Origin of the sequence: Fibrobacter sp. UWB1 (assembly GCF_002210325.1) — a bacterium.
GTDB lineage: Bacteria > Fibrobacterota > Fibrobacteria > Fibrobacterales > Fibrobacteraceae > Fibrobacter.
This window is the reverse complement of the sequence record NZ_MWQL01000002.1, coordinates 288,356-344,172: the sequence shown is the minus strand read 5'-3', so window position 1 is coordinate 344,172 and position 55,817 is coordinate 288,356. Positions and strand designations below refer to the sequence as shown.

The 55,817-nt window shown below is 48.8% G+C and carries 64 protein-coding genes, 2 tRNA genes and 1 pseudogene (2 of these 67 running past the window's edge); 36 read left to right on the top strand and 31 right to left on the bottom strand.

Annotated elements, in window-relative coordinates:
- The 5 genes in view from B7988_RS03045 to B7988_RS03025 are tightly spaced (each overlapping or abutting the next) and all read left to right on the top strand, a layout consistent with a single transcriptional unit that may run on beyond the window.
- Positions 1–518, top strand: the final stretch of a protein-coding gene (locus B7988_RS03045) for a hypothetical protein (protein ID WP_088656764.1). Its footprint begins 1,405 nt before the window's first position; the window shows 518 of its 1,923 coding nt (coding positions 1,406–1,923); its start codon lies beyond the left edge, outside the window; its stop codon occupies positions 516–518.
- A complete protein-coding gene (locus B7988_RS03040; protein ID WP_088656763.1) occupies positions 515–1,270 on the top strand; it encodes a phage baseplate protein in 756 nt (251 codons plus the stop codon). Before B7988_RS03045 ends, B7988_RS03040 begins: the two co-directional genes overlap by 4 nt.
- Positions 1,267–1,611 (top strand): hypothetical protein, encoded by a 345-nt coding sequence (locus tag B7988_RS03035; protein ID WP_088656762.1) that lies wholly within the window; start codon positions 1,267–1,269, stop codon positions 1,609–1,611. The genes B7988_RS03040 and B7988_RS03035 overlap by 4 nt, the downstream gene beginning before the upstream one ends.
- Positions 1,611–2,609 (top strand): hypothetical protein, encoded by a 999-nt coding sequence (locus B7988_RS03030; protein WP_088656761.1) that lies wholly within the window; start codon positions 1,611–1,613, stop codon positions 2,607–2,609. The genes B7988_RS03035 and B7988_RS03030 overlap by 1 nt, the downstream gene beginning before the upstream one ends.
- Complete coding sequence (locus B7988_RS03025; RefSeq protein WP_088656760.1) at positions 2,609–3,286, top strand: Gp138 family membrane-puncturing spike protein; 678 nt, start codon at positions 2,609–2,611, stop codon at positions 3,284–3,286. Before B7988_RS03030 ends, B7988_RS03025 begins: the two co-directional genes overlap by 1 nt.
- 24 nt (positions 3,287–3,310) lie before the next feature.
- Here the strand turns inward: B7988_RS03025 and B7988_RS03020 are convergent, their stop codons facing one another.
- Entirely contained in the window at positions 3,311–3,700 is a 390-nt protein-coding gene (locus B7988_RS03020) for a hypothetical protein (protein ID WP_088656759.1), read from the bottom strand.
- A gap of 45 nt (positions 3,701–3,745) precedes the next feature.
- Between B7988_RS03020 and B7988_RS03015 the strand changes: the two genes are divergently transcribed.
- On the top strand, positions 3,746–4,807 hold the full coding sequence (locus tag B7988_RS03015) for an IS1595 family transposase (protein ID WP_088656758.1): 1,062 nt from the start codon (positions 3,746–3,748) through the stop codon (positions 4,805–4,807).
- Between the two features lie 3 nt (positions 4,808–4,810).
- Here the strand turns inward: B7988_RS03015 and B7988_RS03010 are convergent, their stop codons facing one another.
- From B7988_RS03010 to B7988_RS02995, 4 genes are all read right to left on the bottom strand, one after another.
- Positions 4,811–5,326 carry a hypothetical protein gene (locus tag B7988_RS03010; RefSeq protein WP_141225537.1) on the bottom strand — a complete coding sequence of 172 codons (516 nt, stop codon included), beginning with the start codon at positions 5,324–5,326 and terminating at the stop codon, positions 4,811–4,813.
- Positions 5,316–7,265: a hypothetical protein gene (locus B7988_RS03005; RefSeq protein WP_088656756.1), complete on the bottom strand. Its 1,950-nt coding sequence runs from the start codon at positions 7,263–7,265 to the stop codon at positions 5,316–5,318. The genes B7988_RS03010 and B7988_RS03005 overlap by 11 nt, the downstream gene beginning before the upstream one ends.
- A gap of 92 nt (positions 7,266–7,357) precedes the next feature.
- Complete coding sequence (locus B7988_RS03000) at positions 7,358–7,906, bottom strand: hypothetical protein (RefSeq protein ID WP_073321163.1); 549 nt, start codon at positions 7,904–7,906, stop codon at positions 7,358–7,360.
- A 135-nt stretch (positions 7,907–8,041) separates the two neighbouring features.
- Positions 8,042–8,308, bottom strand: coding sequence for a hypothetical protein (locus B7988_RS02995; protein WP_073321160.1), 267 nt, complete (start codon positions 8,306–8,308; stop codon positions 8,042–8,044).
- A gap of 154 nt (positions 8,309–8,462) precedes the next feature.
- Here B7988_RS02995 and B7988_RS02990 point away from each other — a divergent pair, with 154 nt between their 5' ends.
- The 6 genes from B7988_RS02990 to B7988_RS02965 are packed head-to-tail and all read left to right on the top strand — an operon-like array spanning position 8,463 to position 12,601.
- Positions 8,463–8,813 (top strand): hypothetical protein, encoded by a 351-nt coding sequence (locus tag B7988_RS02990; RefSeq protein WP_073321157.1) that lies wholly within the window; start codon positions 8,463–8,465, stop codon positions 8,811–8,813.
- A gap of 2 nt (positions 8,814–8,815) precedes the next feature.
- Entirely contained in the window at positions 8,816–9,799 is a 984-nt protein-coding gene (locus tag B7988_RS02985) for a hypothetical protein (RefSeq protein ID WP_088627481.1), read from the top strand.
- 9 nt (positions 9,800–9,808) lie between these two features.
- Complete coding sequence (locus B7988_RS02980; protein ID WP_088627480.1) at positions 9,809–10,426, top strand: DUF2612 domain-containing protein; 618 nt, start codon at positions 9,809–9,811, stop codon at positions 10,424–10,426.
- A gap of 8 nt (positions 10,427–10,434) precedes the next feature.
- The gene (locus B7988_RS02975; RefSeq protein WP_088627479.1) at positions 10,435–11,298 is read left to right on the top strand and encodes a hypothetical protein; all 864 of its coding nucleotides are present in this window, start codon (positions 10,435–10,437) and stop codon (positions 11,296–11,298) included.
- A gap of 15 nt (positions 11,299–11,313) precedes the next feature.
- Positions 11,314–12,303, top strand: a complete 990-nt coding sequence (locus B7988_RS02970) for a hypothetical protein (RefSeq protein ID WP_088656755.1) — start codon at positions 11,314–11,316, stop codon at positions 12,301–12,303.
- A 10-nt stretch (positions 12,304–12,313) separates the two neighbouring features.
- The gene (locus B7988_RS02965) at positions 12,314–12,601 is read left to right on the top strand and encodes a hypothetical protein (RefSeq protein WP_073321143.1); all 288 of its coding nucleotides are present in this window, start codon (positions 12,314–12,316) and stop codon (positions 12,599–12,601) included.
- Between the two features lie 5 nt (positions 12,602–12,606).
- Here B7988_RS02965 and B7988_RS02960 read toward each other — a convergent pair whose 3' ends face one another.
- Both B7988_RS02960 and B7988_RS02955 read right to left on the bottom strand, forming a co-directional pair.
- Positions 12,607–13,272: a hypothetical protein gene (locus B7988_RS02960; RefSeq protein ID WP_088656754.1), complete on the bottom strand. Its 666-nt coding sequence runs from the start codon at positions 13,270–13,272 to the stop codon at positions 12,607–12,609.
- A gap of 11 nt (positions 13,273–13,283) precedes the next feature.
- Complete coding sequence (locus tag B7988_RS02955) at positions 13,284–13,475, bottom strand: hypothetical protein (protein WP_088656753.1); 192 nt, start codon at positions 13,473–13,475, stop codon at positions 13,284–13,286.
- Positions 13,476–13,628: 153 nt separating this feature from the next.
- Between B7988_RS02955 and B7988_RS02950 the strand changes: the two genes are divergently transcribed.
- The 6 genes from B7988_RS02950 to folE are packed head-to-tail and all read left to right on the top strand — an operon-like array spanning position 13,629 to position 16,988.
- Positions 13,629–14,099 carry a ParB N-terminal domain-containing protein gene (locus tag B7988_RS02950; protein ID WP_073321141.1) on the top strand — a complete coding sequence of 157 codons (471 nt, stop codon included), beginning with the start codon at positions 13,629–13,631 and terminating at the stop codon, positions 14,097–14,099.
- Positions 14,099–14,839 (top strand): hypothetical protein, encoded by a 741-nt coding sequence (locus B7988_RS02945; protein ID WP_139261071.1) that lies wholly within the window; start codon positions 14,099–14,101, stop codon positions 14,837–14,839. The genes B7988_RS02950 and B7988_RS02945 overlap by 1 nt, the downstream gene beginning before the upstream one ends.
- On the top strand, positions 14,820–15,479 hold the full coding sequence (gene queC / locus B7988_RS02940; protein WP_074207698.1) for a 7-cyano-7-deazaguanine synthase QueC: 660 nt from the start codon (positions 14,820–14,822) through the stop codon (positions 15,477–15,479). The genes B7988_RS02945 and queC overlap by 20 nt, the downstream gene beginning before the upstream one ends.
- 2 nt (positions 15,480–15,481) lie before the next feature.
- Complete coding sequence (locus tag B7988_RS02935) at positions 15,482–16,051, top strand: 7-carboxy-7-deazaguanine synthase QueE (protein WP_073321135.1); 570 nt, start codon at positions 15,482–15,484, stop codon at positions 16,049–16,051.
- A 54-nt stretch (positions 16,052–16,105) separates the two neighbouring features.
- A complete protein-coding gene (gene queD / locus B7988_RS02930; RefSeq protein ID WP_074207697.1) occupies positions 16,106–16,447 on the top strand; it encodes a 6-carboxytetrahydropterin synthase QueD in 342 nt (113 codons plus the stop codon).
- A complete protein-coding gene (gene folE, locus B7988_RS02925) occupies positions 16,428–16,988 on the top strand; it encodes a GTP cyclohydrolase I (protein WP_170930520.1) in 561 nt (186 codons plus the stop codon). The genes queD and folE overlap by 20 nt, the downstream gene beginning before the upstream one ends.
- Here folE and B7988_RS02920 read toward each other — a convergent pair.
- Positions 16,952–17,503, bottom strand: a complete 552-nt coding sequence (locus B7988_RS02920) for a hypothetical protein (RefSeq protein WP_073321128.1) — start codon at positions 17,501–17,503, stop codon at positions 16,952–16,954. The genes folE and B7988_RS02920 overlap by 37 nt on opposite strands.
- 244 nt (positions 17,504–17,747) lie before the next feature.
- On the opposite strand from B7988_RS02920, the gene B7988_RS02910 reads away from it, so the two are divergent.
- Genes B7988_RS02910 through B7988_RS02895 form a run of 4 tightly spaced genes read left to right on the top strand, consistent with a single transcriptional unit; the run spans position 17,748 to position 23,504 of the window.
- Positions 17,748–18,200: a hypothetical protein gene (locus tag B7988_RS02910; RefSeq protein WP_088656752.1), complete on the top strand. Its 453-nt coding sequence runs from the start codon at positions 17,748–17,750 to the stop codon at positions 18,198–18,200.
- Positions 18,184–19,578: a phage terminase large subunit gene (gene terL / locus B7988_RS02905; RefSeq protein ID WP_073321119.1), complete on the top strand. Its 1,395-nt coding sequence runs from the start codon at positions 18,184–18,186 to the stop codon at positions 19,576–19,578. The genes B7988_RS02910 and terL overlap by 17 nt, the downstream gene beginning before the upstream one ends.
- Before the next feature lie 14 nt (positions 19,579–19,592).
- A complete protein-coding gene (locus B7988_RS02900) occupies positions 19,593–20,834 on the top strand; it encodes a phage portal protein (RefSeq protein WP_073053481.1) in 1,242 nt (413 codons plus the stop codon).
- 3 nt (positions 20,835–20,837) lie between these two features.
- The gene (locus tag B7988_RS02895) at positions 20,838–23,504 is read left to right on the top strand and encodes a phage minor head protein (RefSeq protein ID WP_088656751.1); all 2,667 of its coding nucleotides are present in this window, start codon (positions 20,838–20,840) and stop codon (positions 23,502–23,504) included.
- Positions 23,505–23,511: 7 nt separating this feature from the next.
- Here the strand turns inward: B7988_RS02895 and B7988_RS02890 are convergent, their stop codons facing one another.
- From B7988_RS02890 to B7988_RS02830, 14 genes and pseudogenes are all read right to left on the bottom strand, one after another.
- Positions 23,512–24,330: a hypothetical protein gene (locus B7988_RS02890; RefSeq protein WP_073053485.1), complete on the bottom strand. Its 819-nt coding sequence runs from the start codon at positions 24,328–24,330 to the stop codon at positions 23,512–23,514.
- Positions 24,331–24,355: 25 nt separating this feature from the next.
- Positions 24,356–24,511: a hypothetical protein gene (locus B7988_RS15005; RefSeq protein WP_170861496.1), complete on the bottom strand. Its 156-nt coding sequence runs from the start codon at positions 24,509–24,511 to the stop codon at positions 24,356–24,358.
- A pseudogene (locus tag B7988_RS02885) lies at positions 24,510–24,884 on the bottom strand (methyltransferase domain-containing protein); the annotation flags it as partial. The pseudogene B7988_RS02885 and the gene B7988_RS15005, both read right to left, overlap by 2 nt.
- 478 nt (positions 24,885–25,362) lie before the next feature.
- The gene (locus B7988_RS02880; protein WP_088656807.1) at positions 25,363–25,725 is read right to left on the bottom strand and encodes a nuclear transport factor 2 family protein; all 363 of its coding nucleotides are present in this window, start codon (positions 25,723–25,725) and stop codon (positions 25,363–25,365) included.
- A 58-nt stretch (positions 25,726–25,783) separates the two neighbouring features.
- Positions 25,784–26,569 carry an ABC transporter permease subunit gene (locus tag B7988_RS02875; RefSeq protein ID WP_026667057.1) on the bottom strand — a complete coding sequence of 262 codons (786 nt, stop codon included), beginning with the start codon at positions 26,567–26,569 and terminating at the stop codon, positions 25,784–25,786.
- Positions 26,570–26,581: 12 nt separating this feature from the next.
- The gene (locus B7988_RS02870) at positions 26,582–27,376 is read right to left on the bottom strand and encodes an ABC transporter permease subunit (RefSeq protein ID WP_035769273.1); all 795 of its coding nucleotides are present in this window, start codon (positions 27,374–27,376) and stop codon (positions 26,582–26,584) included.
- A 13-nt stretch (positions 27,377–27,389) separates the two neighbouring features.
- The gene (locus tag B7988_RS02865; protein WP_073053486.1) at positions 27,390–28,277 is read right to left on the bottom strand and encodes an ABC transporter ATP-binding protein; all 888 of its coding nucleotides are present in this window, start codon (positions 28,275–28,277) and stop codon (positions 27,390–27,392) included.
- Positions 28,274–28,891 (bottom strand): TetR/AcrR family transcriptional regulator, encoded by a 618-nt coding sequence (locus B7988_RS02860; RefSeq protein WP_073053488.1) that lies wholly within the window; start codon positions 28,889–28,891, stop codon positions 28,274–28,276. The genes B7988_RS02865 and B7988_RS02860 overlap by 4 nt, the downstream gene beginning before the upstream one ends.
- A gap of 529 nt (positions 28,892–29,420) precedes the next feature.
- The gene (locus B7988_RS02855) at positions 29,421–29,702 is read right to left on the bottom strand and encodes a hypothetical protein (RefSeq protein ID WP_073053489.1); all 282 of its coding nucleotides are present in this window, start codon (positions 29,700–29,702) and stop codon (positions 29,421–29,423) included.
- A gap of 31 nt (positions 29,703–29,733) precedes the next feature.
- Positions 29,734–30,144 carry a hypothetical protein gene (locus B7988_RS02850; protein WP_073053491.1) on the bottom strand — a complete coding sequence of 137 codons (411 nt, stop codon included), beginning with the start codon at positions 30,142–30,144 and terminating at the stop codon, positions 29,734–29,736.
- A gap of 2 nt (positions 30,145–30,146) precedes the next feature.
- Positions 30,147–30,320 (bottom strand): DUF4314 domain-containing protein, encoded by a 174-nt coding sequence (locus B7988_RS02845; protein WP_083532161.1) that lies wholly within the window; start codon positions 30,318–30,320, stop codon positions 30,147–30,149.
- Positions 30,321–30,331: 11 nt separating this feature from the next.
- Positions 30,332–30,709: a hypothetical protein gene (locus tag B7988_RS02840; protein ID WP_073053492.1), complete on the bottom strand. Its 378-nt coding sequence runs from the start codon at positions 30,707–30,709 to the stop codon at positions 30,332–30,334.
- 12 nt (positions 30,710–30,721) lie between these two features.
- Positions 30,722–30,955 carry a hypothetical protein gene (locus tag B7988_RS02835; RefSeq protein WP_073053494.1) on the bottom strand — a complete coding sequence of 78 codons (234 nt, stop codon included), beginning with the start codon at positions 30,953–30,955 and terminating at the stop codon, positions 30,722–30,724.
- A gap of 2 nt (positions 30,956–30,957) precedes the next feature.
- A complete protein-coding gene (locus B7988_RS02830) occupies positions 30,958–31,362 on the bottom strand; it encodes a hypothetical protein (protein WP_088627472.1) in 405 nt (134 codons plus the stop codon).
- Positions 31,363–31,734: 372 nt separating this feature from the next.
- Here B7988_RS02830 and B7988_RS15000 point away from each other — a divergent pair.
- From B7988_RS15000 to nudC, 4 genes are all read left to right on the top strand, one after another.
- Positions 31,735–31,797: transfer RNA gene (locus B7988_RS15000), tRNA-Met, on the top strand.
- Between the two features lie 149 nt (positions 31,798–31,946).
- Complete coding sequence (locus tag B7988_RS02825; protein ID WP_088656749.1) at positions 31,947–33,221, top strand: saccharopine dehydrogenase family protein; 1,275 nt, start codon at positions 31,947–31,949, stop codon at positions 33,219–33,221.
- Between the two features lie 176 nt (positions 33,222–33,397).
- The gene (gene speA / locus B7988_RS02820) at positions 33,398–35,296 is read left to right on the top strand and encodes a biosynthetic arginine decarboxylase (protein WP_073321092.1); all 1,899 of its coding nucleotides are present in this window, start codon (positions 33,398–33,400) and stop codon (positions 35,294–35,296) included.
- A gap of 155 nt (positions 35,297–35,451) precedes the next feature.
- Positions 35,452–36,309 carry an NAD(+) diphosphatase gene (nudC, locus tag B7988_RS02815; RefSeq protein WP_088656748.1) on the top strand — a complete coding sequence of 286 codons (858 nt, stop codon included), beginning with the start codon at positions 35,452–35,454 and terminating at the stop codon, positions 36,307–36,309.
- Between the two features lie 49 nt (positions 36,310–36,358).
- Here the strand turns inward: nudC and B7988_RS02810 are convergent, their stop codons facing one another.
- Entirely contained in the window at positions 36,359–36,898 is a 540-nt protein-coding gene (locus tag B7988_RS02810) for a hypothetical protein (protein ID WP_141225535.1), read from the bottom strand.
- Positions 36,899–36,989: 91 nt separating this feature from the next.
- Between B7988_RS02810 and B7988_RS02805 the strand changes: the two genes are divergently transcribed.
- Positions 36,990–37,062 (top strand) — tRNA-Gly (locus B7988_RS02805).
- Between the two features lie 474 nt (positions 37,063–37,536).
- Here B7988_RS02805 and B7988_RS02800 read toward each other — a convergent pair.
- From B7988_RS02800 to B7988_RS02785, 4 genes are all read right to left on the bottom strand, one after another.
- Positions 37,537–38,502: an HAD family hydrolase gene (locus B7988_RS02800; RefSeq protein WP_088656746.1), complete on the bottom strand. Its 966-nt coding sequence runs from the start codon at positions 38,500–38,502 to the stop codon at positions 37,537–37,539.
- Between the two features lie 5 nt (positions 38,503–38,507).
- Positions 38,508–39,152, bottom strand: coding sequence for a hypothetical protein (locus tag B7988_RS02795; protein WP_073321082.1), 645 nt, complete (start codon positions 39,150–39,152; stop codon positions 38,508–38,510).
- Positions 39,153–39,199: 47 nt separating this feature from the next.
- Complete coding sequence (locus B7988_RS02790; RefSeq protein WP_249268814.1) at positions 39,200–40,096, bottom strand: aspartoacylase; 897 nt, start codon at positions 40,094–40,096, stop codon at positions 39,200–39,202.
- A gap of 68 nt (positions 40,097–40,164) precedes the next feature.
- Positions 40,165–40,578, bottom strand: a complete 414-nt coding sequence (locus tag B7988_RS02785; RefSeq protein ID WP_249268813.1) for a hypothetical protein — start codon at positions 40,576–40,578, stop codon at positions 40,165–40,167.
- A 362-nt stretch (positions 40,579–40,940) separates the two neighbouring features.
- On the opposite strand from B7988_RS02785, the gene B7988_RS02775 reads away from it, so the two are divergent.
- The 7 genes from B7988_RS02775 to B7988_RS02745 all read left to right on the top strand — a co-directional run bounded on the left by B7988_RS02775 (position 40,941) and on the right by B7988_RS02745 (position 47,865).
- On the top strand, positions 40,941–42,524 hold the full coding sequence (locus B7988_RS02775; RefSeq protein ID WP_141225534.1) for a hypothetical protein: 1,584 nt from the start codon (positions 40,941–40,943) through the stop codon (positions 42,522–42,524).
- Between the two features lie 113 nt (positions 42,525–42,637).
- Positions 42,638–43,222 carry a hypothetical protein gene (locus B7988_RS02770; protein ID WP_088656743.1) on the top strand — a complete coding sequence of 195 codons (585 nt, stop codon included), beginning with the start codon at positions 42,638–42,640 and terminating at the stop codon, positions 43,220–43,222.
- Between the two features lie 3 nt (positions 43,223–43,225).
- The gene (locus tag B7988_RS02765) at positions 43,226–44,284 is read left to right on the top strand and encodes a nuclease-related domain-containing protein (RefSeq protein ID WP_088656742.1); all 1,059 of its coding nucleotides are present in this window, start codon (positions 43,226–43,228) and stop codon (positions 44,282–44,284) included.
- 268 nt (positions 44,285–44,552) lie between these two features.
- The gene (locus B7988_RS02760) at positions 44,553–44,921 is read left to right on the top strand and encodes a DUF1232 domain-containing protein (RefSeq protein WP_088656741.1); all 369 of its coding nucleotides are present in this window, start codon (positions 44,553–44,555) and stop codon (positions 44,919–44,921) included.
- A gap of 65 nt (positions 44,922–44,986) precedes the next feature.
- Positions 44,987–45,604 carry a hypothetical protein gene (locus B7988_RS02755; RefSeq protein ID WP_088656740.1) on the top strand — a complete coding sequence of 206 codons (618 nt, stop codon included), beginning with the start codon at positions 44,987–44,989 and terminating at the stop codon, positions 45,602–45,604.
- Positions 45,592–46,113 carry a hypothetical protein gene (locus tag B7988_RS02750; protein ID WP_088656739.1) on the top strand — a complete coding sequence of 174 codons (522 nt, stop codon included), beginning with the start codon at positions 45,592–45,594 and terminating at the stop codon, positions 46,111–46,113. Before B7988_RS02755 ends, B7988_RS02750 begins: the two co-directional genes overlap by 13 nt.
- 177 nt (positions 46,114–46,290) lie before the next feature.
- Positions 46,291–47,865, top strand: coding sequence for a biotin attachment protein (locus tag B7988_RS02745; protein ID WP_072976800.1), 1,575 nt, complete (start codon positions 46,291–46,293; stop codon positions 47,863–47,865).
- Positions 47,866–47,994: 129 nt separating this feature from the next.
- On the opposite strand, the gene B7988_RS02740 is transcribed toward B7988_RS02745, so the two are convergent.
- The 4 genes from B7988_RS02740 to B7988_RS02725 all read right to left on the bottom strand — a co-directional run bounded on the left by B7988_RS02740 (position 47,995) and on the right by B7988_RS02725 (position 54,096).
- Complete coding sequence (locus tag B7988_RS02740) at positions 47,995–48,795, bottom strand: hypothetical protein (RefSeq protein ID WP_073321063.1); 801 nt, start codon at positions 48,793–48,795, stop codon at positions 47,995–47,997.
- Between the two features lie 78 nt (positions 48,796–48,873).
- Positions 48,874–51,387 (bottom strand): hypothetical protein, encoded by a 2,514-nt coding sequence (locus B7988_RS02735; RefSeq protein WP_088656738.1) that lies wholly within the window; start codon positions 51,385–51,387, stop codon positions 48,874–48,876.
- Positions 51,387–52,658 carry a hypothetical protein gene (locus tag B7988_RS02730; RefSeq protein WP_141225533.1) on the bottom strand — a complete coding sequence of 424 codons (1,272 nt, stop codon included), beginning with the start codon at positions 52,656–52,658 and terminating at the stop codon, positions 51,387–51,389. Before B7988_RS02730 ends, B7988_RS02735 begins: the two co-directional genes overlap by 1 nt.
- Positions 52,659–52,881: 223 nt before the next feature.
- Positions 52,882–54,096 carry a sensor histidine kinase gene (locus tag B7988_RS02725; protein WP_088656736.1) on the bottom strand — a complete coding sequence of 405 codons (1,215 nt, stop codon included), beginning with the start codon at positions 54,094–54,096 and terminating at the stop codon, positions 52,882–52,884.
- 200 nt (positions 54,097–54,296) lie between these two features.
- Between B7988_RS02725 and B7988_RS02720 the strand changes: the two genes are divergently transcribed.
- The gene (locus B7988_RS02720) at positions 54,297–55,151 is read left to right on the top strand and encodes a sigma-70 family RNA polymerase sigma factor (protein ID WP_073321054.1); all 855 of its coding nucleotides are present in this window, start codon (positions 54,297–54,299) and stop codon (positions 55,149–55,151) included.
- A 116-nt stretch (positions 55,152–55,267) separates the two neighbouring features.
- A protein-coding gene (locus B7988_RS02715; protein ID WP_249268812.1) for a S41 family peptidase crosses the window boundary here: on the top strand, positions 55,268–55,817 show its 5' end (the start). The gene runs 1,214 nt beyond the window's last position; only the first 550 of its 1,764 coding nucleotides appear in the window; it begins with the start codon at positions 55,268–55,270; its stop codon lies beyond the right edge, outside the window.

The window sequence follows — 55,817 nt, the reverse complement described above, 5'->3', positions numbered from 1 at the left end:
GCGACTTCCAGGCTCTCGGAACGCAGCCCGTCGAGATGGACGGATTGCAGAGAATGGCCGTCAACGAGAAGGGCGACTTCATCGACAGCGAGGGAAAGCCCATCGACTTCGCGACGCTCGGAATACCGCTTGCCGCACGCGAACTGCAACGCAAGTACAATGTCGCCCGGTATTATGACGAGAACAAGGACGCCGCGAAGAAGTACGCGCAAAAGCAGCTCAACGACGCCTACATGATGAAGGGCGCAGACCTTGGCGCCGACGGCTACGGGAACGGCACGGCTCCCGAAGTAAACTTCACTCCCGTCGATATGGAAGCGGAGATACAGAAAGCAATGCAGGCCGCTGCAAAGAGCGCCAAGGGCGACACCAACATCACCAACATCGACTACACGAACAACATCACCACGGATTCCGACATGATGGCCAAGCTCATAAAGGAGAACCTGAGAACGCTTCTCCAGTCCCAGCTGACCTTCAAGACACGCGCCGAGGGCGTAAAGGCCCTTGCGCTATGATTGGAATACTAAACATCGCCCAACAGGCGTATTCACGATACAGCCACCCGCCCCGCGCCATTCCCGCCTCGCTGTTCATGCGCAACGAGGAATTTGGCCTTACCACGAAGGACGGGGACGGCAACTACATCTATACGAACATCCCCTTCGACCTGCTCATCGACGAAAGCCACGAACTGGATTTCGACATTACAGACCATGCCGTGGAAAACGGGTCCACCATCAGCGACCATGTGCAGCAGCGGCTCCGCACGGTCAAGATTACGGGAATGTTCACGAACCACCCGCTGAACGCTTCCGCCGGATTCGTTGACGACAACGGCGAACTCACTGGCAAGTCGTGGCGCGAAAACCGCGTAGAAATCGACAACGCCCCCGCCATCACGAACACGGCGCTTTCCAGGTGGGAGGTGCTGACAAAATGCGCCAAGAGCCGCAAGAAGGTGCGCGTCATTACCAGCCTGGAAGTCTATGAGGAAATGGTCATTGAGAACCTCAAGGCGGACAGGGGCGCAGAGGACGGCGAGGCAATCAAGTTCTCCATGACCTTGCGCGAGATACGCACGGCCACCTTCGCGAGCGACAACATCACGGGCGAATGGGACGCGCCACAGCCGCCACAACAGAATACAGCCGCAGAGCAGGCCATGTCAAGGAAGGCGAACGCTGGCAACGTGTCGGGCGACGCGAGCGAGACAGCACAGGAAGCGGCGGCGAAGATGGACGAATCGCTCGGGAGGGACTACCAGTGATTAAGATTCCCGTGAATACGAACAACGGTTCATATCTTGTTGAAAAGGTGAATATCGAAGGGACGATGCTCAATATCCGTCTCTTGTGGAACTGGCGCGACGGCTTCTGGTATGGCGATTTCGAGACTGTCAACGGCAAGCGATGCGGCATCAGGCTCGTTCCCAACTCGCGACTGCTGCGTTCCCACAACAACGTCCTCGAAAACGGCGAGCTTGCAATCTTCAAGCGGGAAAAGACCTGTGCGGAGCCGCTGAACCACGATAACCTGGGGAGAGCGTATATACTCCACTACCTGACGAAGGACGACGTAAACGTATTCATAGAGGCGGGGATGCTCTGATGGCTTTCGGACGCATTATCCACCTGTATGTCGGCAAGTTCGCCGTCGGAAACCTGACCTCGCAAAACTCGAAGGACTTTTCACAGTTCGACATTGAGTTCGAGGTGACGCGCTCAATCGAATGGTACGACAACGAGGCGACCATCACCATCTACAACCCCTCCCCGGAAGCGATAAACTTCATCATGAGCGAGGGAAACAGCGTCCTTCTCCAGGCTGGCTACGAGGATGAAACCGTCGGCAACATATTCGTCGGGCAAATCGGCATGGCCGTTCCCAGGCGCGTCGGCAGCGACGTGGAACTTGTCATAACCTGCGTCTCGGCGCGTGGGACATTCTACCAGCTTGCAAGGCTCAATTGTGCAATCCAGTTCGACAGCTCCGCCACCGTCAAAAAATGCTTGCAGGAGCTTTGCGACTATGCGGGAACGGCATTACGCGCGGGAAGCCAGAAGGAGCTTTCCCAGCCCATCGGGACGGAGTTCTGCATTTCCGGCACGTTCAAGCAGGCGGTCTGTTCTTTCCGCGACAACATACTTATTCCCAAGTTCGGGCTGCACCTCTATTTCGACAATAACGAAATGATTGTGGTGAACAGCGACGAAAAGAGCATCGAGGTGGAGGAAATCACGCTGGACTTCAAAAGCGGATTGCTCCAGGCGGAAGAAATTCGCGACGAGAGCCTGAACAAGGTCAACTTCGCGGACGACCCGTCCTATTATCTTTTCTCACAGAGCGAGGCGGACGAACCCAGCCAACAGAAGAAGCCCAGCAAGGAAATAGACCGCACGCGCAAAATCCACTTTACAGCGCTTATCTCGCCCAAGTACGCGCCGAACGTATTCGTTCGCATGGACTCAAGCAAGGGCGACTCCTACGACAGCGTAGGTTCTATGGCGATAAAGGGCGACTTCATCATCACGGAATGTACTTTCAGAGGCTCCAACATGGGCAGCGACTTCACCGTCGAATGTGACGCGAGGGAGGTGAACTGGTAATGGCCAACAGCATCGCGAAACTGCTGGACAGTTTCTTCGACAACAAGATGGAAGATTTCGAGACGGCCTTTCCCGCCGCAATCGAGAGCGTCAACGACGACGGAACAGTCAATGTACGCCCCAGCGTGAGGAACTGTCTGCGAAATATGCAGATGGAGCCGAACATGAAGGACGGGAAGCTCATGGTGATAAAGAACGTCCCCGTGCTATGGGCTGGAACAAAGACCGTCCACATTGAATATGAACTCGACCAGGGCGATACCGTTCTCTGCATCAGCTCCAGCAGGGACATTCGCAACTGGAAAAAAGAGAAATGGAACGAAGCCGCCTACGACCCCGTGAGCTTTTCAGGAAACGACCTGCTCAACCTTTTGGCAATCCCTTTCAGACGCATCCAGGAAAGCGCGACTACGGTCATAAACATCGACCGCGAAGGAAACGTGACCATCAAGGCGAGCGAGGTGAAGCTGGATGCCGAGAATGTCCTGATTACGGGCAAGCTGGATGTGGACGGGGATATTTCAAGCGGCGGGAACATCGCGAGCGATGGAGAAATTGAGGCAAGCGGCAAGGTCAAAGGCTCGGATTTTGCCACGCCGACGCTCACTTTCAGCAAACATATGCACCCGACAGCGGCCCAGGGCGCTCCTTCCGGGCCTCAACCGCTTGCACCATAAGGAACTAAGGGCGCATATATTTTCTTATTTGGATGTTCTTTTAATAATTTCAGAACCAACATCACATCTATTTTTTGTCATTCTTTGAATAGACTGGTGATGTTGAATTTGTTCTATCATTTTTTTTCTATCCATCGGAACCTTACGATTCTTTTCTGCATCTACATGATGTTGCTTTAAATACCTTCCAATGGTTTCAAATTCCTTTTGCAATTCTTCATCACTCATTGCATTTAATTCTTCTTCAGTAAACGCCATATCAAGCTCCTTCGAAAATGTAAGTAAAAAAACAAACAGATTGATAATTTTTTTGGCTATGTCCACCCAAAGTGTTGCTTGACTAAAAATATGGCGAAATTCGCTCATTTTGGCCAATTTTGATGGGTAGACCTCATTTTTGTCACAATCTGACATTACAAACCGCTCCGTTTTTGCGATATTTCTATAAAAGGAGGCTTTATGTCAGAAGTCAGCGTAATAGTGCAGATGTTCAATTCGCTGTCCGCAGAGGACAAGGCGACCGTTCTTCGCTTGCTTGGGCTTCCGGCAGAACTCACCGAAATCATTGATTCGGAGACCCTGGAGGAGTTCCTCGTCAAGCACCGTTTCCCGCACAATGAGGTCTGCTGTGTCCATTGTGGGAATATCGACATCAAGAAGAACGGGCATACCAAGGCGGGGCATCAGCGGTTCTACTGCAAGGGCTGTCATCAGTCGTTCACCTATGCGACCAAGACGATATTTGCCGGGGCTAAACGCCCCCTTGACACCTATCTCCGATATGTTCACTGCATGATGCTTGGCTTGACCGTCCGTGATTCCGCTACGGAATGCCATCTGTCTAAAAATAGTGCGTTTTTCCTCCGTCATAAGATTCTCGATGCGTTACAGCAGATGCACCGGGATGTGGTGTTGGATGGGGTCGTAGAGGGTGATGAGACCTACTTTTCCATCTCGTTCAAGGGTAATCATTCCCGTAGCCGTTGGTTTACCATGCCCCGTGAGCCTCACATGAGGGGAGAACGGGCTAGTAAGCGTGGGCTATCCAAGGAGAAAATCTGCGTTCCCTGCGCCGTAAACCGCGATGGGAAGGCCATTTCCAAGATTAGCTGTCTCGGTAAGCCGTCCGTTATGGACATTCAGAATGTCCTTGGTGGTCGTATTGAACCGGGAGCCGTGTTCTGCACCGACAAGCTGAACAGCTATGTCGGCTTTGCGGAGCAGAACGAAATCAGTCTCCTTCAAGTCCATTCCAAACAGCGCATGAACGGGGTTCTCGGTATTCAGCACATCAACAGCTATCATAGCCGTTTGAAGTCCTTTATGGTGCGTTTCCACGGGGTAGCAACGAAATACCTCAATAACTACCTCGTATGGAATAATCTCCGCAACTATGCTACCGGGGATGCCAATTTCAAGGAGTCCGTTTGGAATAGGCACAATGCAGGGGCGCTGTATTGGAGCAACAAGTGGGTGTTCATGCACCGCCCACCGATACCCCTATTGGGCGTAGCCGCCTAGTGGTTATTTGGTCGAAATAGGGTATGAACCAGTCCATGCCTGGAAATTGCTCTTATCAGAATAATCGGGTATAATCGAAGTTATTGTCCCGGTGCAATCTATTGTTGTCATGCCACCATGCCAATAACCATCCACGCTATTACTACTTTCTTTTTGCTCATACATATTAAGGTAAAACCCTAGTGTCTTGGTAGTCGTTTCAGCGGCTTTTCCATTTACCGAACACGAAATCGTGTAATTGACCTTGACGGACATCGTGTATGCGGTATTGTTCTTCATGACCAAGTTAGCACCAGTCGATGTTTTATATATACCGACATATTCTAAATCGGTAGGAAAATAATGCTTTGCTATTTCCGGTGTTTTAGAACTACTGGAATACATCCATGAATACGGCTCATAACTGCTACTACTTACAGTAGTGTCGTCATCGTAGTCCGCACTTACTCCGGTGTCATTTGCGCAACCAACTAACACCATTGTAATGACCGCAAACAACCATTTCATATTAAAACGCATAAGATACCCCGATGTTGTAGATGGTGTTGTCATATTCCTTTAATACATTCGTTGTTTTAATTAGTTGAGATATTGACGCTATGTTGATATTCCAATGTTCATTAAAATTGTATCCTACTTTGAATTGGTGTAGAGTTGAATAGAAATCAACATTGGCAAGTGTTTCTCGTTCAGCGTACAGATAGTTGTAATCAATGGTAAAATGCCAAATATCAACACCCATACCAAGACCGACAACCAATGCCGTTGAATAGACGCTTTCATCCAAATAACCATAACCATACGAGTGAGTGCTAGAATAGTCAAACCCGCTATATAGCAAACCTATCACCGCTTGCGGCCTCACATTGAAGAAATCCGTTCCAACTCTAATACCAATGTTATATTCTAGCGCAGTATTAAATAGCGTGGTCGATACATCGTGTTTATCTTTAACATCGCCACCACCAATAATAAAGGTCAGACTATGAAAGAACTTGGTATAATCGCTCAAATGAATTGGATTTGTTTCTACGCATTCGCCATAGGTTTCATAATATCCATCATCGCACGCATAGTTCCATTCGGTAGTCCAATGTGAATGCGATGGCTTACTTACGCAAGTGTTATTGTCTGCATTATAGCGTTCAAACCATCCGCAAGATACTTGTTCTTCACAAAAATTACCATTACTCCACCATCCATCGTCGCAAATCCATGCTTCACCTGTTGCTTCTGCCCAATGAGCATGGTCAGGTTTTTCAAAGCAGGAATTGTTTGCCGAGTTATAATGGTCACATTCAGCCTTCACTTCGCAGTGCTCATCAATTTGGACAAATCCAACATCACACGCCCATTCGCTCCCATACCTAGATAGCCAATGGGAATGTTCCGGTTTCGCATAACACGAATTATTATCCGCATCATAATGGTAATCGGAGCAAACCGCTTTCACTTCGCAACGACCATATCCAACATCTACATATCCGTCATTACAAACATAATTGCCGTTATCACCAACCCATCTACTATTTGGATAAGGGTCTACGCAACTATTTGCAGATTCATCATAGCGTTGTTCCGAAGAACATGTTGCCTTTTCAACACATCCGGCACCATAGAGAACATATCCAGGGTCACAAGTCCAGTCAGTAGATACGCTATCATTCCAATGTGCAAATACGGGTAATGCAACGCATGTGTTGTACTCGGCATAATATCTACTTGCGCTATCACATTTCAAAATTTTTTCGCAAGCATCCCCTTGCAGGACATATCCATTATTACATTCCCATTCGAGTGTATTTTTAATCCAATGGGAATTGTCCGGGCGTTCAAGACATGTATTTTCGGTTTTGTCATACGCCTCATTTACGCCACAGGTAGCCTTTTCTTCGCAATATCCGTTACGCATGACATAGCCTTTATTGCATGAATATCCGGTTGTTGCATTTCTATGCGCACCTTCCGGCAATTCCTCACATTCCAATGAGTCGATAGCATACATTCCGTTAGAGCAAGTAAACGGTTTTTTACAACTATAATACTCATCCCAAATGTATGCAATCATGCCTTTGGGGCAGGAAACCATCCACCTATTAGAAGGGTCTGCATCCTGCGGGGTGAAGGAATACACAATCCCAATTTGGATGCCTTTTCCTTTGTATCGGTCAACATCGTAATCGGCATAACGCTTGTGATACCCTTCCTCAACACCACCAAGGGAACCTATCCACATGTGGTTTTTATTATAAACCAAGATTTCTTCGATGTCACAACCCTGGGTGTTATCGACCAACCCTTCCGAGAGGTCTACCCTTGTTTTACAAGTTGTTTGCGTTGATTTTGCCGGAGAAATGACTTTCACATCGTTGAAAGTTTCTTGGTGGGTAAGGACAGCCGCATGGGTTCCGGCTACGACTGCCATAATAGCAATAAAGAATTTCTTTACGCTGGCCATATAAAACCTCGTTTATTAAATGTAAATTTAATTAAATTTTTAATGAAATGAACTTTTCAGCAACACTTTGGGTGGACATAGCCATTTTTTTTCTATTTCCCGTTAAATACTTTTTGGAATTGCTCCGTACAATAATTTGGGTTATTCGTAATTTTAATTTCCTTGCTCTTTTCTATTCCCAATTCATCGTATTTCACAATATAAGCGCGTCTTCCATCGGGTTGGCAAAAAACCTCTAATTTTTTTGTACTTGTTTGATTGCACATTAAAGTGTAATCACCATTTATCATGGCTTGTTCTGCTAAAACACTATTCTTTATTGCAGTTAGAGTATCTCCCGAAGCAACAGCAACCAAAGCTTGCGCAGCAAGTTCTATATCAACCATGACGACAATAGAATCACATTGATTTATCGCGAACATCTCTGTTTGACCTTCGGCTTTCGGATAATACCAATAAACACGATGCGTTTTGGCACTATAAATTTTTCCAGCACCTCTAGTTTCTTTTACCGCACACTTAACCAAATTTCCTCTTTTTATACAACCTTTGGGAGCCTTTGTTGCAGAAGTAAAAACCTCCGCAAATTGAGCAAAGGAAAACATCGCAAGAAATAAAATGGCAACTAATGTTTTTGACATATTAAAGAATATAGCAAAATTATTTCACCCCAAAATTCATAATGTTTTTTCTGCTGATACACCTATTTAGGTGTTTTTTACGATAATTAGGCGTTGCAAGCAGCAATGCCTTTTTCTTTCATTCTCTAAATTCCACTAAACGAAGCCTTCCGCTTCGGCTATCTTCGCGATGTGAAGCAGTAGTTCACGCATCGTCGTGAACTTGGCTATTGTTTCCGCTTCATCGACTAGGTGCTTGTCAAACACGGCGCGAGGCACACCGTCAGAATAGCTTTCGATGGCATCATCCAAAAGGCCAACCTTACTCCTATGCCATGCGGAGAAATAATCTTTAGCCCAGCTGTACGTTCCTTTTTCCAGCTTGAGCTTCTTGGTGATATTCTCGTAAAGCGTGGTCGTCATTTGTTCAGAGCCTTTTTTCTTTCTTCAAAATATACTCAATTCGCACAGGTTCGCAAGGCGTAAATCAGAATAATTCAGCCCTTCTTTTGGTGTCTTTTGGGTTGATTTGGCATAATTCACGCCCCACGCCAAAGCGTATCTAGTTTACGGGCTGATGAATGAAATGGCCCTTGACAATTCCCACGACATTTTCCTTGATGGCGACCACATCTGCCGTATCGGCAACATCGCCAAAAAGGTGCGGCAGGCTGTTCTCTGCCTGTTAAAGACGGAAGAAGGGGAAGCGTTCACCAACATCGAACACGGCGTTCCCTGGCTTGAAAAGATAGCCGGTTTACCCGTTTCACACCTCGACGTAGCCCAGCGCATCATTCGCGAAAAAATCGAGGCGGTCAAGGGCGTAAAATCCGTAATCGCGATAGACCTCGCAACAGACGGAAGAAACCTTACTGGAAAATTCAGCGTCCAGAGCATCGACGGCAGAACCATCAACGGGGATTTCTAGCGATGGCGATAAACGCAGTCATTGTGGACTCTATATCGGGAATCTCCATCAAGAGCTACCGCGAAATCCGTCAAGCCATCGCCACCAGCTTTACGGAGGTGTTTGGCGCCTCTATCAACCTGGAGCCGTCCTCTCCCGACGGCATGTTCGTTGACCTGCTTGCATACATGTACACGGAGCTTGCACAGGTGATACAGACCGTCGGCGCGAACATCGACGTTTCGACGGCGACGGGAACATTCCTGGATATGCTCGCATCTATCGCGGGACTTGCACGAAACGAGGGCGAAACGGACGAATCCCTAAGACAGCGCATAGAGACTGCGACTTTCGACGGTTTGGCGACTCCCGACGGAATGACGACCTACCTGAAAGAGAACATCACGGACGGCATCACCTTCAAGGAAAACACGAAGAACGAGACCGTCGGCGGAATCCCCGCCCATTCTTTCGTGATATTCGTCCCAGCCACTTTCAGCACAGAGGATATTGACCCGTCCGATAAGGACTGGCAGGCCATTCTCGACGACAGCACGCGCGCCCATACCGTCCAGAACTTCATCGCACAAAAGATTTGGAACTGCAAGCCCGCAGGCATACAGAGCTACGGCAACAACAGCGGCGAAGCTCGCGACGTAAGCGGCTTCCTTCAAGAGGTCCAGTTCAGCTTCATCCAGGGCGTTTCCTACCTGGTTCGCATCGACTTTACAGTTTATGACGAAGAAACCTTGCCGTCCGACTACGAACAGGTCATAAAGAATGTCGTCTGCGAATGGGCCAAGATGGAATACACTTCGGGAAAGGACCTGATACCGCAAAGAATCAGCGCCCCCATCTACAGCAATGTTCCGGGCATCGAATCCATCACGGTCACGGTCGCAAGCGTGGACAATCCGCGCCACTGGACAGACGAGCGTGTCCCAATAGACGAAGACAAGATTGTTTCCATCACGGCAGAAAACATCACGGTCACGCTCGTAAGCTAGGAAACCGCCATGCAGCACATCACGGACTTATGGCAACATATCCAGCACCTTGTAATCACGCAGTACAGGGACTCCACAAACCTTCTCTCGCTCTTGAGGAAGGTCTTTTCCAGCTTTCAGGATTTGGAGGATAGCGCGTTCAGGCTTTCCAACTTCGCGAACATCGACGAGGCGGAAGGTGAATGGCTCGACCTTATCGGAAAGTTCCGCAACATCCCGCGACAACCCGGCGAGACGGACGAAATGTACAAGGCGCGTCTCAAGATTTCCTTCAAGAAAAACTCCGCAGGAACGCCGAACAATATCATTGAAAACGCCCGTGACCTTTCGGGCGACGCGAACCCGCATTTCCTTGACGAATGTCCCGCCATCTTTTTCGTCTATACTCCGCGAGGCAGGCAGCTACGACGCCGTGTGCTTCAAATGCTGGCGCCTGCTGGCGTTCTTGCGTTCCCCGCTGCTGGATTGAAGCTGGCTGGTTCAAACAGGTTCCTCGCGACAGTACAGCATCCGCAAAAGAAGATAGTGACCGTCGCACTTGAGGAAAGCGTAATCGAGAACAACTATCTCACGACAGAAACAGGGCAACGGATAATGACCGAAGACGGCAAGTGCATCGTCTTATAGGAGAATCCATGGCAGAAGAAAATACCACCATCCTAGAGCTAGACACAAATACGTTCGAAGCCCTCAAACAGGGCGGGTACTTTGCCGTAAGCATCCTTGGCCATACCTACAAGGTTGCCTTGAGTGAACTGGAAGGAGTCGGAGCAAGCGACCACAAGGTCTGCGTCCAGCAGGGCGACGAGGCGGGTTTTCTCGCCAATGTTCTCGTTCCCGATGGTGACGCAATCACGCTCACGCCCCTAAACGGCACTCTACGAATAGGCGTGAACCTGACGGGAGAAAGCGACCCGAAACTTGCGACGCTGCCGGAATCGGACATAGACAGCGAAACGAGCAACTACGGTTCATACCAGCTCAAGCAGGGCGCAGAAGAACTTGTCTGGGGCGACGTTGAGGGCGAAACTTTCGACTACTGCAACGCCAAGATATACCAGAGCATGAGAATATCGGACGCCCAGGGTTCCATTTCAAAATGCACCATCGCGCTTGCAGGAACGCTTGCTTCGAATAACGCCTGCCTCTGCATCGGCGTTTTCGACACGGAAGGAAACCTGCTCGGACACACGGGGCTGCGTCACTACGGCGTCGATTTCGACAGCTCGACGGAGCTCTGCACTTTCGACATGATTGAAATGAGGCAGGGCGCCTTGACGATAAAGCGGAACACGCGCTACATCGTTCAAGTTTGGTCTGTAGGAGTCCAGCTTGCCGCCAAGGACAGAACCAATTACAACTACCAGTATGACTACACGCTGCGTCAGAACCTGGAAACGACAGTCGGCAACAAGATTTATTTCGTTGACCCGCTGAACGGCATTTTCAACACAGCGAGCAAGATTCCTTTCGTCTCGTTCGGCGCAAGCACTGTCTAATTCAAGGAGCGTTTCATGGAACTGGAAGAAAACATAACCACGGTACCGCTGCTTGAAGAAGCGGACAATCTTACCCTCAACGACCTTCTCTACATCGTGCAGGGCCTGAACTCCGACAGGGACAGGAAACTATCGCTTGAAAAACTGCGCGACTTTCTGCAAAGCGTTTTCAAGAACATCACCGTCGTCGGCATAGGAAACCATCCCGACACTACAACCATTACTCCCTCCGGCGTGACTGTTTCCGGCATGGGTGGCACTACAGAAATAGGGAAACAGGCGGTGACAACGACCTTTCTTTCCGCCTATTCGCTCACGCTTAGGAACTCCAATCATACTGTCACACTTTCCGTCAATGCTTCCACGAACGAGCTTGTGATAGACCATTCCATCAATCTCGATGGAGATATTACCTCTAGCGGAAAATTTATCGCCAAAAGTGGAAGCACTGCAACACACAATCTCTATACATCAGAGCTTGGGCCAAGCGGCCTCGAAATCAAGGGACCGGGCGGAACGACGAAGATTACAATGATAGCGCTCACGACGCAGTATATCTCCGCCCAGGTCTTGTCCATAAGTGGACAGGCAACTATAAAGAAGCTCTCCACAGACCAGCTTATTCTCAACTTCACGCCGTTGGAACAGTCCGACGGAGACGCGAGCCAGGGACAGTATCGTTCCATGACAAACTGCGAAAGCCACTGCACATCCGGCATACCGTCTGAATACTACACAGCCGTTTGTCCAGGCACAAGCGGCTACCAGGGTAATTCCGATTTTACGCTAAATTCCGACAGACATGAAGTCGGCGAAGTCATTCTTGTCACCAATACGGGGAAATATGGTGGTGGAAGACCCGTAAATCACCCTATCGCTGTCTTTCAGGCGAGCGATACATCGCAGTCGCATCACATCGCGACTATAGAGGCGGGAAACAGCAAACAGTTTATCTACAGGGGCAAGGACTCGAACAATTATCCCGTGTGGACTTCCTTGAATTAGGTAGAACGACATGACGACTAGAAAGGACAGCGCCAAATGGCGCGAAATGTTGAAGCCACTCATCCTCGCGCTCATCGCACTTGCTTCGGCAACTACAGCCTATGTCAAGAGCCACAGCGAAGTAAGCGAGGGTTCGGAAAGGAACGCCGTTTCCATGGCCAAGATGGAAACGCGCATCGAGCTTATTGAACAGCGAACATCAAAAGTGGAAAGGGAATCGGAAATCCTCAAGGGGACGCTTTCCGACATAAAGAGCGATGTTTCGTTTATCAGGGGAAAGATGGAAGCGCAGAAATAGTCTGCTTATTTTGCGTAGATAGTCTTTTTCAGATAATCCGGTAAAGTTCCATAATAAGCATCATCTATTTTCTGTCCAACTACATTGAAAAGTTTTGCTTCATGTTCATCACTTATTCTTTTCAGTGCGGAAATGTAGGACGAATTGTAGGGAATCGCCGTCGTTTGCGGCAAATCATTACGAACTAGATAAACTTCAATTTTATCTTGTAATTTGGAAACGACATAAAGATTTCCATTTGATTGTCTTACCTCTGCAAACAAAGAATTTTGAACTGTTGTAGAAATAACCTTACCATTATGAATTATTTTCATCGTTTCAGAATAACTGCTGTAAGGTTTAATGAGGCAACTCCATGCACCGTCACTCTTAAAAAAATTCTTATAGCAACTGACTCCCAATGAGGTGATTTTTGTTGTATCAACAAATGCAGTGATATTTAAGGTATGTTCTATTTCTTGCGTTTTTAAATTCAAAATTTTCGCCTCACTACCAGATAAGAAGGCGTAATAACCAAAATATATGTCATTTAAATTTTCTGCGTCAAATGCATTTACATTATTTATCACCCTTGAACTCGATGAAACTACAGGCGTTTCAAAGATTTTGGTGAGTTGTGCGTTTGCTGCAACAGCAAACAAGAGCAGCATGACTGAAAGAATCTTTTTCATAATAGTTAAATCTATATTTTCTTTTCCAAAGTGGACCGTTCTTCACCGTCTTTGGGCTTGTTTTTTGCGCCCTTGGGCCTTCCGCCCTTCTTGCCGTTCTCGGCGCTGGTGGGCTTGGGACGGCTCCCAATCATCTGCGAATGGATTGAACGCACTTCCGCGTCCGTAAGAATTTTTCCGCAATGCGGACACCTTGCTGGCATAGGAATCTCCCGTTTTACCTAATCAAGATAGGTTTATTTGCCGATTTTGTAAAGGCATAATCAAAGAAAAATTGAATTGTATGCAAATTTTATTGCATTTTATTCAAAAAAGTATTAAATTCTATTCAATTCTTTTGCATAGGATTCAATTTTATGGAAATTCGGGAAGTCGAAATCGGGCTTTTGAAGCCATACGAGAATAACCCGCGCAACAACGAGGCGGCAGTTGACAAGGTGGCCGCGAGCATTTCCGAGTTCGGTTTCAAGGTTCCCATCATCATCGACAGGGAAAACGTAATCGTCGCGGGACACACACGCTATCTCGCCGCGCAGAAGCTGGAACTGCAAAAAGTCCCCTGCATCGTCGCTGACGACCTGACCCCGAATCAAATTAAGGCATTCCGCCTCGCTGACAACAAAGTCTCGGAATTTAGCGGCTGGGATTTCCAGAAGCTCAACGAGGAACTTTCGTTCCTCGGAGAAGCGGCCTTTGACCTGGAACAGTTCGGATTCCTGCCGAACGAGAACGTGGATTTCGACAGTTTCCTGACGGATGAAGAAAATCCACAGAAGAAACCCAAGACCATCACCTGCCCCCACTGCGGAAAGACCTTCGAGAAATAATGCTTCTACACATGGCGACAGATGGACTCGTAGGAGATTTCTACACAAAGTTCCCGAAGAAGGAACTCAATATCCTTACGTCCTTTGAATATAAAAGCTCGTTGATGGGAAACGATGTTCGCGAGTTCAATCACTTTATCGCGGACAGCGGCGCCTTCACGGCGATGGCAAGCGGCAAGAAGATTGACGACAGCTATATCGACAGCTACATCGAATGGATAAAGGGCGCCCACATCGACCATTTCATCGAAATGGACATTGACGAAATTGTCGGCATAGATAAGGTCAAGCAAATCCGAAACCGCATAGAACGTGCAACGGGAAAGCAAAGCATCCCCGTTTGGCATCTAGGCCGCAAGAAGGAAGGATGGCTTGACATGGTGAAGAACTACCCCTATGTCGCGCTCTCGCTTAGCGGATTTACAGCATCGAGCAAATGGCTCAAGGCGAACGACTGGAAACCGCTTCACTACTTCCTCGACACGGCAGCAGAAAACGGCTCCAAGGTTCACGCACTCGGATGCACGAACTGGGGGCTTCTGCGCAAGTTCCATTTCTACAGCAGCGACTCAAGCACATGGAGCCTCGGCGAAAGATACGGGACGTGTTTCGTGTTCCAGGATGGCGTAATGAAGGTCGTCTCGCTCCCCAAGAAATTCAAGAAGAACAAGAAAACTCTTGGCTTCCATAACAAACAACAATGGTTCAAGGCAATGCAATATGCAAAAATCAAGATGTGATGCAATCCTGCTGCTTTCGGGCGGCATCGACAGCACGACTGTTCTGGAACAGCTGACGAAGCAGGGCAAGAAGGTTTTCTGCCTTATCTTCGACTACAAGCAGAGTCTGCACAAGGAAATCGCGGTGGCGGCATCCAACGCGAAGCGGCTGAAACAGCCCTACAAAATCGTTTCCATCGACCTCGGATTTACGGGAAGCAAGTGTTCTCTCATTTCCAAGTCCAGGATAAGCGAAAACCGCAGCTTCGAGCAGATTGATTCCGCGACTCCCACAAGCTATGTGGAGTTCAGAAACGGCATCCTGCTTTCCTACGCGGTCATGTTCGCGGAGGTCAACGGCATAAACGACATTTACGGTGGCTTCAACGGGCTTGCAAGCGGCCAGTATTACGACGACACACTCGCATTCATCAAGTCGTTCGAGAAAGCTGCAAACGTCGGTACGTCCCCGAATTTCAAGGTAAGGATTCACGCCCCGTTCTCGACAGTAAGCAAAGCAGAAATCGTCAAGATTGGCCGCAAGCTGGGAATAGACTACGAACGGAACACATGGAGCTGCTACAAGAACGGCTCGACACATTGTGGCAAGTGCGACAGCTGCAAGCAGCGTGAACGCGCCTTGGCACAGGGAGGCAAATAGCCATGCAGAAAATCTACAGAATAAACAAGATATTCTTTAGCATCCAGGGCGAAGGAAAGCGCGTGGGAACGCCGCAGGTATTCGTGCGTTTCAGCGGATGCAACATGAAGTGTCCCTTCTGCGACACAAACCATGAACCCTTCGACGAAATGACCGCCGAACAGATTATTCAGACCTGTCTTTCCATCGCGGGAAATTGCAGGAGCGTTTCCTTCTGCGGAGGTGAACCCACCTTGCAGCTGGACGACGAACTCATAAAGGCTTTTGATGGCTGGTACAAGTCCATCGAGACAAACGGAACGCACAAGGTTCCGCAGGGCATCGACTACATCGTCTGTAGTCCCAAGACTTCGCGCATCGAGCCGGACAATATCGACGAACTACGTTTCGTCATAAAGGCTGGCGACCCGCTGCCTACTCCGTGTAAGACAGCGAAACGCATGTGCCTTAGCCCATGCTTCGACGGGGACAACCTCGTCAAGGAAAACCTCTATCACTGCATAAAGCTGGTGCAGGAAAATCCCAGCTGGCTTCTCTCGCTTCAATGGCACAAGTTCATCGGTATCGAGTAGCCTGTTTCGTTTCAAGGGCGGGTTTCTTCCTGCCCATTCCCATAGGAGAAAGCAATGTATCGAGTATGCAAGAGACTGGAAATTTCGGGAGCGCACCGTCTGGAACTCCCTTATCCGAGCAAGTGCAGCAACCTTCACGGCCATAACTGGCTTGTGACCATTTTCTGCAAGAGCAAGACTCTCGACAATGACGGAATGGTTATCGACTTCACGCACATCAAGAAGATAATCATGGAAAAGCTCGACCACGCCTACATCAACGACGTGGTGGATTTTAACCCGACAGCCGAAAACATGGCGAAATGGATTTGCGACCAGGTGCCGTTCTGCCACAAGGTCGTTATTCAGGAAAGCGAGGGGAACCTGGCGCAATATGATAAAGACGAAGAAGATTGAACAGCTTGTACGGCAGCTTCTTGAGGCGCTGAACGACAACCCCGACCGCGAAGGTTTAAGGGACACGCCGCGCCGTGTCGCGAAATACTACGCCGAAATGTTCGAAGGCCAGAACTACACGAACGCACAGCTCGCGAAGAAGTTCGGCAAGTGTTTCAAGCAGGATGCGGACGGTCAAATCGTTTCCGTTGACGACATAACGATTTTCAGCCACTGCGAACACCATCTTGCCCTCATGTACGACATGAAGGTTTCAATCCGCTATATCCCGCACGGGAAAGTTCTCGGACTCTCCAAGTTCGCGAGGATTTCCGAAATGGTGGGAAAGCGTTTGCAGCTCCAGGAGAAAATCGGCAGCGACATTGCCGAGGTAATTATGCTCGCGACTGGAAGCAAGGACGTAGAAGTTCGCATCGAGGCGAAACACGCCTGCGTCACGGCAAGGGGCGCAAAGAACTGCAACATGGTCACGCGTACGCTTTTCTCAAGCGGCGCCTTCAAAACTCACTTGACCTCAAATGTCACGGAGTCTATAAGCTGATGCGTGTCGATAAGCGGAGTAGCACTGGGCCGTCCTTGCCTGATTCTCGCCTGCACGGTAGCATCGCGCAGCGGCTCGTACTTTTCGCTGTCGCGCATCGCGAGCGTGATGCAGTCCTTCAAGCGCATCCCCAGTTCCTCGCACATCGTCTGGACGGTCATTTCGCCGTTGATTATCTGCGGGAGATACTTGCGTTCAAGTTTCGGCATGATGGCGCGAAACCGTTCCATGGCAAAACGCAGGAAGGGCCTTGCCGGAATTTCCGGGTAGTGGACGCCCTCAAGCGTCGTCCCTTCCTTACGGCCGTAATTCAGCGTTCTCGCTATCAACGAATTGGAAGCGGGTTCCCTCAATGCGGGAGTCAGCTTTCCCGTCTTTTTTCTGTAATCGAGATTTTCCTTCGCTTTCCGTGCAGTCCCGTTTCCATCTATCCAGCCCGATAGAATGGTCTTTTCGTTCAGCTTCTTTAGAGCGTCAAACCTTTTTCTCAATCCCTCGAAATCCGTGATAGCCATATCCACAACATAGGAAAAACTTTGTATGGGGAACAAAATCTTAAACAAAGACCTAATCACGCCTAAACCGGGCTACTTCACGATAAAGGAGGTGGCCGACAAAATCGGCTTCAACCACTTCACTGTCTATGACTGGGTGCATACCCGCGGTATGCCCGTGAGAAGAAGCTGCAAGCGCGGACGCATGACCGTTTACTGGCCCGATTTTCTGCGCTGGTGGAAGGAGTTGAGGAACGACTGATGTATGGCAGATTCCCAGGACATGAGGGCCATCGGCAAGCTCGGAGGCTTGGCGTCTTCAAGGAGCAAGCTGAAAGCGAAGGAGGCGCGGGAGGTCGCGAGAAACGTTCTCGGGACAAAGTTTCGCCTGTCCGAAGGACGCTTGAAGGAATCGCTCCGAAGCATCGGAATCCAGGTGGAGAAGCCCATCGAGCTTCGCGCCGCAATCATTTCAGTTATGAGTGGCATGGCTCTTTCCGGCAACATCAAGGCGGCGCGTTTCGTGTTCGACATAGCGGAGGAAACGGAAGATTCCAAGCTGACACGCGCAAAGCGCAAGATGCTCGACAGGATGGTTGAAAACCCCGATGCAGTAAACATCGACACAAACGGAGAAATCCCCACGCCCGACGAATTGAGCGAGATAAAGAGGCAGGCGCGGGAACTTGGCATTTACGAGAATGACACCACAGATTGAACAGCTCGCAAGGACGAACCTTCTTGCCTTTGTAAAGGCGACGATGCCGAATTACAGCATCGGGTGGGTCCACCGTGAAATCTGCGCTCGCCTCATGCGTTTCTACACCGACGTAATGGAACGCAAGAGTCCCCGCCTCATTCTCACCATGCCGCCGCGACATGGCAAGAGCCAACTTGTAAGCAAGCATTTTCCGGCGTGGTGCTTCGGTGTAAATCCCGACATTTCCTTCATGGCGTGCAGCTATAGCGACGGACTTTCCAGGCGCGTGAACAAGGACGTGCAGCGCATCATGGAAAGCAACGAATACCACCGCATATTTCCGCGAACGACCTTGCCGCCGCGAGGAAGCAAGTACACGCGCTCGACAAACCTAATCGAAATCCCCAACAGGAAGGGCAGTTTCAGGAGCACGGGTATCGGCGGAAGTATAACGGGTATGGGCTGCGAAATCCTCGGCATCGACGACCCGCTGAAAGACAGGCAGGAAGCGAACAGCATCACCATACGAGACAGGATTTGGGACTGGTACACATCTACCGCATATACGCGACTTTCTCCGGGCGGGGGCGTCCTCGTCACGCTTACGCGCTGGCATGAGGACGACCTGGCGGGGCGCCTGCTCAACGCCATGAAACAGGGCGATGGCGACCAGTGGACGGTCATAAACTATCCCGCGATTGCCGAGAAGGACGAACCGCACCGCAAAATCGGCGAGGCGCTGCACCCGGAAAGATACCCGCTTGAAATGCTCGAAAAAATCCGCATCAACGTGGGAAGCTACGACTGGAACGCACTCTACCAACAGCACCCCGCACCAGTCGGCGGAAGCATCATCAAGCGCGAATGGCTGCAACAGTACGAAATCTTGCCCAAGGTTTTCGACAAGATTATACAAAGCTGGGACTTCACCTTCACGGACAGCGCATCAAGTGATAACGTAGCGGGAACCGTCTGGGGAAAGGTCGGGGCGCGTTTCTACCTCATTGACTGCGTATGCGCCAAGATGGACTTTGTTTCGAGCATCCGTGCTTTCCAGCGTATGAGCGAGAAGCACCCCAAGGCAATCCGTAAAATCATTGAAGACAAGGCGAACGGCCCCGCAATTATAAGTGCGTTACGCAACAAGATTAGCGGCATCGTTCCCTTCACACCGCAAGGTTCAAAGGAAGCGCGAGCCTTTGCGGTAAGCCCGCTGTTCGAGGCGGGAAACGTCTATATACCCAAACAGGATGCAGAACATCCCTGGGTTCGCGACTACATCGACGAACTGGTTTCTTTTCCAAGCGCTCCGCACGATGACCGCGTGGATTCCACCACGCAGGCTCTCAACTACTTGGCAACTGGTATGGGGACGGGCCTTATCAGCTTCATCTAAAAGGAGAATAAATCATGGAAACTGCAAAGATAAGGGACGGTGCCTACGGCAATTTCGTAACGGGAATGGGCCGCAGGGACACCGACAAGACGGAAAATACTTTCGTCAATCCCTATGCGGGAACGGATATTGTCGAGCTTGCACGCATAAAGGTGCAAGACGGCATCGCCGCACGAATTGTCGAATGCGTCCCCGAAACAGCTTTCAAGGAACCCGTCACCATCACTGGCGACAGTTCGGGCAAGGTATTCAAGGAGGCTTCCGCCGTAGGGCTTTTCGAGGCTCTACAGCTCGCTGGCGAATACCAGCGCCTCACGGGTGGCGCCCTGATTGTCTCGGAGTACGAAAACGAGTACGACATTGAACAGCTCAAGCGCCCAGCACCGGAAAATCGAAAGATTTCGCAATACCGTGTTTACAGCGCTGGCAAGGTGGAGTTTCAGCCCACGGATTTCCAGGGCGACACGCCCAAAGTTTACCGCGTCGTCCTTCTTGATAACAAACGCATCGAGATTCACCCGTCGCGCTGCACGGTCATTCACGGAAAAATAGTCCCCGACATTCTCCAGGGAATACCAATAAGGGAACGCTTCTTCGGCATGCCTGCGCTGAAAGCGTGTGAACAGAGTTTGAAGAACCTCGCGAACGTCGTCGCGTCTATCGTCAACATGGCGACGGAAACGGGCGTGATGCTTTTCTCGCTGGAGGGCTTCAACGAAATGCTTTCCAAGCCCGACTGCGGAATACAGGACGCACAGCAGCTCATAAGCCTCGTAAAGGTTTCCATGAGTTCGTTCCGAGGCGTATTCTCCGGCGCGAACGACAAGTTCCAAATCCTAAGCCACAATTTCGCGGGACTGCCCGAAGTTCTCCAAAAGGCGATGAACCTCGTCTGCGCGGATTCGAGAATCCCCGTAAGCATCCTTTTCGGTCAAAGCGCGACCGGACTCGCCCAGACGAACGAGGGCGACTCCAAGGCATACGCGGAACTTGTGGAAAGCTGGCGTTCCCGCTACATCTACCGCCCCGCCTGTTCGCTCATCGCCGACCTTTCGGAAAGGAACTGCGGCATCGTCTGTTCGGAATTTGAATGGGGCGCCGTCACTACAATGTCCGTAAAGGAAAAGCTCGAAGCGATGAAGATGCAGGCGGAAATGCTCAACATCTACTATCAGATGGGCGCAATAGACGAGCAGAGCATCCGCGAGGGAATCTTCAAGAACGGACATTCCTGGGACATTTCCGTAAAGGACTAGAACATGGCTGGCAGCTTCGTAAATTTCGTCAAGAACGTGGAACGGCTCGGACAGAAGAAACGCGGACGCAGGCCCGTGTTCAACGCGCACCAGTTCTATCCCAGCGCCATCGAGGCGGACCTTGAACGCGCAACGCGGGAAGAATTTCTTCGCGCCCTGGAAGAAAACATCCAGCTTGCGCTCCGGGGCTTCACGGACGACATTGACGACCTGACGAAAGCCGCTGCGGAGCTGCCCCCCGAATTTGTCAAGAAGGTTTCCTCGCTTGCCTATGCAGTCGGCGTCAAGAACGGCTGGAATTTCAGCGAGTACGCCAAAATGACCGTCGGACAGCCATATTTCCCGCCACCAGCGAAAGACGAGATTTTCGAGGCTTGGAAGAAGAACTTCCTGCAGCTCTGCATCAGTGCGGAAAGCGACGCCAAGGCGGACATTTCCCGTATCGCCACCGAGGCGAAGATGAAGGGTTGGAACAAGAGGGAACTGGAAGCGGCCATCCGCGCCAAACTCCCCGCCGAAACGAAACACCGCGCAGAACTCATCGCGAGAACAGAGACCGCCAAGCTCAATTCCGCCGCGAGCATTTCGACGTACAAGCAGCTGGGCATCCGCTACTATGTATGGCTCACGACTTTGGACGGTCGCGACAGGGAAACGCACACGCATCTGAACGGCCTCATCTGTAGCCTGGACAATCCGAACGTCTATTACGAGGAAACGCCCGACGGCCTGGTCGAAAAGGAAAGAGCACCCTCGATGTTCCACGGAAATCCGGGCGAGGATTTTCAGTGCCGCTGCTCCATGGTCGCCTGGGACCCCGAAATCGACGGAAAATACGAGGTCAAGGAACGTCCCGAACAGGAAAAGGGCGCAGAACAGCGTACAGAGGCTTCTACGGGCGAAAACCTTCACAAGGTGGAACAATCTATCGCCGAGCAGGAAAAACAGCTGCAACAGCTCAAAAACGAGCAAATGCAGCTTTTGAGCCGTCAAAGGCTGGAACAGGCGGCGGAAAAGCGCCATGCCCGAAGCGCCGAGGAAATCGCGGACATTCAGAAGCGCTGGGACGAACGCAAGTCAAGGCGCAGGCTCAAGGAAGCCGCCGAACAGCGACATTCCCGCAGAACTTCGCAGGAAGCCGCAGCAATTCGCAAGGAATTGCAGGAAAGGCTCGATACGCGACAGACAGCGCACAGGCTTTTGCAGGACGCGAACGGTATCAAGGGCCTACCCGAAATAGACGAACTGGAAAAAGCCTTGCAGAAGGGCGGCAAACAGGCGTACAGCGACATGAAGAAGCTCTCCCGAAAGCTCGAAACAAGTCTGGGTACATTGAAGGGCTGCACGTATCTTGCAGACCCCATCCAGGCAGCAAGGGACTTCGACTATTCAACCGCCATCACCGTCAACGAATCCGTAAGAAAGAAGCTCGAAGGCATGGGCAGCTCGCTCGCAGGCAAAAAGCACGACCTGGAATTTGAAATCGACTGGGTTGAAAAGCACAAGAAGTACGCGAGCTGGAAGGTGGCACAGGACGCCTACAAGAAAGCCCTCGCCGAAGTGGAACGGCTCATCGACTGGGAAACGGAACTTGGCCGCGTGGACTCCATCAAGATATTCCTCAAGAATCACCCCAAGTCCGCAGTTCTGAAAAAACTCACCAGCGACATTGACGCGCTTATCGCCAGGGGCGACAACGCCGCGAAAACGGAAATCAAGGAACTGCTCAAGAAAGCGGAAACGAGAAGAAAGGAAATCGAGTACAAGGAAGGACTGGAACGCCTCAAGAAAATCAAGGCTGGCATCAAGTCCGGTTCAAGCGTCCCGTTCTCCACGAACATTTCCATCGACGACCTTCGCGCCCTCAAGGGCGACAAGTTGCCACCCACCCTCGGACACCTGGACACCGCCATCGAGAAGTACAAGAAAGGCCATAACTACGGCTCGGCGACAAAGAAGCACGCCGCAGAAATCGAGGCGACGATGCGCGAGCTGTTCCAGAAACACGACCTGGGGATGCACATTGACGACGACCTGCTTGAAAAGGTTTTCAACAGCCATTTCAAAAACACCTTCGAGACGGGAAGCTCCGGCGGGTATTGTGGCCCATCGCTCAATGCCGACGGCTCAATCAAGCAGAGCCATGCACGACTGTCCGCAGCGCACAAACTGTTTGACCTGGGTTCGACGGAAAAGGCGAACCAGCTCAATATCTCGCAGTATGAAAAGTACGGAAACCTTCTCGACCACGACAAACTACGAGAGGCGACGACGCACAACCGCGCCACCCAATACGGAAATGTCGCGGTACGCTTCAAGAAGGACAAAGTGACCTGTACATGGACAGCTGGCGACAGTCTCGGTGAAAGATACCAGCCCAGTCTCGTCACCGACCCGAAAGCGGTTTCCTATGACGATATGTACGAAAGCAAGCTGCCAGTGAAGGGAACGCAGACGAACGACATGACGAAATTCCGCAGCGACAACATCAGCAGCTATCTTGAACTGCAATTTCACGGCGATGTGACGGTCGATTGCGTGGAGTCGCTGACGTTCCCTTACGACCTAACAGAAAAGACGAAGTCCAAGTATCTTGGCTTCGCCCAAAAGTGGAAATCCATCGGAACAGAGGTTTTTTACATAAAAAACGGCAAGCTGGAGAAGCTCTAGTTGCAGATTATTGTCTTTGCTTAGACAAGTATTCATTCAAGGCTTTATTGCAAGACCCATAGCTGGTATAACGCAATGAGCTAACTTGATTTGCTGGATTTTTAGTTCCTTCGAGCACGACTCTGTAATCCCCATAAAGTTCTATGCACTCGTATGCAACAGGAGTCTTTTTGCCATTTAAGTAATTATCCAAATCGCGATTGCAGGATTTATAGTTTGAGTAGCGTTTCGAGCTAACCTGATTTGCCGGATTTTTAGTTCCCGCAAGCACGACTCTAAAATCTCCATAAAGTTCTATGCACTCGTATTCAACGGGAGTCTTTTTGCCATTTAAGTAATTATCCAAATCGCGATTGCAGGATTTATAGTTTGAATAACGTTTTGAACTAACTTGATTTGCCGGATTTTTAGTTCCCGCAAGCACAACTCTAAAATCCCCGTAAAGTTCTATGCACTCATATTCAACGGGAGTCTTTTTACCATTTAGGTAATTATCCAAATCGCGATTGCAGGATTTATAGCTTGAGTAGCGTTTTGAGCTAACTTGATTTGCCGGATTTTTAGTTCCTTCAAGTACGACTCTGTAATCCCCATAAAGTTCTATGCACTCGTATGCGATAGGAGTCTTTTTACCATTTAGGTAATTTTCCAAATCACGATTGCAGGATTTATAGCTTGAATAACGTTTTGTACTGACTTGATTCGCTGTATTTTTAGTCCCTTCAATTACAACTCTATAATCTCCATAAAGCTCTATGCACTCATAATCCGTTGCATAAAGACAAGCAGATAAAAGGAGATACACTGAAAGAAATTTCTTTAGCATAAAGGGCCTTTATGACATTCGAGATTTAATCTTTGTCCCAATGGGGAAAACCAGCCGGGTCAACATAATCGCAGTCAATGACTTTATCTTGAGGATTCAAGTCTAAAGTTTGCTTTTTGACTTTCTTGACTTTGCATGGAACGTTATATTTTTCCATGAGCTTTTCCAAGTCTTTATCCATATATACCTTGTATGGAACGATGATAATAAATCTGCTCTTTCGGTTGCCCTTCAATCGCTATATCATAGTAACTGTGCGGTGTCATATATTTTTCAGTCAACGTGACAAAACAAGGGTGTTGCGTTGCAAAGACAAAAATTCCGCTTTCCTGCAACAGTTCATAAACAGCCATAAGAAGTGGTTCAATGTCCGTAATATCCATAATTGCCATATTAGAAACTGCTTTCGTAAAGGCTCGATTTCTTTTTAATTCTAATATACTTTTTCTATCGGTCGCATCCGCCACACAAAATTCAATTTGTTTTGCATATTGTGATTGCCGTCTTTTAGCCAATTCTATCATTTTTTTGCTGTAATCAAAAGCGACAACCGAAGGGCGTGTCCGCACAGGGACATCTTGAAATTGAAGGTACTACACCAGCCGATTGAGGGATGAAACGAAAAATCCGAGGCAGAGAGATATTCTCTTCCTCGGATTTTTTTATTTCAATAGACTCTCCGCCTCGAACTTGGTATATTGTGTTGCTGAGAAATGCGGTGCCATACACCACACATGGTTCGGAAAGTATGCTGTGAAAAAATTGCATCTTTTTTAATGCTGTCAGCGGTCTTTCCCTCTTTTCTCTTGTACGCATTGTATCGTCAGAGGCGTGGTTCAGAGCTTCCTTGTAACCCAGAGAGCAACGACCTGTATGTTTGGCTTCAGGAAGCCGCCCGCATCGACGAAGAAGAATATTCCTTCCATGGCATCCATACTGTCGATTTTCCAGTTCCCGGAGGGCCTGTAATTACAATAATTCTTCCTCGCTCCATTTTCGCCCTTCCTTCAACTTCGTGCTCTGTTCACCTTTTCACAACAATTCAATAGGCAAATTATGCTGCTTCAGAAAAGACAGCTTATCCCAATATCCTCTCTGAAACAGAATTTTACCATTCACAACATGGAAGAAGCCGCATCCCCGCAGTCCCAGAGGGTCCTTCCATTCTAAAATCGCCCACTGTCCATCTTCAAAGATATTCTCTACAATGGCAGTCATATCGGCAGTGGCAAATTCTGCTGTAAACATTTCACGGATTGCATCTATCCCAATCACGGGATCATTGGTCACCTGATGATTGGTTGCGTTATCATGGTACAAGCTCATAATTGCCTCTACATCATGGTTGTTAAAGGCATCTACCCATTTACATACTATTTCTTTTGGCCGTAACATAAATATTTCCTCCATATATCGTTAGCTGCTGTTTTCAAGATACACGATTCATGTAACATCACAATTCCCGCCGTTTCCACTGATCCAGGGCAGCTGCGACACAAATACCTGCCACAACGATCGTTAAGACGAGATAGGGAAGGTGGAAACCGTGCAGTGCTACCTCGTACACATCAAAATAACGCAATGGGGTCAGGTAGTCCAGGAAATGATTTCCTGTGTACTCGGCAGTAAAGGCCAACCCATAGGCAGCCAGCATGGAAATTGTTCCTGTCCGCACCGCAGCCTTATAGGATCGAAGCACACTGGAAAACAGCAGACCCAGGGCAAAAAAGAGAGTCTGGGTAAAGAACATTCCCATCGTTGTGGAAAGCACCGCTCCCGGCTGATCCAGACCGCCCAAAGGAAGAACGATCGTGAAATAATTACACACGCCGCTGAACAGGGCGAACACCAGCAGGTTCACTGCCGAAACGATCACCTTCGCCAGAACAATGGTTTTCCGCTTCACAGGCTTTGTGAACAGGTATTCCGATGTTCCGAATTTCTTTTCCCTTGCCACACAGGACAGTCCCAAAGACATGGCATAAGGAAACGCCAGCAGTCCCTCCCAGAAATAGATGCACACATACCAGCCGGTGGATGTCGTCAAGTCGCCTTTGACTCCGAACATGATCATGATCAGTCTCGGAAATTGGCTGACCATCGCTGCCATTTCATCCAGACTGTCCCGTAGGGACAGAAGCTCAAAATAGCAGAAACCGCACAGAAGCAGCATGATTCCCAGCCAGATCAGCAAAAGTCTTCTGGTTTGGCGGAATTCATTTTTAATCAATGTTTTCATGTTCACACCTCCTTAGCTGCGGAACTGAATGTCTTTTTTCAGAAAGACACCGTAAGAAAGCACCAAAAACAAGGCAAACAGCAGCACGCACCACCCAAGATACCGGAGGTCATAGAAGCCGGCTTTGGAGATCTCGGCGGCTCCGAAGAACGAGTAGGGAGACAGAAAACTGATAGCCCGGTTACTGACGATGTTGGAGAAGCTGGTAATGCAATACTCAACGAACACAACCAAACCGGCAGTCAGCAGCGGACTGCGGTTGCGGGAAAACAAAACTCCCACCATCAGCCCCATTGCAGCGAAGAACAGCGTCACAAGGGTCAGGGACAGGGCAATCAGGAAAAACTCTCCCCAAGGAGTTCCGGAACGGAATGTTGCCATGGCGAAAAGGGAAGCCAGCAGATACGCCGCACCCACGATCGCCACGCCGACAAACACCGTCCATGCCTTTGCCCAATAAATTGCTTTCCGGGGAAAGGGCTTTGTAAACAGGTATTCCGAGGTTCCTTCCGTACATTCTCTGGTGTGAATGGAAATGCCGAAGTGCATCCCGAAAACGCCGGAGGCAATCATGAAAAAGCTGGTCAGGAACCCGTAAATACCCAGCGGAGAGGTCAGGTATTCCATCGATACGCCGACGCTCCTGTAAAAGTCCGTGGTGCCCATGGTTTCAAAGAGTTCCACGGAGGCCGCATCCAGAAAGCTGTAATAAGTCGGTGTCATGAAAAAGATGCACGCAGCCAAGGCGATGGCCCAGCCCAGGATATAGGTTCGATGCCTTCTCAGTTCATATTTCAAAATGACCATGCCTGACACCTCCTTACGCATAGTAGTGCAGGAAGATCTCCTCCAAAGAGGGTTCTTCCAAAAGCACATCGTCCAAATGCAGCAGGTGAAGCTTGTCAATGATCGCCGTGATATTGCCGTTATACACAAAGGAAACAGAGGTCTTGTCAGGACTCTCGGTGTAGTTGGCAATGCCGGGCAGGCCCCAGAACTCACGGGGGATGGCCGTTTCAGCGGTAAGGCTGACCTTTTTATAGCCGCTTTCCCGCAGCTCTCGGATGGACTGAATGCCCACGAGCTTGCCCTCTTTTAAGATCGCCACCCGGTCACACAGCTTCTGCACCTCACTGAGGACATGGGAGGAGAAGAAAATGGTGGTTCCCCGGCTGTTCTCCTCCTTCAGAATATCGTAGAAAGCCTGCTGGATCAACGGGTCTAAGCCGCTGGTGGGTTCGTCCATGATCAGCAGCTTGGGCGAGGTCATGACGGCAGACACGATCCCCACCTTCTTCTTGTTGCCCAGAGACAGGTCTGCGATTTTCCGGGTCAGATCCAGATTGAGGCGCTCGGAGAGCTCATACATTTTCGTTTCGCAATTCATGCCGTACAGGTCTGCGCTGTATTGCAGCAGTTCCCGCACCTTCATGTTTTCATAATAGCTGTTTTCGCTGGGAAGATAGCCCACATCTCTGGCAATGACACTGGCCTTGGTCTGGCAGTCCAGGCCGAAAATAGATGCGCTGCCGCCGCTGGGATGGATCAGGCCCATCAGGGTGCGGATGGTGGTGGATTTTCCCGCACCGTTTGGGCCAATGAAGCCGAAAAACTCGCCCTGGTCAACAGAGAAGCTAAGTCCGTCAATTCCCCGATGTTTCCCATAGTGCTTGGTCAGCTTTTCCAAAACAATGATTGGCTCGCTCATTTCAGATACTCCTCCTTATAAAAATTTTTCCGCAGAATTGCGATGTTCTTCTCAAAATCATCCATGACGGTCTCAAAGTCAAAAGCATTTGCCCCACGGTACCGGGCCGCATATCCCTCGCCCATCAGAAGCAGCATCTGAAATACCGGCCGGGCATCCTCCGGGTTTTTGAATTTCAAAGCGTCCTCCTCCCGAAGAACCATATCGTTTCTGAAGCTGCAGGCTTCCTCTGTCAGAATCACCAGCGCATCGGCTACTTCGGGAGAAGTTTCTTCCCAGACGCTGGTAATAAACTGCAGGGTGAAGGGCTGATTTTGGAAGCTCTCCATTTCCATGCGGCTGGATGCCAGGATCCTGTCGAACAAATCCGTTTTGGAATCCAGATGTGCTTTTTCAAATATTTCTTCAATGACCTTTTTACAGTATTCCAGCAGATAAATATAGAGCTGTTTTTTGCTTCCGAAATACTGAAACATGGATGCCTTGGAGATATGAGCAGCCACTGCAATATCATTGACGGATGCTTTTTCATAACCAAATTTTCCGAAGCACTGAAGTGCTGCGTTCAGGATCGTCATTTTCTTTTCTTCCGTCAGCGCCAAAAATTTTTCCACTTTGATCCCTGCCTTTCAACGAAATAACCGAATCGGTTATTTATAATATAACACCAATAACCGATTCGGTCAACCCTAAAGATAAACAAAAAGAGGGTGAGTTTTCCAACTCATCCTCTTTCGTGGAGCCTCCCGGACTTGAACCGGGAACCAACGGGTTTACGTTTGTGATGCTTTCGCACCTCCGTGGACTATGTCTTCGCCATGCCCTTGCGGGTTTAGACGTGGGAGGCTTGTGCGGTCATTAAGCAGGCTCTACTGCTCCGCTAGTCTCTACACCTTCCAGGAGTGTACCCCTGGCTCGGCTCGGCGTTGCCGTGCAGCGTTGCCGCTGGTTAGGTTTCACCGATTTCTTCCCATTCGCATCCAACTCTTTCAAGCTGGTGCCACAATTTTTATGAGTCCGACGCTCTAACCGATTGAGCTAAGGCTCCGAGCGCAAAGATAGTAAAAATCGGATTTTTTCAAGTGAACAAATCATATTTTGTGCAAAAAAGAGACCGAAGGCGGCTCCTACTGCCGCCTAAGACTAGAGATACATCGCTTTCACTTGAGCCTTGATTTTTTCATCGGCATCGGACTTCGACAGGTAGTCGCGTATCAGGTCGGGATAATCGTAGGGCGCCCATTTGGAAATGTAGGCTGCAACCATGCGGAAGAAATCCGTCTTGACCTGCTTCTCGACGGTCTGCGCGTATTCCTCACAGACGAACCGTTCCGCCATCCAAAATTTCCCAGCGTTTCCATTCCCAGCTTCAAAGGGACATTCCTTCTCGCCCTTGTAAAAGCTGCACAGAGTTCTGTAATTCATTGTTTGCCTCGCTTTAAAAATAGCTTTTGCACTATTGCTGCAAGCTGTTCTTGAGCATGTTCACCACGCCATCTATCCAGGAACGGTTCACCTCGTAGCCCGACGCACAGCGCGTCAGATAGCCGCGTACCTTCTTCTCCACGTCCGCGATTCCGTCGAACACGTCGAAGCAGTAATCTCCATCGGCATCTAGCGGCGAGCCGCGCCCGGAAATTCTGTCCTGGATGCTGCAAGCGTAATAGACTTTCGGATAGTCGAGGGCGCATTTCAGCTCCACATAGCGCCTGTAGCCCTCTCCCTGCCTGAATGTCTGCACATTCTCCACATAGACTCCGCAATCGTTCTTACGGGCGCAAAGCCATGATTTACACCATGGCCTTGCGTTGTTCGCTTCGCTTGCGGAATCCAGGATGGAAAAGAAATCCAGCTGTCCTTCCGCCATCGTCACCCCTCCAGCAGCCGAACTTTGTCGCGTTCAGGTTGGACGGCCAAGCCTCCCCAGCTTCCATGCACTTGACCAGCGTCGTCAATAAAATCAACGACTCCGACCTTTCCCGTGTACTGGGGTTCGCCTACCATTTCGAGAATTTCAATCTTGTCTCCGATTTTCAAATTCATGTTCAGCCCTCCTAGCAATATTCGACCTGCGTCAGCATCGGGTAGCCTTTCGGAAACAGCTTGGTACAAAGGTTTTCCACATGTTCGGAAACGTAATATACATCTTCGTCGCTCAATGTGGTAGTCTCTCCGTCCTTATTTTTTACGACCAGGAGATTGCCGACAAACATAGGCGAACCGAGATTGTCGATGGCACTGATTTTCGCAGGCTCCTTGAAAAGACCTTCATCGTCGCAGATAATGTCGAAGACCTTCTTGCCGATTTTCCGTTCCTGAATGTCAATCACGGTACACTGCAATTCGCGGTAATAGTCCGCGAGCTTGTTTTCAATTTCGACCGCCTTATGGGTCTCGTTGATAACGTCGATGAGGTATGCTTTTATCTTCATTGTTTTTTTCCTTTAGGTTAGAGTCCACTTGTTTTGAATTGCATCGTAAACAACAGCGAAGCCAAGCCTCAAGGCGACTTCCTTGAGCGCGAGCAGCTTCGCAGCTGCGGTGTCGGCCTGCGCCAGCGTGTACCTTTCCATGGTTCCGTTGACGCTTTTCTCAGCCATCTTTTGAAGTTCGTCGGATTTCTGATTGAACTCGTTCATCATCCGTTCAAGCTGTTCTTTCACATTCGCCCTTTCCATCGCTATGCCTCCGCGCTTTCATCTTCGGGTTCTTCTTCAATCGCTTTTTCGATTTCTTCTTCCAGTTCCTCCATCGCCTTTTCAATGCCCTCGTCAAGCAGGTAGCAGCGAATCGTCACATCAGCCCATTCGGCGCCTTTCTCGATGGCGTTGCACTCGCAGCAGAACTCGGTCATGGCCTCGCCAAGCAAGTCCCAGTTCCCCGCGATATTCTGCTCTGCCTCATAGCTGGAGAACGTATAGGAACCCGAAGCGTTGCCAGTGACGGAATCGTCAACCCAGAACGCATCGCGGAATTTCTCTTTCAGCGTTTCCTTGGACATTCCCTTCACGTCGTGATACCCAAGGTATTCCTTGATGGCCGTCACGCAGTCGTCCTTGATGTTTTCATGGTAGTCGTAGCTCATGGTTTTACCTCTCAAAAAAAGAGAGGCTCGCCGTTTGGCGAGCCTCGATGGATTGAATCGAAAGTCGTTTTTTCCCGTCTGGAATCATCAAATTTCTAGTCAACATTATGGTCATTTTTAAATAGTTTTAGTGCTCTTTTGTTCACTACTTAATATACCTAATTTAGTTAGGTTTGTCAATGGCCGTACAAAAAAAATTTTGACGGTCTTTACCCCCTGGTTCAACCTGTTAATTTTTTGTAAATTTTTGACGTCTGGGGATGAGCAAAAAGCTCAAAACCAGGTCACAAAAAGTGGGCTTTTTAAGGCAAAAACAGGGTTTTAAATTGTGAGCTTTTTGTGAGACGTTAATCGAAAACCCAGTATCTACGCGGGACAGGGCAGAGCCGCGGACTCATAACCCGCGGGTTCCGGGTTCAAGTCCCGGAGGTCCCACGAAAGGCGGTTTCATCTAGAAACCGCCTTTCTTTTTTTAAGACCGCAAGTGGCCGTTTGCCTTTTTCTACATTTTAACCAGTCAACATACTCTACCGGGATCGCCATCCCGATGGATTAACTCTCAACAAATGAGGAACAAACAAAAAATGGCAAGAGCATTGATTATCGGTTGTGGCGCCGTTGCCACAGTTGCTATCAAGAAGTGCTGCACCTGCAGCGAAGTTTTTAGCGAAATCTGTATCGCAAGCCGCCATCGCGAAAACTGCGAAAAGCTGGCCCAGGAACTCCGCCCGAACACAAAGACGGTCATTACGACTGCAGCCGTTGACGCCGACAAGGCCGAAAATGTCTCTGCTCTGATCAAGGAATACAAGCCGGACCTGGTGATGAACATCGCGCTCCCGTACCAGGACCTCGCCATCATGGACGCCTGCCTCGAATGCGGCGTGAACTACATGGACACGGCTAATTATGAACCCGAAAACATCGACGATCCCGAGTGGCGCAAAGTCTACAACAAGCGTTGCAAGGAACAGGGTTTCAGCGCCTACTTCGACTACAGCTGGCAGTGGGCTTATAAAGAAAAGTTTGAAAAGGCAGGTCTCACGGCTCTGCTCGGTTCGGGCTTTGACCCGGGTGTTTCCCAGGCATACTGCGCCTACGCCCTCAAGCACCAGTTCGACACCATCGAAGAAATCGACATTCTCGACTGCAACGGTGGCGACCACGGTTACAAGTTCGCCACGAACTTCAACCCCGAAATCAACCTCCGCGAAGTTTCTGCCCCGGGTAGCTACTGGGACACCGACGAAAACGGCAAGGGTCACTGGGTTGAAATTCCGGCCATGAGCATCAAGCGCGAATACGTGTTTGACGAAGTGGGCAAGAAGGACATGTACCTCTTGCACCACGAAGAAATCGAATCCTTGGCCCAAAACATCCCGGGCGTCAAGCGCATCCGCTTCTTCATGACGTTCGGCCAGAGCTATCTGGACCACATGCGCTGCCTCGAAGACGTGGGCATGCTCAGCACGCAGCCCATCAAGTTCCAGGGCCAGGACATCGTTCCTATCCAGTTCCTGAAGGCTCTCCTTCCGGACCCGGCAAGCCTCGGCCCCCGCACCGTCGGTAAGACCAACATCGGTTGTATTTTCAAGGGCAAGAAGGACGGCAAGCCGAAGACCTACTACCTCTACAACGTTTGCGACCACCAGGAATGCTACAAGGAACTGGGCAGCCAGGCGATTGCCTACACCACAGGCGTTCCGGCCATGTGCGGTGCCATGATGGTGCTCACCGGCAAGTGGAACAAGCCGGGCGTGCATACCGTGGAAGAATTTGACCCAGATCCGTTCATGGAAGCCCTCACCAAGTACGGCCTCCCGTGGAAGGAAAACTTTAACCCGGTGCTGGTGGACTAGAGGTTGTGAGGTATGAGGTCGCGACCTACGGTCGCTTTGGGGTATGAGTTTTTTACTCGCGCCTTTGGCGCCTAACTTGAACCCAAAGGGAGCCCTGAAGCGAAGCATAAGGGCGACCGAGCTCACAGCTCAAAGGGCGAAGCCCGACCTCATAGCTACAATCCGAAGGATTGAACATGAAAAAATGGCGCATTGACGATTCCCGCGACTTGTATAACGTCAAGGGTTGGGGCGTGAACTTCTTCGACATCAACGAGAAGGGCCACGCAACGGTTCACCCGCTCAAGGAAGGCGGCCCGGACATCGACCTGTACGAACTTGTGCAGGAACTTTCGCTCCGCGACGTCTCCACTCCGATGCTGCTTCGCTTCCCGGATATCCTGGACAGCCGCATCGAGAAGATCAACGAGTGCTTCAACAAGTCCCGTCAGGAATATGGTTTCAACGGGAGCTACTACAGCATCTTCCCGATCAAGGTGAACCAGCAACGCGCCGTGCTCGAAGAAATCGTCAGCCACGGCAAAAAATACAACATCGGTCTCGAGGCCGGTTCCAAGCCGGAACTGCATGCGGTGCTCGCGAACATGGACAATCCTGATTCGCTGATTATCTGCAACGGTTACAAGGACGAAGACTTTATCGAACTTGCGCTTCTCGCGCAGAAGATGGGCAAGAAGATTTTCGTCGTCGTCGAAAAGATGAACGAGCTTCACCTAGTGGTGGAATTGTCGCGCCGTATCGGAGTGCGTCCGAACATCGGCATCCGCATCAAGTTGGCAAGTTCCGGTAGCGGCAAGTGGGAAGAATCCGGCGGATACCACAGCAAGTTCGGCCTGAACAGTTCTGAATTGCTGGAAGCTCTCGACTACATCAAGCAAGAGAAGATGGAAGATTGCATGAAGCTCATCCATTTCCACTTGGGTAGCCAGATTACCAACATCCGCCACATCAAGAGCGGCCTTCGCGAAGTTTCGCAGTTCTACGTGCAAATTAAAAAGATGGGCATGGGCCTTGAATTTGTGGACGTAGGCGGCGGTCTCGGTGTCGATTACGACGGCACCCGCAGTTCCAACGCAAGCTCGGTGAACTACTCCATTCAGGAATACGCCAACGACGTGGTGTACGCCATGTTCGAAGCCTGCGAAAACGGCGGTGTCGCACACCCGAACATCATCGCAGAATCTGGCCGTGCTCTTGCAGCGCACCATTCCATTCTGGTATTCAACGTGCTTGAAACTGCGGGCCAGGCGTTCTTCGACGAGAATACGCACGAGATTGACGACGACGCTCCCGATGCACTGAAGGACCTTTACGGTATCTACAAGGGTCTCACGCCCAAGAACCTGCTGGAAAGCTGGCACGACGCCATTCAGCTGAACGACGACGTGCTCAACGGTTTCAAAGTCGGCGATTACGACTTGCCCACCCGCGCCATGTGCGAACGCCTGTTCTGGAGCATCGTGCGCAAGGTGGACCTGCTCGCCAAGGACTTGCGTCATCCGCCTTACGAACTCAGCGAACTCCCACGCCTGTTAGCCCAGAAGTATTTCTGCAACTTCAGCTTGTTCCAGAGCCTGCCGGACAGCTGGGGCGTAGACCAAGTCTTCCCGCTCATGCCGATCCAGCGTCTGAACGAAGAACCGACCGTCGAAACCACCATTCAGGATGTTACTTGTGACTCCGACGGTAAAATCGACATGTTCGTCCGTGGTGGCGACGTGAGCCGCACGCTCCCGCTGCATGAACTCAAGAATGGCGAACCGTACTACATCGCGGTCTACCTCGTGGGCGCCTACCAGGAAATCCTCGGCGACCTGCACAATCTCTTTGGCGACACCAACGCAGTCCATATCGTTTGCAACGACAAGGGCGGCTACGAAATCGACAAGGTGATTGACGGTGAATCCGTGGAAGACGTGCTCGACTACGTGAACTTCAGCGACAAGGCGCTCGTGCGCACCATGGAAAACTGGGTGTCTCGCTCCGTGAAGGAAGGCAAGATTACCCTGCAAGAAGGCAAGGAATTCTTGAACATCTACCGTGGCGGCCTGTACGGGTACACATACCTGGAATAATGAGGTGTGAGCAATGAGGTATGGGGTCGCATTACTTCGTAATGCTTTGAGCTTATTATGGCACCAAAGGTGCAAATATTAGAACCCAAAGGACTGAAAGTCCGTGCTCATACCTCAAAGCGAACGAATGTGAACACCCCAAAAGCCTATTAATCATGATTCACGAGATTCTGCCCCATAAGTTGAACAACGCGTTTCGAGTGCAAAACCCGAAACCGACGGATTTTTTGATTCGTTACAATGGATCCAAGACGCTCCTCAAAAAAAATGACGAAGACTATGCCATTCCGCAAATCGGAGAAATTCTAGCCATTGAAGGCAAAACGCTCACCGATTTTGAAGGACATTACCTTTTCAGTATCGATGACACAGCCTTCTTTTTAGATGACAGCAAGGCTACGGTCGAAGCAGAAGCCCCTGTCGGCTACGAATACATGGGCAACCGCACCTTCCGCGGCATGAATCCCGTAGAACGCATGGGCGGTGCCACCGCAGCCCACATCGCCCACTGGGAATCCTTGAACAAGTTCTGCGGCCGCTGCGGAAACGTGACTATTCGCGGCGACCACGAACGTTCCATCATTTGTCCCAAGTGCGGCAACGTCGTTTACCCGAGAATTTCTCCTGTGGTCATCGTTGCAGTACGCAACGGCGATAAACTCCTGATGGCGCACAACATCGACAATCCGAATCCGCGACTCTTCTTGATTTCGGGTTTTGTGGAAATCGGCGAAAGCCTGGAACAGGCCGTACACCGCGAAGTTATGGAAGAAGCGGGCCTCCGCGTAAAAAACATTCGCTATTTCGGTTCGCAGCCGTGGCCCTTCAGCGACTCGCTCATCGCAGGCTTTACCGCAGAACTCGATGGCGACGACACCATCCACATGCAAAAGGAAGAACTTTCCGAAGCCATGTGGGTTAAACGCGAAGACATTCCTGAATACGAAACCGATGTCAGCATCAGCTGCTGTCTTATCGAGAACTTCCGCCGCGGCTTTACGATTAATCCATAATGTCTTCCCGGACTTGATCCGGGATCTCCTTTTCTACTAAAAAAAGCAATCATTTCTTACTTGTATCAGCAGGCGCCGCTTCAGGCTTCGGAGCGAGCATCACGTAAAGCGTGTCGTGCACCACAACTGTGTCGCGGACATAAACCGTATCCGGTTTGCAGGCAACAGCAGCGGCCACAGATTCTACACTTGAAGAGGATTTTAACGCAGACGAAGACGAAACCGCAGCCTTCACAGAAGAACTTGACTTTGCAACAGCCGAAGACTTGCCTTTGTTCTTCTCTTCTGCCTCGATCTTTTTCATCAAGGCCTCACGTTCTTCACGCAGCTGGACAAGTTCCTTCTTGTAGCGGTCCTTCGTCATCGGACGACGTTCACGAGCATACTTACCCTCGACACGGTTGATTTTACGGTCCAACTCGCGAACTTGATCGTACAGAGGCCCCTCCCCTTCAACTTCAGAAGTCGGGGAAAAGAACTCCACAAACTTTTTCCACACGGATTTTTCTTCGGCATACCCCGCCGAAACCAAAAGCGTTAAGCATACGACAAGCCCAATACGGCCCGACATCAAAGATTTCGTAAACATGCCTCAATGATAGAAAAATCAGACAAAACGACACCCGCAAACCGCCCCACCCCTTTACAAACAGCCCATTTTTTCTAAATTAACAGCACTCGCGGGAGTAGCTCAGTTGGTAGAGCGCGACCTTCCCAAGGTCGATGTCGAGGGTTCGAAACCCTTTTCCCGCTCTAAAGCAGAAAACCACCCTATCGGGTGGTTTTTTGCTTTACAAGAGAATAAAATGGGTTGAGAACCCTCGAAGAGGGTTCGACATAATTTGGCCCATGCACAAAGTGCGAAGGGACAAATTATGAGCTTAATGCGAGTGAAACGAGCATTGAGCCCGTAGGGTTAACTCACAACCTTGCGTAAGCAAGGAATATTGTGAGTTAACAAACCCTTTTCCCGCTCTAAAATGGAAAAGACACCTTCACGGTGTCTTTTTCATTTTACAAGTGAATAAGTTGGGTTGAGAACCCTCGAAGAGGGTTCGACTAAATTCTTTTGCGGGCGCAAGCCCATGAAAAGAATTTAGGACTTACTGCGCAAGCAGTAAGCCCGAAGGGCGGCAAGCCAGCCGCGAAGCGGGGACTGGTGAAGCCGTCAAACCCTTTTCTTTAGTTATTGTGAGTTAACAAACCCTTTACAGAAAAAAGTGTAGCTTACAAGTAATAATCCGGCCTAATTCCTAAGGCCTTTTCATCCGCCTCAAGTTCATCTGCCGGCACATTCCGGCCCACCACCAGGGCGCAGTCAAACCCAGCCACACGGGCCCCAAGCACATCCGTGCCCAAAGTATCGCCTACCATCAGCACGCGAGAACCTTCAGGCAGACTCCGCTTGACCTTCTCCCAAATTGCCGGGAACGGCTTGCCTAAATAATAAGTCTCGCAACCCGCCGGATTCGCCTCGCAAACAGAATCGCGACGCAAGCGCTCACTCAAAGCGCCCGATACCGGCTCGCGAACCGTCATGCCATCGTCCCCCGGAATCTTCGGCGCCCAAGCGTCCGAATTCAACACCAAAAGCATCGAGCCCGGGCGCCTTAAAATCTTTACCGCCTGCTCGTACGTTTCAGGCGTATCCTTCGCCGACGAAATCGCCACAATCGGCTCGATAGGTTCGACCGCCGGAGCCACTGCTTTAATTCCGCAGTCTTCAAGCACGTGCTTGCCCGTTTCGCGGCCGATGTAATACACCTCACGAACGCCATGACGCACACCGCGACAAGATTCTACAGTACGGCCACGCAATTCCGCCACCAAATCCTTCAGCAAGCTTCCCGAAGAAATCGTCTCGGCCTCGCTAAAAGCGAAGCCTCGCTTGCCCGCATCGGCCGCAAGCACCGAATCCACATCGGAGGCCGCATTCGTAATCAGACGCATTTCCTTGCCCGCGGCGCGCAGCATTGTATACCAATCCAGCGCCCCGTCGTAAACAAAGCTCCCGCGGTTATAAAGCGTGCCGTAACCGTCAAAGCAGAACGCATCGTAACGGTCCAGCAAATCTTCCATGTGCGTGTAACGCGGCGCAGGCGACTCGCCCCCTGCGAGCACACTCGTTTCCACACCCTGCGATTCAATAATCTGCTTATACCGCAGATAAATTTCAGTCTCTAAAACTTCCATTAGGGTTAGCAGCGGCTATTCAAAATCCCGTAGTCGCGGCCTTCCACCGGAATCACGAGCTGCAGTTTCGAAAGCACGTCGATATGCTTGTCGAATTCGGCCTTAAAATCTTCGCCGAGTTCTTCTTCGTCATCGTGATTCAAGTTGTAGGCAACGTAGCTGCCGTCCGGGAAAATCGAGATGCAACAATCCCACGTGATGTCGCCTTCCTGTTCTTCCTCGTCATCATCGCGATCCTTGCTTTCAAGCATCAGCATCGGACGCGGGGCAGGAATCGCTTCGGCATGGCCGTTTTCAAAAATAAAGTAGTTGCGGCTCACGAGCTCATGTTCAAGCGCCATCGTCGAAGGCGTGCGTTCAAACTCGTTGCGCAGCCTGCGGATATTGCCCAAGTCGTCTTCGTACGGGTCCTGGAAATCCTGCGGCAGCACCACCTGGTAGTAGTCGAATTCCTTTCCGCTCTTGGCGTAAGTTTCCTGCCATTCCTGCGGCGGTTCCGGACGAAGCGTCAAGAAATCCTCGAATGCATCCAGAATTTCCGAAAGGCGAGAATCCCACGGTTCGTTTTTCTGGTTCTGCACCAAGTCCATGAAATTCTTCAGACGTTCTTCGCCCGAGATTTCCTTCAATTCTTCATTTTCTTCAATCATATACTTCCTACTGTCTACTTCCTACCGTCTACCGCGCCTTTGGCGCATCACCATTCCTCGACGCTTTTCACCGTGAGGCTCATCGCGATATCCTTTTCGTAGTACGCAGGCTCGCTAATGAAAATCGGATACACTGGGCTTTCGCCATGGTACAAAATATCTTCACCGTCAAATGTACGGAACAACTTGTCGCCATCCTTGAGTTCGCGATAATCGCGCCCCATCAATTCCGGATGAATCATCGCCTGGATCGCTCCACCACCCTGCGGCTTGGGGTAACCCAAATCCTTGAACTGCGTATAGACTTCCACCTTAATCGGCGCCCTTTTCTGCAATTCACCGCGGTTCCATTCCTCGGCAAGTTCCAAATAGCGCTTCACTAGGCGTTCCGATTCCTCGAAAATCGCGGCATCCAGCGTTCCATGCTGCTGCGGGCCAATCTCAATGCAAACATCCGCTTTCGCAACCGTTCCAAAATACGGTGAAGCACTGCGTTCTTCGGGCTGGTAATAAATCCACGCATCCTTGAATTCCTGCGTCAGCACCGCCGAAGCGCGCATCGTAAACGGGTCACGAGCAGAAAGAATCAGGCAATAGCCCATGTTTGAGCCCGTGTTGTGCACATCCAGAAGCAGGTCCGTCTTGGTATCAGCCCCCTTCGGGCCATACAAAGCATTCAGTTCCTTAGCGCGGCGGAATTCATACAGTTTCGAATCCACCGTCGTATCCAAACACACCTGCGAAAAAGCGCGATTCAAGTCATGATCGCGATAGCGGCGATTCAGGCGCACCGCTTCGGGGTTAGCAAGCACCAAATCCACCTTGGCGCTACAGAGCGAATTATAACACTCCGGGTGCTCCATCCATTTCTGAACAAGGCGAACCCCCGTCCGTTCGTTACCGTGGGTACCACCTGCAACGACTATGGTATTTATCAAACTCATACCCATAATATAGAAAATCCCCGCTTGTGCAGGGATTATTCTACGGATTAAACACCTCCATGGTTAAATCAGTTTTCGCCATTATGCATTTCAGTCTGTTCGCGATCAATCGTGTAAGTCAAGTATTCTCTAAAGTCACGGTCAATCGTAACCCCTTCGAAATCCTCGACATTATCAATATGAACATCGAATACCGACTGATTGTCAATCCATGCCTGGATATCGAAGTTTTCGATCGTGATTGTATTATCACGCGGGCCTTGCGCCACATATTCGAGTTTTGATTTCGCGACCCACCCCTGACCGCAACTTCCCTTCACAAGAACCTCCGTATCGGAATCCTTGAGAATCGTCAGTTCGTCATTGAAGTGAGCGGTGCAGACAACCGCGCCACCACCTTTTTGAGCTGTGACATCGATGTCTCCCAACTTCGACTTAACCTTCCTGGCTGCGAAAGAGGTCGAAACCAGAACGGCTAGCATTACAAACAACATTATTTTTACGCTTTTCATGATGGACCTCCGTGTTATCGGGGCAACCAACCGCCCCACCTCCAAGATACAAACCACCCCATTCGCCAAACCAGCGAATGTAAACATTTTTATAGTCCAAGTTGGAATAACGATTTTTATAAAAAGGGGAAAGCCTTCCCCTCGCTTCAGCCCCACCATTAGCGGGTCTTCCGCTACCCCTACGCCAAAGGGGTTCTACCCCCTAACACCCCCTCTTAATAAATGTCTTCCCGGCCTAGAGCCGGGATCTCCTTTCTACTAAAGCAAAACGCATATTTCTATTAACATTTTGAAAGATTTTAAATTATATTCTTTCTAAAAAGAGGGATGTTATGAGATTGACGAAATATATTGTAGCATTGGGTTGTGCGGCACTTTTTGGAGCCTGTTCAGCAACTGTTTCATCTGACGACGAAGATGAAATTTCATCTGTATCCAGTAGCTCAGGCAAAAAATCAAGTTCAAGCAAAACTTCCGATAAGAAGTCTAGTGCCGTGGAAAAAGATAAAAGCAGTTCTTCTGGAGAACTTGATGAAGATTGCGTTGGCGAACCAGGCATTCCATGGGATGGAACCACCGCCAAGGATTTTGCCTGTGGTGCAGGAACTAAGCTCAGCCCTTATGTCATCTTGACTGCCGAACAACTCGCAAAACTTTCTTTTATCGTCGGCTCCAACGATAAAGATTATCAAGGCAAATATTATAAACTAGGCGCAGATATAATCTTGAACGATGGTAAGATTATCGACGAAAAGGGCGCACTCGTCGCTGACTCCACCAAGCTCCACAAGTGGACTCCTATTGGGAATTCAAGCGTCGCCTTTACGGGGACCTTCGATGGCGACGGCCACACCATCAGCGGAATGTTCATCAACACGACAAGCTCGCACAACGGACTGTTCGGAAACAATCAAGGCTCAATATCGCACCTTATATTGGAAAATTCTTGGGTAAGCGGTGGAAAATTTTCTGCAGGAATTGCAGGAATCAATGGAGGTAGTATTACTCAAGCAACCAATTACAGTTCAATAATTGGAAACGAAGATTGCACTGGAGGTATCGCAGGACAATCAAATGGTCCATACCCCAAAAAATCAATGATTTCATCAAGCACAAACCATGGTATAATCAAAGGGAAAAATTATACCGGAGGCATAGCAGGGCAAGCCTATCAGGCATCGATAGAAAATGCTGAAAACTACGGATTAGTAGAAGGAGGTTCTAATGTAGGCGGAATTGCCGGAAGAGGAGCATACACTTATGTAAGCAGCTACTTTATGGATTGTAAAAACGCCCTGAACCACGCAAACATAATCGGTGAAAATAATGTTGGTGGAATAATTGGCGGCGCGGGTTACGTCAGCCCCACTATTTCTAGCGGCGGCATTCTTGCTACAGTAACCAATGTCAAAAACGAGGGGCAAGTTTTAGGGAAAAAATACATCGGAGGGATTATCGGTTCTGCAAATAGGGTCTCTATAAATAATGCAGGGAATACTGCTTCTATAGAAGGATCAGATTATATTTCAGGTATTATTGGCAATCTATTAGGATCAAATTCTAGTTATCTCTATAACACCGGCAGTGTATCTGGCTCAACATATGTGGGTGGTCTTATCGGATACAACCAAGAAGGCGTCACCAGTTCCGCCTATTCTACCGGCAAAGTTGACGGAGATTCTCTAGTCGGTTTGATGATTGGCTACAACTACAACACCACCATGGCAGACTACTACTATCTGGAACAAGGAGACCAAGAACCCTTCGGCCTTAACAACGGCGGCGGAGTCGCCACCCCCAAATCAGCAGACGAAATGAAATCCTCAGACTTTGCAGAACTCCTCGGCGAAGATTTCGTTTATGACAGCGGTTTGAACGACGGTTACCCCATTTTAAATTGGGAACAAGAAGAATAGTCAACAATGTTTTCCCCGACCTGGTCAGGCGGACAGCACTTAGCCCTTTAGCGCTTAGTGCGCATGGCCACCAAGGTGGGGATTTCCTTTTCAACCAAAATACAAATTTGAACATGAAACATTCTATCATCATATTACTCTTTATTGTTTGCGCAACGTTCGGCTACGATTTGCAATATCACCCTTTTTTATTGCAAGTCAAGGACAAACATGGTGTAACCTTAGCCAAGACCCTTGACAAAGTGTATGGCGATAAAATTTCTGTAAAAAACAAACGGTGCTATTATTTTGAATTAACCCGCGATGCCGATATAGAATACGAAATTGATAAATGCCGAATTGATTATACTCAAAAGAATATCTATTCCCAAGCCGATCGGCTAAATGGTATAGAAATCAAAGGAACTCTTTGGATTGAAGGCAACTCCTTCCGTACACGTAAAGTCGGCCGCGAATGGAGTGAATGGAAATCTACTGAGCTTTTTCCTGCTTTACAATGGTATAGCAGAACAGGTTTTGAATTTCGAAAACAAAATGGCGAATTTGAATTCACACCCACTCGAGGTGTACAGAACATTCGTGGTTCATATAATTACGTAAGTAAAAACCGTGCCAAAGCAATACAAAACGGCGATGCACCCGGCATCGTCATCAAAGAAAGTGGTTCCGGCAAAATTGTAATTCAGGAAAGCAGATAGGTTTTGGGAACACTATTCGGCATAGCAATTGTAATCGCTTTTATATTTGCAGCGATTGACGGAGCAACCAAACCCCGTCGCAGAAGACGTCGTCATTCAAGAAGTAACGACGATGGTGATGGTTGTCTCGGATGCTTAGCAGTCTTTGCAATTTTCATTTGTATTTGGATCGGCCTACTTATTCTCAATTTTATCAAAGACCACAGCACCGCTTTTGCTATTGGCGGCATCATTCTTGTATTAATTATCATTGTCGCAGTAATTGTTTTCAAAACAACCCAAACTGAAGAATTTCCAGAAGACATTGAACCAACATACCCTAAAATTTTTGAAGCAAAAAAATTCACTCCCAAAGAACAAGTTTTCTCAAACCGCACATCGAAACAAGATCCCATTCCATTTACTAAGGAACAATTAAGCGTTCATCCTGCAACTTATGAAGATGTTGTCGGAACAATCCCTACCGCAGCAGAAATGGTTGGTAAGTTGGGAGAGGATGCCGTAAGTAGAGCCGTATGGGCTGCATGTCAATTTGACAAGCGACATTATAAAATTTTAAGAAATGTCTATGTTCCAACAATTGACGGATATTCAGAAATTGATGTTCTGCTTTTGCATGAAACAGGCATCTATGTTTTTGAAAGCAAGAATTTATCAGGATCTGTCTACGGCGATGAAAAACACCCTCAATGGCAACGCTACAAGACTAATGGAAAAAAAGGCCCTATACCTAATCCTATCTTACAAAACAAACGGCATATAGACTGTTTATGTGTCTTTTTAAATCAAAATAAATACCAGTTCCGTGCATTCAGTATGATTATTTTTGGAAACAAATCAAAATTAAAATATATCCCAGAAAACAAATCTCTTACGAGCATTCACGAAATTTGCAACTTAGAAATAGAATTGGTCAAGAAAATGCAAGCCGAACAAATTTTTTATAGTGCAGAAACCATTGATGATTGGTGCAGAATGTTACTGCCGTACACTCAATTATCCGAAGAAGAAAAAAAGGCTCATATAGAACGAATCACTAAAAAATTCGGAAAAATCAATTAATTCGCTAATTTCAGTAGGCGAAATCACCAAAGAAAGTAATATGCAAATTTTGCATATTACTCTCTCCAAGTATAAGCCAACGATCAATCTAAAATTAGAGCGTATTGACATTGTCAATATAAAAGACTCCCTAAAGCCTGCAATATAATTGCTGGTTAAAAAAAAGCGTACTTCAACACAAACCAACTGTCAAGGAATACTTGACTGTTCAAACAGAAGAAAAACGAACTCGCATGCGCCATTGAGGAAATTTATTATATTAAACACCATGACAAAAGATGAAGACGAAATCGAAGAAGTAGAAGTTCACGAAATTCACCGGAAAGAAGTTCCTGTGGAAGATAATTCTTCGAACATGAAAAAGGCTTTGGCGGTGTTGCTGATGCTTGCCGCCCTGGCTTATGACGCCTCTCCGATAGACTTCATTCCAGACATTCCCATCATAGGTTGGATTGACGACGCGGGTCTTACACTTGCCGCAGGCATCAACCTGATTCAACAATTTGTCGGAAACCAGAACGCAAGCCTGGTAAAGCTCCTGAAATACGCCAAGTGGACCTTCGTCTCGATGGTCGCCATAGCCGTTTTGCTGCTAGGCGGTCTAATCGCCCTGATCGTCAATTTGATTGCCAAGTAAATCAAAAAAATCCTTTACAGTCCAACAGAAATGTTATTTTTAGGCCGATGGATTACCGCCATTAAATGAAAACAGAGATAATCATGCACCAACGATTATTAGCTCCATTCAGTTTATTATTCTTGATCCTTGCTGCATGCTCCATTCCGCTTACAAGTGGCGAAAGCGATGCCCCCGACATCATCACCTTGGAAGACTTGCAAGGATGTTACTACGCAGAGAATTACCATGAAGATTCGGTTTATCACTACTATGCAGACAGCATTCAAGTTTCTTACCCTACAGATTCGGCAGTCTTTTCCGATACAATCGAAAGCCACATTCAATGTGAAAGAATCTGTTTTGAACAAAATATACAAAAAAGCCATTTTAAGTTTTACAGATACCGTTGGAATACAAAATATCCTGAAATAAAGACCCTGTACCATCATTCAGAAGAAATTGGAAGTGGCTCCGTGACTATCGTAGAACCATTAGCTCAAGGCTACGATATCGTGCAACCAGGTTCTTTCGACTACAATGTGGCGTACCAAAGCTGGGATTCAACTTACAGATTTGAAGGCTCCCAATCTTGGCTTTCAGCCATGCAAGACCGATACGGATATAAAACTTATTCCGAACGAAATGGAATCAAGTATCTGGATGAATATTCTTCCAAAGGATGGACTCTATGCGAAGAGTAATCCTGAGCCTTTTGATTCTGTGTGGGCTCTCTCACGCAATCTTTATTGACGCCACCATTCAAGACAGCCGTATTGTAGATGACAATCACATATATAAACCCGAAGGTATCGTTGGCACGGCTTTCGAAATAGGCTTTTTCAACGAAACCGAAAACATAATTGACTACACACTGGCGTTCGGAATACGTCGATTCGGATACTCCTATGATGGAGGCAACGAGACCGTTGCCACGTGGGCAATAGAATTTAAGCCCTTGATATGGTCAATTACACTATGGAACGTCTCCTTCGAGGCCAATTTGGGAATAATGAAAACCATCGCTGGGCACCACTACCGGGAAGATGGCGACGGTAATAATCTGGATTACGGTTTCAGGCTCGGCTATCAAATCAATTCACAATTTATGGCAAGTATCAGCTATACCGAGCAGCGCCCTGTAGAAGCAACTCTTAGATTGTTCACTCTTGGTGGTTGGGGTGTAAATTTCCAATACAACCTTCCATGGTAAATCCGCACAAACCATTATTATGAATATGATTATTATAGATATAATAATCACTTATCACCCCCTAAAACAAGCTTTTGCTCATCATTCGCCTTACGCATTTGCCGTCTATTTTCTATCTTTCCCCCCGTATTTTATTGTACAGTAAAAACCAGGGATTTATCCCATAGGAAGACACAAATGAAAAAGATCAAGTTCCAGGACACCTCGTTCCGCGATGGTTTCCAATCTATTTTCGGTGCCCGTGTGTTCGCCAAGGACTTTATGCCCGCGGTCGAAGCAGCCGTGAAGGCTGGCATCACCCACTTTGAAGCTGGTGGCGGCGCCCGTTTCCAGGCCCTGTACCAGAACTGCGGCGAAGACGCATTCGACATGATGGACGAATTCCGCCGCGTAGTCGGCCCGAACATCCGCCTGCAGACCCTTGCCCGCGGTATCAACGTGGTGGCCCTCGCTCCGCAGCCGCGCGACATGATCAAGCTCCATGCCGACATGTTCAAGAAGCACGGCATGACCCGTATTCGTAACTTCGACGCATTGAACGACGTCAACAACCTGATCTACTCCGGCAAGTGCATTACCGACGCCGGTCTGGAACACGAAGTCGTCGTGACCATGATGGAACTTCCTCCGGGATGCGACCTCAACGCCGCCCACAACCCGGAATTCTACGAACGCATCCTCCGCAACATCTTGGACGCAGGCGTTCCGTTCGCTTCCGTTTGCTTCAAGGACGCTTCCGGTACGACGAACCCGACCAAGGTTTATGAAACCTTCAAGCGCGCCCGCAAGCTCCTCGGCGACAAGGTCGAACTCCGCATCCACAGCCATGACACCTGCGGTACCGGTGTGGCCCAGTACAAGGCCGCTATCGAAGGTGGCGCCGATGGCGTCGACCTCGGCCGCAAGCCCCTTTCCGGCGGTACGGCTCAGCCCGACCTGTTCTCCATGTTCCACGCCCTCAAGGGTACGGAATACAAGCTCGCCCTCGGTGAAGACAGCATCGTCGACGATCACATTCCAGAACTCATGGAAGCCAACAACGTCGCTGTTGAATGCCTCAAGGACTACAACTTCCCGCCTGAAGCACGTCAGATCACGACCGACGTGATCTTCAGCCCCATGCCGGGTGGCGCTCTTACCGCCAACACCCTCATGATGCGTGAAACCAAGACCTTCCACCTGTTCCCGAAGGTGATCGAGAACATGAGTGAATGCGTCCGCCGCGGTGGCTTTGCTTCTTCCGTGACGCCGGTTTCCCAGTTCTACTTCCAGCAGGCTTACATGAACACCTTGAACCAGGCCGCAGGCCGCGGTACTTGGTTCAAGATGACCGAAGGCTACGGCAAGATGCTCCTCGGCTACCAGGGCAAGACTCCTTGCGAACCGGATCCGGAACTCGTGAAGATCGCTGCCGACCAGTTCAACATGAAGCCCTTCAAGGAAGCCTATCCGGGCGTCCAGTGCGCAGAAGAAATTCTCGAACCGGGCATCCCGAAGGCCAAGGCCCTCCTGGAAGAAAATGGTCTGCCGGTCACCGACGAGACCATCTTCATCACGGGCTGCCTCCAGACGAAGGCTGGCAACAAGGGTATTGAATTCCTCAAGGGCAACCGCCACATTGGCGTTCCCAAGAAGGACCCGAATGCTGCTCCGGCAGTGGACACCAAGAACATGAAGGCCGGCGCCGCAAGCACCTACCGCATCGCTCTTGGCAACCAGAGCTGGGACGTGCAGGTTCAGACCCTCAAGTAATTTGTTCGAAACAAATTAAGAAGGGCCTCCGGCAAACCGCCGGGGCTCTTTTTTTATTTCATGTCAACGGACGCGGTTTATTGTCATCCCGGGCGCAGATTTCTTGTCATCCCGGGCTTGACCCGGGATCTAAAACACGAACTGTTTTCCCACAAACAGTGAGAAGTCAATCAAGTCTCCTCGCGACACCCCACCGAAAAATCCACTCGGGTGTGTATACGTCAACTTGATTGAAGCTAGCCCATCTTCATACTGGTGTTTGAAAATAATATCATATTCTGCAACCAAGTTGCCAAACCGACCATTTCGTCCAAAATACGAACCTAGCCACACAGAAGAAGTGACGTCAGCACCATTATCACCCCCTCTGCTTTCCATCAGGCCTTCATTGTCAAGCCTTCCGCGTATTTTATCGTAGTCAGAAGAACCACCCTCATACAGCTGGAAACCAACCGCACCGCCGACAATTAAAAACGCTGGGCTAAAGTCCGCACCGACAAGGATTCGTTCTTGCAAATTCCAAAAGCTATAGCTCTTGCGACCGGCCTTAGACTCCAACCAAGCAACGTAATCTTTATCAAATTCACTGTCCCTGAGACAACGATGAGACGCGTCGCAACCAAAATGGAGAGAGCCGCCAAATACGCCTGCAGCCACATTCAAAAACAGTGGCGATAAAGTTCCCGCCATACGGTAAGTCAAACCAATGTTGCCACCAAAGGCATTCAGGTTTTCCAAATTGTAACCATCACCCGAATGTCCGTAAAACCCCGAAGCCGCCACAGACAATTCCTGCACAGAACTATCCGGAGAACTACGGTGCATAATCGGAGCAGGCATTAGCGCAGCCCCTATAGAATGCGTCGTCGGTTTCATGCACCCCGTAAACGCCACCGACAAGGCAGCCAACAGAATTAATTGTTTTTTCATATCATAGCTCCTAAAATTTGCGGTATGACAACAACCATACCGCATTGAAAAATAAGATTACCTGTTAGAATAAAGGCACTATTTTGCCAAAATTCTGTATACAAGACAAACCTCGTCTGTCTTGCCACTCCTAAAGACCAGCCTAGACGCGATTTTTTTGTAATTATGCGTAATTTTCGTATCTATGACATCTGAAAGAGAAATTTCTTTTACAACAAAGTCACCCTCTATTGTAGCAGAATCTTTCAAGTAATGCATTCCTGATAAATACGAATCAAAATACACGCCTGTTCCCTGGCAAGACCCCGGCCAATAATAAATCTGGAGTTTCTTATAGGATTCAAAGCTCTTTTCGCCTTTAAAATCCAAATAAGCTTCGCTACCTATTTTCTTAAAATCCAGTTCAGCCCCCATATTGGCCCCTTCAAGATAAGTCTCCACCGATGCAGACGGCGTCCATGAGGCAAACTTATACGCCTTCGGATACAATTCAATATCAGCGTTTTCATATTCCTTACCGGTATCTTCAACAGACTTCGTAAGCACCGGATTCGCAACCGTTACATTGCCTCCATCGGAATTCAACACCAGGCGAATCCAGTGATACTTTTTGAGCGAACCTTCATTTGCAGGGAGTTTCCAATGAACATGGTGCTTTTTGCCATCTACCGGAATAGACACCTCTTGCAATTGCAACTGCCCCGCACCCGATTTAGATTTCAGTAACAAAAGTTCCGCTTTCATCCAAGAGCCTTTCGTATTGTTAACCGTAATGTCAAAACCGACAGAAACGCCTTCCGGAAGGTCTTCGCCATTGTCAAATACGGCAACCTTGTGCCACCCGGCAGGCAAATCAAATGTCACATTTTTGTCGCTCTCAGTCGCTTCTGCATTATAATCGTAGCGGCCATAAGCGAAATACTTCTTCTGTACGTAGCCGCCCTTTCTCAGGAATTCAGGCATTTTCGTCTGATCCATGCAGTCGGTTCCCGGCTTGAAATACCAAGACAAATTTTCATTACGGAATTTCTTGCCAGCATAATCGTAGTCGTAATTAGCCAACTCACACAGGACTCGCCACATATCGACCTGCAAACCTCTGATAACGGCAGAATCAGCCTTCATATTCAACGGCAATTCAATATGTCTACCGCTAATCGGTTCGTTATAACGCGGGTGCGTTGCATCTACCGCATAAACGGCATTCGCAGAACTCTTTGCGCCCGGATTCGTGAAAGGGAACCCGGAATAATTTTGATAAAAAGCGCATGGTTCCGTAATGGAACTTATCCCGTTACATTTCAAATCCATCGCACTTGTTGTCGGAATAAAGGTACTATTCTTTTGGATCAAAGAATTTTCATCCCACCCCGTTGAAAAAGAAACAAAAAATTCAGTCATGTCATCCGGCATGGCTTTAATCATACCGTCACTCAAGCTATTATACATTGTTTCCGCAAACGGATAAGTACTTCCTTGAATAAAATCATAGAAGGCTTGTGCCGTACGCTTTTTTTCTTTAGCACCATCTAGATACTGATATTTTCTATTGTGGGCAATTGGGGTTTTGCCATCAAGGTAAGAATAAAGCCTACTTTCTGCACGACCGAACGGTGAACCGAATTTTTTTGCATGCCTGTTCAAAACAAAGAATGTGTCAGAATGCGCCGGAATAGCCCCTTTCAGCTGGCCTTGCGCAATAAGTACAGACGGAAATCCCTTGTATTCTGCAGCCTTGCGATATTCCCCAAAAAGGAATCGGTTAGGCGACGCATTCACCTCGTATGAATAATCGGAACAATCTTTATTCTTGCACATTCTCTCATACAGCAACAACCCGCTAGCACCAGGGCCATTAATCAAATCCCTGAAAGCCTCAGCTCCACCGGAACCACCATCTAGAGCCCAAAAATCAATCGTATAAAAAAGCGCAAGCGGCAAAATGGCTCCCTGGTGCGGCGAATCCAAAGACGAATACAGCCGAATCGGGGCGTCCGTCATCTTATTCCGTGCGATATCGTACAAGTACGAACCATAACGGCCCAAGATACCGCCCTGACTTACCCCAAGCACAACAAAACCATCTTGCAGTTTGTTATCAAATCCAAACCAGTATTCCGAATTAATCAAATGAAGCATTTTCGCAAAACTTTGAGAATTTTCCAACAGAGACCGTCTCACAGTTTGCGGGAATTGCACAAGAACGGGCGTGTAGCCCAATTCTACAAGCGGGTCAACAATGCCAAAACGTTCAACTTCGTCCTGCATTTCGCTTAAAGTCCGCATTCCATTTGTACTGAGGTAAATGCCATCAATCATCAGGAACGGGCGAACCAGGCTAAAGTGCATTTTTTTCGAGTCGTCTTTCCGCGGATTAAGGACCCTTATTCTCACCTTATCATATATCGGAAGCGCAGAACAAGGAAGACCTGTCAACGTAAATCCGCTATTTCTTGATTTTTTAATATCATATTTTGCCACACACATTGAATCCAATCCGTAATTTCCACTAAAGACCAAATCAATATGTTCCCTTGCCGTAGAAACTGAAAAACCAAGCAACAATGCCAAAACAAATAATACGAATCTCATTATTTCACCTCCACGAATAACGTCTGGTTAATGGTTACACCGCCTTCAGAGAGTCGAATTTTTACGGACTGCACGCCCGCCGATTCAAACTCCAGCAGCATTTCGGACTTTGGTTCTAGCGCCTGCCACTTATTTTTCGTATAAATTTCCACCTTCGGAAGCACACTTCTATTCGTGCAAACAAAATAGGGGTCATAGAAAATCTTGAGTCGAGATCCCCTCACAGTTGCCGACGGAACCCCCGCCTGCAGAATTCTTGCATTTTGTAACTGCCCTGCCTTACAAACGCTATCGTTACAGGCACGGTAAGCGTAATCCACATTGCCTATCAGCAAGGGCATTTCGAGATTATCCGTACCTGCGGCAGCCTCGTTTGCCTCGTAAAACAACCCCTTCGGATTCGCAATCACGCTATCACGCAAGCGATTCCGATCGATAAAGTACATGTTGTTGAACCAGCCATCGCGAGATTTTTGCGGAGTCAAATCGGTCCGGCCACAAAATTTTTGAATCTGATAATGTTCTAATTCACTCAAAACAAAATCAGCGCTAGTGGAATCTGCTATTTTACGACGTTTTTCTTCAGAATAGGCAGCAGACGTCATCGGCGCAGGCGTCGAGATGAATTTGCCTTCGCGGCGAGGGGTCCTCGGGTCCAAATCGCTGTATGGATAAGTCCACACTTCGGCAACCGAGCCGTTCGACACCGCGCAACTTACCGATACATCGTCAATAAACAGGGTCGTGTATTGATGCGCAGGAACATCAAAAAGCCCAACGCCTACATGCTTGACCGCCTTTGCGGAATTTCCGAGAAGTTCAGCGACAGCAATCTTCAGCGAATAAGTCTTATTGGCATCGAGATCAAAGAACTTCACGCCGCTATTGCCGAAATCGCCCACAAGCCAGATTCCGAACTTGCTTTTCTGCGTTGCGCGCACTTTGAACGCAACGTTCCCGGATTGGACGGTCAAGGGCAACTTGTCAAACGACAACAATCCCGTCCAATCCCCCGCCTTGTCCTTCATGCCGGACAATCGGATATAAGGCGGGGTAAGCGCCTCCGTTGAGCCCGAAAAATTTCCTCCTTGGCCGAGCACACCCCAGTTGGCGCTCCACTCCGGTGCTTCCGGGAACGTCATGCCAGCCATTTCCATTTTACCTGCTTCGCCATTTTTATACAGCGAAACATCATTACAAACTTGCGCAAAACTTGAAAGAGACAATACGGCCCCAATCAAGGCTGCACACCTTGACATCCTACTGATCATAGGACCTCCATTTTTAAAGATGTTTGTTAAGCTCCCTAGCACTCGCTAGGCCGCGATATAAAAAGCCATATAAAAACAAAGCATTAAACAGGATAAAAAATACACCTGTGGCTAACAGATGTATCTAAAAAACTATTTAATTGCTCCGAACCGAATTATAGATAAACAAATTTTTATTGTAAAGACGTCATTCGGAATTTTTCAAAAAAAGTGTATACAGCGTTTACACGGAATCCTTTTTCAGCTTCACATTCAGTTCCGTTCTATACACATCACCTTCTACGCGACCTTCATAACGATAGCATCCACTATACATGAGTTCCAGGCGTTTCTTGAAGGTCGAAAGTCCAAGACCGCTCGCATTCGGTTTCGCCTTGCGCGGAAAGTTACTATTCTCGCCCACAAAGCTAAGTTCATCCCCTTTCTGCACAATCTTGATATGGGCAAAGCTTTTACCGTCCGGATTTACGCAATGTTTCATCGCATTTTCCATCAAGGGCATCATCAGCAAGGGTTCCACTTGACAATCGGGATTTTCAAGTTCGTATTCAAATTTGAAATCAAATGAATCGTCATGTCTCAATTTTTCAAGTTCCGCATACTTTTCCAAAATACCCACATCTTCTTTAAGCGAAATATACTTGTCACCTGTCTGGTAAAGCATCACACGAATCAGCTGCGAAAGTTTCGTCATACTTGTTTCGGCAAGGCCAGGATCTATACGAATCAGGCTAGTAATATTGTTCAAGGTATTGAACAAGAAATGCGGCGAAAGCTGATTCTTCAAAAATTTGAGTTCGTATTCCAAAGTCGAGCGTTTTTTTTCACGCAAGATAAATGCCCTAATGATTTGTCTCGTAAACATCGAAATCAAAATGCACACAAAGCAGATAAGCGCAAGAGCTATCAGGAACACGAGTACAGTCCATAACGAAAAGTGTCCGCGTCCGGCGCCAGCACTAAAGCAATAGTTACTAAAGAAATCAACAATTCCTTCGTTTGCCTTGCGCTGGATCAAGAAATAGAAAACTTCGCGGCCTAATAGCGAAATAAAGAGTATCAACGCATTTCCCGCAAAGAACACCACATAGCGTTTTCTAAAGAAGCATTTTGGAACAAGGTAACGTTGGTTTACCAAGAAGGTCAAGAAAGTAGCCAGAAGTGGCAAATAGTAGGTTGCAAGGTTGATAAACGACACCTGAGTCATCGGATATGTCGGATCCAGCAACAATATTAGCGGGAACAACAGAATAAACATCCAAATGAGAACCATCAGCGCAAAAGTCGGAATCGGATACTGCGTGTCGTTCTCATCGCCCACGATTTCGATCAATTCCCGCTCATTTTTCTCGAATTGAGCCTCTTGAAGTTCCGCTAAACGTTCATAATTGCGGCGTAAAAAGGCCCTAAGGGCGGATTTCGCATATTTTGTCGTCATTTTTTCCTCTTGCGAATACAAAAATAGCCCTTATTGGGGCAAAAAAAAGGGCGTTATGACAAAAACATGACAAAAGTGCCGTTTTCTTTGACGAAATTCACAAATAACTTTTGCGAACAAAGGCGTAATCTATGACACTTCAAAATGCAAATGGAGGTAGATTTACGAATGTAAACGAAACAACAAGCAACGAGGTTGATATGACAAAGAATACACACGTTCATGACGACAGGGATGTCTATTTCCAGTACCTGAACGATATTTCCAAATATCCGCTGCTTACCAAGGAACAAGAAAAGGTTGTACTCGCGAAAGTTCGCGAAGGCAGCCGCGAAGCCATGGACCTGCTCGTCAAAAGCAACCTCCGCTTCGTCGTGAACATCGCAAACCTTTACAAAGGTCAGGGCATCGATGTAAACGAGCTCATCAACGAAGGCAACATGGGCCTCATTGAAGCCGCTCGCCGCTTTGACCACTCCCAGAAAATCAAATTCATCAGCTATGCCGTTTGGTGGGTTCGCCAGAACATCACCCGCGCCATCGCGGAACGCGGTCGACTGGTCCGCATCAGCGCCGAAAAGGAACTCGTGCTCCGCCGCTTCGCCAAGAAGGGTGGCGCCATGCACCAGGTCGTTGGCGGCGGTCTCATGCTAGACCCGAAGAGCCTCGAAGGCGTCAGCAAGTACAAAGCCGACGACATCGAAAAGATCTTGATGATGGGCAACAAGTCTACCTCTCTCGACGCCCCCGTTGGCGAAGATGGCGACATGACGCTCGGCGATACCATTGCGGCACAAGAATTCCGCACCGACGAACTTGCCGAACAAAACAACCGCTCCAAGCTCTTTAACAAGGCGATGAACAACAGCCTTTCCGCCCAAGAAAAGGAAATCATCAAGCTCTATTTCGGATTCAAGATGGATTCCGACCTGAACTTGAAGGAAATCGCACCGATGGTCGGCCTTTCCAAGGAACGCACCCGCCAGCTCAAGGATTCCGCGCTCGAAAAGCTCAGAAACGAACAGCTTGCCCGCGTTTTGAACGACGCCGCCTAATTTTGACCTTTTTTCTCTCTCTCCTTATATTAAAAACCGGCCTTTTGGCCGGTTTTTTCCGTTTTTATTAGTCAAGCAAACAAATGAAATTGTATTTTTAAAGCATGAATTTCAATATGCTGAACTTTCGAACCCTTTTTGTAGCCGGTCTTTCGGCTCTGTGCCTCACCACAAGCCCGCTTGCAGCAAGCGACAAGAAAGATCCTCCTGGCGATTTCTATAACGAAGTTTCGCGCCTGAACAAGGTGCTTTCCGAAGTCAACCGCAAATATGTCGAAGACGTGAATCCGACTGAGCTCACCGACGCGGCATTGAACGGCATCCGCAACATCTTGGACCCGCATACCACGGTGTTTTCGCCCAAGGACTACGAAAGCCTCAAGGTTTCGATGGAAGGCAAGTTCGGCGGCGTGGGCATCACCATTAGCCTCCGCGACAACATTTTGACCGTCATTTCACCGCTTTCCGGCACCCCGGCATTCCGCTTGGGCATTCGTGCCGGCGACCGCATCCGTAGAATCGACGGCAAGGACACCAAAGGCTTAAGCCTCGACGAAGCCGTGAACAAGCTCCGCGGTAAAATCGGCACCGACGTGACCGTTTCCATTGAACGCGAAGGCGTGCCCGATCTGATGGACTTTACCATTACCCGAGCCGAAATCATTG

Bases quoted from the DNA above. Each gene is read 5' to 3' on its own strand.
- B7988_RS02855 (WP_073053489.1), bottom strand. From the start codon at position 29,702: ATGAATTACAGAACTCTGTGCAGCTTTTACAAGGGCGAGAAGGAATGT.
- B7988_RS03025 (WP_088656760.1), top strand. From the start codon at position 2,609: ATGGCCAACAGCATCGCGAAACTGCTGGACAGTTTCTTCGACAACAAG.
- B7988_RS02955 (WP_088656753.1), bottom strand. From the start codon at position 13,475: ATGCCAGCAAGGTGTCCGCATTGCGGAAAAATTCTTACGGACGCGGAA.
- B7988_RS02720 (WP_073321054.1), top strand. From the start codon at position 54,297: ATGACAAAGAATACACACGTTCATGACGACAGGGATGTCTATTTCCAG.
- B7988_RS02735 (WP_088656738.1), bottom strand. From the start codon at position 51,387: ATGAGATTCGTATTATTTGTTTTGGCATTGTTGCTTGGTTTTTCAGTT.
- B7988_RS02880 (WP_088656807.1), bottom strand. From the start codon at position 25,725: ATGTTACGGCCAAAAGAAATAGTATGTAAATGGGTAGATGCCTTTAAC.
- B7988_RS02795 (WP_073321082.1), bottom strand. From the start codon at position 39,152: ATGATTGAAGAAAATGAAGAATTGAAGGAAATCTCGGGCGAAGAACGT.
- B7988_RS02740 (WP_073321063.1), bottom strand. From the start codon at position 48,795: ATGAAAAAACAATTAATTCTGTTGGCTGCCTTGTCGGTGGCGTTTACG.
- B7988_RS02890 (WP_073053485.1), bottom strand. From the start codon at position 24,330: ATGCTAAAGAAATTTCTTTCAGTGTATCTCCTTTTATCTGCTTGTCTT.
- B7988_RS02800 (WP_088656746.1), bottom strand. From the start codon at position 38,502: ATGGAAGTTTTAGAGACTGAAATTTATCTGCGGTATAAGCAGATTATT.
- B7988_RS02760 (WP_088656741.1), top strand. From the start codon at position 44,553: ATGACAAAAGATGAAGACGAAATCGAAGAAGTAGAAGTTCACGAAATT.
- B7988_RS02875 (WP_026667057.1), bottom strand. From the start codon at position 26,569: ATGAAAACATTGATTAAAAATGAATTCCGCCAAACCAGAAGACTTTTG.
- B7988_RS02965 (WP_073321143.1), top strand. From the start codon at position 12,314: ATGACGACTAGAAAGGACAGCGCCAAATGGCGCGAAATGTTGAAGCCA.
- B7988_RS02960 (WP_088656754.1), bottom strand. From the start codon at position 13,272: ATGAAAAAGATTCTTTCAGTCATGCTGCTCTTGTTTGCTGTTGCAGCA.
- B7988_RS03005 (WP_088656756.1), bottom strand. From the start codon at position 7,265: ATGGCCAGCGTAAAGAAATTCTTTATTGCTATTATGGCAGTCGTAGCC.
- B7988_RS02980 (WP_088627480.1), top strand. From the start codon at position 9,809: ATGCAGCACATCACGGACTTATGGCAACATATCCAGCACCTTGTAATC.
- B7988_RS02840 (WP_073053492.1), bottom strand. From the start codon at position 30,709: ATGAAGATAAAAGCATACCTCATCGACGTTATCAACGAGACCCATAAG.
- B7988_RS03000 (WP_073321163.1), bottom strand. From the start codon at position 7,906: ATGTCAAAAACATTAGTTGCCATTTTATTTCTTGCGATGTTTTCCTTT.
- B7988_RS02950 (WP_073321141.1), top strand. From the start codon at position 13,629: ATGGAAATTCGGGAAGTCGAAATCGGGCTTTTGAAGCCATACGAGAAT.
- B7988_RS02995 (WP_073321160.1), bottom strand. From the start codon at position 8,308: ATGACGACCACGCTTTACGAGAATATCACCAAGAAGCTCAAGCTGGAA.
- B7988_RS03030 (WP_088656761.1), top strand. From the start codon at position 1,611: ATGGCTTTCGGACGCATTATCCACCTGTATGTCGGCAAGTTCGCCGTC.
- B7988_RS02755 (WP_088656740.1), top strand. From the start codon at position 44,987: ATGAAAACAGAGATAATCATGCACCAACGATTATTAGCTCCATTCAGT.
- speA (WP_073321092.1), top strand. From the start codon at position 33,398: ATGAAAAAATGGCGCATTGACGATTCCCGCGACTTGTATAACGTCAAG.
- B7988_RS02985 (WP_088627481.1), top strand. From the start codon at position 8,816: ATGGCGATAAACGCAGTCATTGTGGACTCTATATCGGGAATCTCCATC.
- B7988_RS02910 (WP_088656752.1), top strand. From the start codon at position 17,748: ATGGCAGATTCCCAGGACATGAGGGCCATCGGCAAGCTCGGAGGCTTG.
- B7988_RS02790 (WP_249268814.1), bottom strand. From the start codon at position 40,096: ATGAGTTTGATAAATACCATAGTCGTTGCAGGTGGTACCCACGGTAAC.
- nudC (WP_088656748.1), top strand. From the start codon at position 35,452: ATGATTCACGAGATTCTGCCCCATAAGTTGAACAACGCGTTTCGAGTG.
- B7988_RS02785 (WP_249268813.1), bottom strand. From the start codon at position 40,578: ATGCTAGCCGTTCTGGTTTCGACCTCTTTCGCAGCCAGGAAGGTTAAG.
- B7988_RS02835 (WP_073053494.1), bottom strand. From the start codon at position 30,955: ATGGAAAGGGCGAATGTGAAAGAACAGCTTGAACGGATGATGAACGAG.
- B7988_RS02865 (WP_073053486.1), bottom strand. From the start codon at position 28,277: ATGAGCGAGCCAATCATTGTTTTGGAAAAGCTGACCAAGCACTATGGG.
- B7988_RS02770 (WP_088656743.1), top strand. From the start codon at position 42,638: ATGAAACATTCTATCATCATATTACTCTTTATTGTTTGCGCAACGTTC.
- B7988_RS02920 (WP_073321128.1), bottom strand. From the start codon at position 17,503: ATGGCTATCACGGATTTCGAGGGATTGAGAAAAAGGTTTGACGCTCTA.
- B7988_RS03040 (WP_088656763.1), top strand. From the start codon at position 515: ATGATTGGAATACTAAACATCGCCCAACAGGCGTATTCACGATACAGC.
- B7988_RS02810 (WP_141225535.1), bottom strand. From the start codon at position 36,898: ATGTTTACGAAATCTTTGATGTCGGGCCGTATTGGGCTTGTCGTATGC.
- B7988_RS02945 (WP_139261071.1), top strand. From the start codon at position 14,099: ATGCTTCTACACATGGCGACAGATGGACTCGTAGGAGATTTCTACACA.
- queD (WP_074207697.1), top strand. From the start codon at position 16,106: ATGTATCGAGTATGCAAGAGACTGGAAATTTCGGGAGCGCACCGTCTG.
- B7988_RS02775 (WP_141225534.1), top strand. From the start codon at position 40,941: ATGAGATTGACGAAATATATTGTAGCATTGGGTTGTGCGGCACTTTTT.
- B7988_RS02970 (WP_088656755.1), top strand. From the start codon at position 11,314: ATGGAACTGGAAGAAAACATAACCACGGTACCGCTGCTTGAAGAAGCG.
- B7988_RS02975 (WP_088627479.1), top strand. From the start codon at position 10,435: ATGGCAGAAGAAAATACCACCATCCTAGAGCTAGACACAAATACGTTC.
- B7988_RS02850 (WP_073053491.1), bottom strand. From the start codon at position 30,144: ATGGCGGAAGGACAGCTGGATTTCTTTTCCATCCTGGATTCCGCAAGC.
- terL (WP_073321119.1), top strand. From the start codon at position 18,184: ATGACACCACAGATTGAACAGCTCGCAAGGACGAACCTTCTTGCCTTT.
- B7988_RS03015 (WP_088656758.1), top strand. From the start codon at position 3,746: ATGTCAGAAGTCAGCGTAATAGTGCAGATGTTCAATTCGCTGTCCGCA.
- B7988_RS02900 (WP_073053481.1), top strand. From the start codon at position 19,593: ATGGAAACTGCAAAGATAAGGGACGGTGCCTACGGCAATTTCGTAACG.
- B7988_RS03010 (WP_141225537.1), bottom strand. From the start codon at position 5,326: ATGCGTTTTAATATGAAATGGTTGTTTGCGGTCATTACAATGGTGTTA.
- B7988_RS02990 (WP_073321157.1), top strand. From the start codon at position 8,463: ATGAATGAAATGGCCCTTGACAATTCCCACGACATTTTCCTTGATGGC.
- B7988_RS02725 (WP_088656736.1), bottom strand. From the start codon at position 54,096: ATGACGACAAAATATGCGAAATCCGCCCTTAGGGCCTTTTTACGCCGC.
- B7988_RS02730 (WP_141225533.1), bottom strand. From the start codon at position 52,658: ATGATCAGTAGGATGTCAAGGTGTGCAGCCTTGATTGGGGCCGTATTG.
- B7988_RS15005 (WP_170861496.1), bottom strand. From the start codon at position 24,511: ATGGATAAAGACTTGGAAAAGCTCATGGAAAAATATAACGTTCCATGC.
- B7988_RS02825 (WP_088656749.1), top strand. From the start codon at position 31,947: ATGGCAAGAGCATTGATTATCGGTTGTGGCGCCGTTGCCACAGTTGCT.
- B7988_RS03020 (WP_088656759.1), bottom strand. From the start codon at position 3,700: ATGTCAGATTGTGACAAAAATGAGGTCTACCCATCAAAATTGGCCAAA.
- B7988_RS02745 (WP_072976800.1), top strand. From the start codon at position 46,291: ATGAAAAAGATCAAGTTCCAGGACACCTCGTTCCGCGATGGTTTCCAA.
- B7988_RS02935 (WP_073321135.1), top strand. From the start codon at position 15,482: ATGCAGAAAATCTACAGAATAAACAAGATATTCTTTAGCATCCAGGGC.
- B7988_RS02895 (WP_088656751.1), top strand. From the start codon at position 20,838: ATGGCTGGCAGCTTCGTAAATTTCGTCAAGAACGTGGAACGGCTCGGA.
- B7988_RS02830 (WP_088627472.1), bottom strand. From the start codon at position 31,362: ATGAGCTACGACTACCATGAAAACATCAAGGACGACTGCGTGACGGCC.
- B7988_RS02870 (WP_035769273.1), bottom strand. From the start codon at position 27,376: ATGGTCATTTTGAAATATGAACTGAGAAGGCATCGAACCTATATCCTG.
- B7988_RS02750 (WP_088656739.1), top strand. From the start codon at position 45,592: ATGCGAAGAGTAATCCTGAGCCTTTTGATTCTGTGTGGGCTCTCTCAC.
- queC (WP_074207698.1), top strand. From the start codon at position 14,820: ATGCAAAAATCAAGATGTGATGCAATCCTGCTGCTTTCGGGCGGCATC.
- B7988_RS02845 (WP_083532161.1), bottom strand. From the start codon at position 30,320: ATGAATTTGAAAATCGGAGACAAGATTGAAATTCTCGAAATGGTAGGC.